Consider the following 56,174-nt stretch of genomic DNA (forward strand, 5'->3'; position numbering starts at 1 on the left):
TGGTGACCCAGCTGAACAACCAGAACCCGCTGGATCCACAGGACAACAGTGCGTTCGTTGCCCAGTTGGCGCAGTTCTCCACCCTGGAAGGGATCACGACCCTGAATACCTCGGTGAACTCCATCACTGGCAATTACAAGTCGTCTCAGGCTCTGCAGGCTTCGTCCCTGGTCGGTCGCTCGGTGATCGTCCAGTCCGGCACCACACAGGTTGACACCAGCAAGAGCATGACCGGTTCGGTGACCGTTCCGTCCAGCGTCAGCTCGGTCAAGGTGACCATCACCGACAAGGATGGCAACACCGTCAAGACCATCGACATGGGCAGCCAGAAGGCCGGCAACGCCAGTTTTGTCTGGGATGGCACCATGACCGATGGCACCAAGGCGGCCCCGGGTAACTACACCTTCAAGGCCAGCACCACCATTGATGGCAAGGGCACTGACCTGATCACCTACCTGCCGGCGACGGTCAACAGCGTCACCATCAGCCAGACCGGCGGAGAGTTGATGCTGAACCTGGCAGGGATGAGCAGCCCGATTGCCCTGTCCAAAGTACAAACCATTGGTATCTAGAGCCGACTAACCGGCACAAGGAGTGGAATATGTCTTTCAATATCGGCCTTAGCGGTCTCTACGCTGCCAACAAACAGCTGGACGTCACCGGTAACAACATCGCCAACGTCGCGACCACTGGTTTCAAGTCTTCCCGCGCTGAATTCTCCGACGTTTACTCGGCCACCAAGCTGGGCAGCGGTACTCAAGTGATTGGTAACGGCGTACGCCTGTCCAACGTTTCTCAGCAGTTCACTAACGGTGATATCAACAACACCGGCAACGTGCTGGACATGGGCATTCAGGGGCAGGGCTTCTTCGTGCTCAGCACCAATGGCTCGCTGACCTACACCCGTGCCGGTACCTTCAAGACCGACAAGGAAGGCTTCATCACCAACAGTGATGGCACTGCGCGCCTGCAAGGTTATGCCGTAGACGCCAACGGCAAGATCATCAACGGTGTACTGACCGACCTGCGGATCGATACCTCGAACCTGGCGCCCAAGCCAACCGACTCGATCTCCTCGACGATCAACCTGAACTCCGATTCGACTCCGATCAATGTGGCCTCGACCGCTCCGGTCTATGTGTTCAATCCGACCGACAACACCACCTACACCAAGTCGTTCAGTACCCCGGTGTATGACTCTCAGGGCAACAAGCACGTCATGGATCAGTACATGATCAAGACGCCGAACCCCAATGAGTGGCAAACCTACACGCTGATTGATGGTCGCAACCCGGACGGTACTGCATTCACCATGGCCAACCAGTCGCCGATCACCATGAAGTTCGACTCGTCGGGCAAGCTCAGCACCATTACCCCGCCAGCTGCGCCAGGGACTACGCCGTACACCATAGCCGGCAACAAAATTGTCATGTCGGCTACCGCCTGGACTCCGGGTACCGTCACCAATGGCGTATTCGCCCCTAACGGTGCCAAGCCTGCGGCGAACGGTGTCAGCATCGACATGACCAAAACCGGTTCGGTGTTCGGCGAAAGCACCCGCTCGATCATCGCGCAGAACGGCTATTCCACTGGCCAGATCAGCAGCCTGACCATCGATGGCACCGGTGTGATGCTGGCCAACTTCAGCAACGAGCAGACCAAGGCGATCGGTCAGATTTCCCTGGCCAGCTTCACCAACGAGCAAGGTCTGCAGCCGGTAGGCGGCACTCAGTGGAAAGAGACCTACTCGTCCGGTATTCCAGGTTATGACGCACCGAAGACCGGCACCCTGGGAGCGATCCAATCCAACTCCCTGGAAGAGTCCAACGTCAACCTGACCAACGAGCTGGTGAACCTGATCAAGGCGCAGAGCAACTATCAGGCGAATGCCAAGACCATCTCCACTCAGAGCACCATCATGCAGACCATCATCCAGATGACCTGATACCGGTTCGCTTGAGCGCTACACAAAAAGCCCCTCGATGAGGGGCTTTTTCATGCCTGTTTGCTGCCACCCAGTTTCTTTATTGGTGGTGGGTTCGTAGGCGTGCGCTGGTGGGGGGGGCTTTGCATGCGTGCAAGCTTGTATCGCAGGTGGCTGGCTTGTTGTCGGGGCTGGCTTGCCAGTGAAGGCGTCCTTGAGGCTTGCGCAACGCTTGGATGGGGAGGCTTGTTCATCGCTAAGCCGGCTTCTACAGCTTTGTTGCGGGCAAAAGAAAACCCCCGATAAGCCGCAGGCCTACCGGGGGTTGGCACAGGCGCCATGGGCGCCTGTCAGCTCAGCTTATTGGCAAGCTTCGCAATCCGGCTCGTCGATGGCGCAAGCCTTCGGCACTGGAGCAGGGCCGGCAGGCGCTGCCAGGACCGAGTCGTCACCGTGGTTGCCGCCGCTGGAGACAGCGTTCAGCTTGCCGGTGTTGATGGTCGACTTCTCGGTGCTGGTGGCGGCCAGGGCGCGGAGGTAGTAAGTGGTTTTCAGGCCACGGTACCAGGCCATGCGGTAGGTCACGTCCAGCTTCTTGCCCGAGGCGCCGGCGATGTACAGGTTCAGCGACTGAGCCTGGTCGATCCACTTCTGGCGACGGCTGGCAGCGTCGACGATCCACTTGGTTTCCACTTCGAAGGCGGTCGCGTAGAGCTCTTTGAGTTCTTGCGGGATGCGCTCGATCTGTTGCACCGAACCGTCGTAGTACTTCAGGTCGTTGATCATCACCGAGTCCCACAGACCGCGAGCCTTGAGGTCGCGAACCAGGTACGGGTTGATCACGGTGAATTCGCCCGACAGGTTCGATTTCACGTAGAGGTTCTGGTAGGTCGGTTCGATCGACTGCGACACGCCGGTGATGTTGGCGATGGTCGCGGTCGGTGCGATGGCCATGATGTTGGAGTTACGAATGCCTTTCTGCACGCGGGCACGAACCGGTGCCCAGTCCAGGGTTTCGTTGAGGTCCACATCGATGTACTTCTGGCCGCGAGCCTCGATCAGGATCTGTTGCGAGTCCAGTGGCAGGATGCCTTTGGACCACAGCGAGCCCTGGAACGTCTCATAGGCGCCGCGCTCGTCGGCCAGGTCGCAGGAAGCCTGGATTGCGTAGTAGCTGACCGCTTCCATGGACTTGTCGGCGAACTCGACCGCAGCATCGGAACCGTAGGCGATGTGCTGCAGGTACAAAGCGTCCTGGAAGCCCATGATGCCCAGGCCCACTGGACGGTGCTTGAAGTTGGAGTTCTTCGCTTGCGGCACCGAGTAGTAGTTGATGTCGATCACGTTATCGAGCATGCGCACGGCGGTGTTCACGGTGCGTTCCAGCTTGGCGGTGTCCAGCTTGCCGTTGACGATGTGGTTCGGCAGGTTGATCGAGCCCAGGTTGCAGACGGCGATCTCGTCCTTGTTGGTGTTCAAGGTGATCTCGGTGCACAGGTTCGAGCTGTGGACCACGCCCACGTGCTGCTGCGGGCTGCGCAGGTTGCACGGGTCTTTGAAAGTCAGCCATGGGTGGCCGGTTTCAAACAGCATGGAGAGCATCTTGCGCCACAGGTCTTTGGCCTGGATGGTCTTGAACAGCTTGATCTTGCCTGGGTACTCGGTCAGGGCTTCGTAGTACTCGTAGCGCTCTTCGAAGGCCTTGCCGGTCAGGTCATGCAGGTCCGGTACTTCGGATGGCGAGAACAGGGTCCACTTGCCGTCATCGAAGACACGCTTCATGAACAGGTCCGGGATCCAGTTGGCGGTGTTCATGTCGTGGGTACGACGACGATCATCACCGGTGTTCTTGCGCAGCTCGATGAACTCTTCGATGTCCATGTGCCAGGTTTCCAGGTAGGCACAGACAGCGCCCTTGCGCTTGCCGCCCTGGTTGACTGCTACTGCGGTGTCGTTGACCACTTTCAGGAAGGGGACGACGCCCTGGGACTTGCCGTTGGTGCCCTTGATGTAGGAACCCAGCGCACGTACCGGAGTCCAGTCGTTGCCCAGGCCGCCGGCGAATTTCGACAGCATGGCGTTGTCGTGGATGGCGCCGTAGATGCCCGACAGATCGTCCGGGACGGTGGTCAGGTAGCAGCTCGACAGCTGTGGACGCAGGGTACCGGCGTTGAACAGGGTCGGGGTCGAGGCCATGTAGTCGAAGGACGACAGCAGGTTGTAGAACTCGATGGCACGGTCTTCGCGTTGCTTCTCTTCGATTGCCAGGCCCATGGCCACGCGCATGAAGAAGATCTGCGGCAGTTCGAAACGCACGCCATCCTTGTGGATGAAGTAACGGTCGTACAGGGTTTGCAGGCCCAGGTAGGTGAACTGCTGGTCGCGCTCGTGGTTGATCGCCTTGCCGAGTTTCTCCAGGTCGAACTCAGCCAGCACCGGGTTCAGCAATTCGAACTCGATACCCTTGGCGACGTAGGCCGGCAGTGCCTTGGCGTACAGGTCGGCCATTTCGTGATGGGTGGCGCTCTCGGCGACCTCGAGGAAACCCAGGCCTTCGGCGCGCAGGGTGTCCATCAGCAGGCGGGCGGTGACGAACGAGTAGTTCGGCTCGCGCTCGACCAGGGTGCGGGCGGTCATCACCAGGGCGGTGTTGACGTCTTTCAGGGCCACGCCGTCGTAGAGGTTCTTCAGGGTTTCGCGCTGGATCAGGTCGCCATCGACTTCTTCCAGGCCTTCGCAGGCTTCGCTGACGATGGTGTTCAGGCGGCCCATGTCGAGGGGAGCGAAGCTGCCATCGGCGCGGGTGATGCGGATCGAAGGGTGGGCTTGTACCGTCTCTTCGCCGCTGGAGCGAGTGGCACGTTCCTTGGCGCGGGAGTCACGGTAGATCACGTAGTCACGGGCAACTTTCTGCTCGCCGGCGCGCATCAGGGCCAGTTCGACCTGGTCCTGGATCTCTTCGATGTGGATGGTGCCGCCCGAAGGCATGCGACGCTTGAAGGTCGCGGTGACCTGTTCGGTCAGGCGCGCCACGGTGTCGTGGATTCGCGACGAGGCAGCGGCAGTGCCGCCTTCAACTGCGAGGAACGCTTTGGTGATAGCGACGGTGATCTTGTCATCGGTGTAAGCAACGACAGTGCCGTTTCGCTTGATCACGCGCAATTGGCCAGGGGCGGTAGCAGACAGATCCAGGTTGGAATCGGCGGCCTGCGGCGCATTGGCCTGCGGGTTCTCGCGAGTTGTGTCGGTTTGCATGGGTGTCTCCACGTTCTCTATGTTTGTTTGGGCACCAATGAGGTGCCCACCGTTCCGTCCTGAAGCACTACAGCCGGCAGAGGCCGGGCATAACGACTTCGGGACAGTTCAGGAAGGGGGCTATTGGCGCCGCTTCCATGCCGAAGTCATGGTGTCGAGCCTGGGCTCGGCACCTTACTTCCTGGTGGGTGACAGTCTTGTTGCTGCAACACCCGTACCGCTTTCTCCTGGACAGGGTGGAAAACGATGCCATCCGCACGCGCGGTCTTGGTCTTCTGAAACAGCGATTGGTTCCACCAAACGGGGCAAGAAAAGGGCTTGAGTTTCTTGTCTGAAGTGTGTTTGGTTTTTTGCGTAAAACCCTAGATATAGGTGTTTTTGGCCGGCGGGCTACAAGATAATGCGTTTTGGGGGCTGATTGCAACGTGCTGCCTGTGGATAAGGTTGTGCGTAAATTGTGTATGGACTGGGTAAAACTCGCGCAGGCCGCAGTCCTAGTGCATGGAACCGTTTGTCACTGTTTTTTACCGCCTGAAATTGCCTTGGGCGGATTTTTGCGGGCGCGAACCCTATCACAAAAAATCCCCCTGACCGAGTCGTTTTAGTCGCTTGTGTGGGGGCCGATCCCGGTTGCTACAATCCGTCGCGGTCCATGAGTTGCTGGCGACGTTTTCCATGGCCGGTTATCCGTCTTTTTCATGACAAAAAGACGGGTGCTTTCTTTCCAGTGAATGCTGGCAATAAAAAGAGGTCGAGCGTGGAGCAAGAAGCCTGGCAGGTACTGATTGTCGAGGATGACCAGCGTCTGGCTGAGTTGACCCGTGAATATCTCGAAAGCAACGGCCTGCTGGTGGCTATCGAGGGCAACGGCGCCCGGGCTGCTGCCAGGATCATTGCCGAGCAGCCAGACCTGGTGATTCTCGACCTGATGCTGCCCGGTGAAGACGGCCTGAGTATCTGTCGCAAAGTCCGGGGTCGCTATGACGGGCCAATCCTCATGCTCACCGCCCGCACCGATGACATGGATCAGGTCATGGGCCTGGACCTGGGGGCCGATGACTACGTCTGCAAGCCGGTACGCCCACGGTTGTTGCTGGCGCGGATCCAGGCCTTGCTGCGGCGTAGCGAAGCAGCGGAGCCTGCCCAGGAGAAAACCCGGCGCCTGCAATTCGGTCCTCTGGTGGTGGACAACGCCCTGCGTGAGGCATGGCTGAGCGATGTCGGCATCGAGCTGACCAGTGCCGAGTTCGATCTGTTGTGGCTGCTGGTGGTGAATGCGGGGCGGATACTGTCCCGTGAGGAGATCTTCACCGCTCTGCGCGGCATAGGTTATGACGGCCAGGACCGTTCCATCGATGTGCGCATCTCGCGCATCCGGCCCAAGATCGGCGACGACCCGGAGCACCCGCGACTGATCAAGACCATTCGCAGCAAGGGCTATCTGTTCGTTCCTGAAGCCGCCGCCGAATTGCCCTCGTGAACTCCATCTTCCTGCGGATCTATGGCGGTATGTGCGCCGCGCTGATCCTGGTGGCGCTGCTGGGGGTGCTGGCTCTGCACCTGCTCAACGAGGTGCGCAGCGAGCAGTACCGCGAACGACTGGCCCACGGCACCTTCTCGCTGATGGCGGATAACCTCAAGCCCATGAGCGAGATCGAGCGTCGCCGCGCCTTGGCCGTGTGGGAGCGGCTGTTGGGGATTCCCCTGAGCCTGAAGACCTTCAACCAGACCGACCTGGACAGCAGCCAGCGTGGCCGGGTGCTGCGCGGACAGGCGCTGGTGGAGCAGATCGGGCCCTTTGCCGCCCGGGTCTATCGCCTGGTCAGCGAGAAGGAGCAGTTGCTGCTCAGTGCCGAAGTGCAACAGATCAGCGAGCAACTGGCCCGGGCAACCATCTATCTGTTGGCGGACGAGTTGGTACGGTATCCGGTGGCGGAGCAGCCTGAGCGCCTGGCGGCATTGAAGAAGGCCAAGGGGTTTGGTTTCGATATGCACCTGTCCACCCTGGATGCCGCCGATATGGATGAGGACCAGCGCCGACGGGTGGCCGAGGGCGATACGGTGATGGCCCTGGGCAAGGGCGGTGATTCGATCCGGGTATTTGCGGGGTTGGTGGGTACGCCCTGGGTGCTGGAAATCGGCCCTCTGTATCAGATGAACCCTTATCCGCCGCAATGGCTGGTGCTGATTGCCGTGCTCGGCCTGAGCTTGATCGGCCTGATCGTCTATTTATTGGTACGCCAACTGGAGCGACGTCTCAGCGGCCTGGAATCGGCGGCCACGAAAATTGCCAAGGGCAGCCTGGAAACCCGCGTGCCGGCTCGTGGTGTGGATTCGGTGGGGCGCCTGGCGGCTGCATTCAACGGCATGGCCGAGCATTTGCAACGCTTGTTGGCGATCCAGCGCGAACTGGTGCGGGCGGTCTCTCATGAGTTGCGTACACCAGTGGCTCGGTTGCGTTTTGGTCTGGAGATGATTGCTTCGGCAAGTACCGATCAGGCGCGACAGAAGTACCTGGATGGCATGGATCACGATATTCAGGACCTGGATCGTCTGGTGGACGAGATGCTCACCTATGCCCGCCTGGAACAGGGCTCGCCGGCCTTGAACTTCCAGCGTATCGACCTGGATGCCCTGATTAACCAAGTGATCAGCGAACTGGCACCCTTGCGGGCCAACCTCAAGGTCCAGCGTGGGCTGTGCCTGTCCGACGCCGAGTGCGACGGGGCCTGGGTCGAGGCCGAGCCGCGCTATCTGCACCGGGCGCTGCAGAATCTGGTGAGCAATGCCATGCGCCATGCGGAATCCCAGGTCACTGTCAGTTATCAGGTGGGCCAGTTGCGCTGTCGGGTGGATGTGGAGGATGACGGTCCCGGCGTGCCGGAAAGTGCCTGGGAAAAGATCTTCACGCCTTTTCTGCGCCTGGATGACAGTCGTACCCGGGCTTCCGGCGGTCACGGGCTGGGGCTGTCGATCGTGCGGCGAATCATCCACTGGCACGACGGTCGGGCCCTGATCAGCCAGAGCAAGAGCCTCGGGGGCGCTTGCTTCAGCCTCAGCTGGCCCCGGCAGCAGGAGCCCCGCTGAGGATTGTCGGCGGGGCGGCCTTGATGGCGATCAGACTGAGCAACTGGTTGTCCTCGACCACGAACTGCCCCTGTAGCTCACTGCCGTGGTGCCATTCATCGCTCAGGTCCGTCAGTAGGCGCACTCGGACCTGGCCCTCGAGAGACCACTCCAGTACTTCGGCGTGTTCGAAGTAGAAGTTTTTGTGCACCAATGGATACAGGGTCTTGTACAGGCTTTCCTTGATCGAGAAGGTCAGGGTCACCGCCAGGGCGTGCAATGCGGGGGGCAACAGGTCCCGGCGTTGCAGTTCCGCCGGCGTGAGGATCTGCTCAGCCAGATTGGCCGCGCGTTCATTGCTCAGCAGCTTTTCCAGGTCTATTCCCAAGGCTCGCCAGTGCTGTTTGTCGGCGACGATGGCGGCGGCGCGGCCGGTGCCGTGGGTAATGGAACCGCAGATATGCTCGGGCCAGATCGGCGCCCGGTCGGCGCCGATCGGAGGAACCCAATCCACATTCTGCAGTTGCCACAGGGCGGCCCGGGCGCACAGGCGTCCGGCCAGGAATTCGGCCTGGCGCTTGGCCACCGAGCGCTGGATGTTGGGCGGCGCTTCAATGCCGCTGCGCTGGAAATCGTCCGCGGCCAATTGCCCGGGATCGAACCGAGTGCTCAGCCAAAGGGTATGGGGCAAGGCCTCCGGCAGGGGCCAGGAGGCATCTAGAGAGGTACAGCAAGCGGGGAGAGGGGGGAGTGCATTCATGGCCGCTAGTTTGCCGGGTTGAAGAGTTCGAGGGTAGCGGTGTGTGGTGCAGAGAGGGGACTCAGAAAGCTGGGCGAGAGCGTTGTGCAGGTTGAAATGCCTCAAGACAGCTAGATGGATCTGGTTCAGGCGAGGTTAAGAGTGTGTTCAGGGGGAGTTCAGGGCGGGCTGTTTACTCTAGCCCCGTACCCAAAAAGCCAATAGCGCAAAGGAAACTTCCTATGACTTCATTGAAAAAACTGATCCTGGCCTTTACCGTTCTCGGCGCCAGCGCCGCCGTCCAAGCCGCTGACAGTAACTTCGCCAGCCTGACCTACGGCCAGACCAGCGACAAGGTTAAAAAATCCAGCCAGCTCAACAGCAATCTCGGGCATCCGAACGCCGATGGTGTGATCGGCAAGGACAACACTTGGGGTGTGCGTTTCGGTCAACAGAATGACCAGGGCCGTTACTACGCCACTTACGATTACGTTTCCGGCTCTCACAATGGCATTAAACTGCGTCAGCAAAATCTGCTGGGCAGTTACGATATGTTCCTGCCGGTGACCAGCAGCACCAAGCTGTTTGGCGGTGCTACCGCCGGCTTGACCAAGCTGACCCAGGAATCCCCGGGCTTCAGCCGCGACAGCGACATCGGTTACGCGGTGGGAGTGCAGGCGGGTGTCCTGCAGCAGGTTTCACAAAATACCTCGGTAGAGCTCGGCTACCGTTACCTGCGCAGCAATGCCGGGACCGAGATGAGCGAGCGGGGCGGCAGCAAGCAAGGTTCCTTGAGCCTTACCAGCAGTGCCCAGACTTATCTGTCGGCCAACTACGCTTTCTGATAAGCGGCCTGGCCTGAACCGCGCCGGACTGTGCCTTGGGCACGGTCCGGCGCTGGCGCATTGATCGTCAGGGCGCAGGGGCGCCCTCGGAGATGTCGAATTTTGCCTGGGAGAGCGTTATGAAGTTGCTGGTCGTCGAAGATGAGGCGCTGTTGCGCCATCACCTGCAAACCCGCCTCACCGACAGTGGCCATGTGGTCGAGTCCGTGGCGAACGCCGAGGAGGCGTTGTATCAGACCGAGCAGTTCAATCACGACCTGGCGGTGATCGACCTGGGATTGCCCGGCATGGGCGGACTGGACCTGATCCGTCAGTTACGTGCCCGTGGCAAGACGTTTCCGATCCTCATCCTCACCGCCCGCGGCAATTGGCAGGACAAGGTCGAAGGCCTGGCCGCCGGTGCCGACGACTATGTGGTCAAGCCGTTTCAGTTCGAAGAGCTGGATGCACGGCTCAATGCGTTGCTGCGGCGTTCCAGCGGTTTTACCCAGTCCACCATCATTGCCGGCCCTTTGCTGCTGGACCTGAATCGCAAGCAGGCGTCCATGGATGATCAACCCCTGGCCCTGACCGCCTACGAATACCGGATCCTCGAGTACCTGATGCTCCATCACCAGCAGGTGGTGGCCAAGGACCGGCTGATGGAGCAGTTGTACCCGGACGATGACGAGCGTGATCCGAACGTCATCGAGGTGCTGGTGGGGCGGCTGCGGCGCAAGCTGGAGGGGCCGTCGGGCTTCAAGCCGATTGATACGGTGCGCGGCCTGGGCTATCTGTTCAACGAGCGCTGCCGATGATTCGATCGCTGCGGCTGCGGCTGATGCTGGCGGCGACCACCTTGGCGGTGCTGTTCATGCTGGCGTTGCTGCCGGCCATGCAGGGGGCCTTCAGCCTGGCGCTGCTGGACTCCATCGAGCAGCGCCTGGCTTCCGACGTCACCACCCTGATTTCGGCGGCGCGGATTGAAAACAACCGCCTGCAGATGCCCGCACAACTGCCGGACGAGCGCTTCAATCTCGCCGACAGTCGCTTGCTGGGCTACATCTATGACCGAGAGGGGCACCTGGTCTGGCGCTCCCGGGCCACCCAGGAAGAGAACATCAATTACCGGCCGCGGTACGACGGGCGCGGTAACGAGTTCGCCAGAATCCGTGAAGCCAATGGCCAGGAGTTCTTCGTCTACGACGTCGAGATCAAGTTGTTGGGGGGCAAGAACGCGGCTTTCAGTATCGTTGCACTGCAACCGGTGCGTGAGTACCAGCAGACTCTGGAAGGGGTCAGGGAAAACCTCTATCTAGGCTTTGGTGCGGCGTTGCTGGTGCTGCTGGCATTGCTCTGGCTGGGGTTGACCTGGGGTTTGCAGGCCCTACGACGCTTGAGCCAGGAGTTGGACCAGATCGAGAGCGGTACCCGCCAAAGCCTCAGTGAGGAGCATCCGCGAGAGCTGTTGCGCCTGACCGGCTCCTTGAACCGTCTGCTGCAAAGCGAGCGCGAGCAGCGTAGCCGCTACCGCGACTCCCTGGATGACCTGGCCCACAGCCTGAAAACCCCGTTGACGGTGTTGCAAGGGGTCAGCGAGGACATGGCGCAACGGCCTCAGGATCGGGAGCAGGCCTGGGTCCTGCAGGCGCAGATCGAGCGCATGAGTCAGCAGATCAGCTACCAGTTGCAGCGTGCCAGCCTGCGCAAAAGTGGCCTGGTGCGTCATCAGGTGCGCCTGCGGCCGGTGCTGCAAAGCCTGTGCGACACCCTGGACAAGGTCTATCGCGACAAGCAGGTGCGCGTGTCCTTCGATTTGCCCGAGCGCTGCTATGTGCCGATCGAGCACGGGGCCTTGCTGGAATTGCTTGGCAACCTGCTGGAGAACGCCTACCGCCTGTGCCTGAGCTCGGTACGCATCAGTGTGCGCGAGACTCTGGATGGCTCAGAGCTGTGTGTGGAGGACGATGGCCCTGGTGTACCACCCGATCAGCGGGCGCGGATTCTCCAACGTGGCGAGCGTCTTGATCGCCAGCACCCAGGGCAGGGCATAGGCCTGGCGGTGGTCAAGGACATCATCGAGAGTTATGGCGCGCAGTTGACCCTGGGGGATTCAGCCTTGGGTGGTGCGGCCTTCAGGATTCACTTCCCGGCCCTGTAAAGGGCGCTTTGGCTACTGCTCCCGGGCGCGATAGGCGCCTGGGGTCAGGCCAGTCCATTTCTTGAATGCCCGATGAAAGGCCGAGGGTTCGGAAAAGCCCAATTGCTCGGCGATCTGTTGCAATGAGAGGTCAGCCCGCCCCAGGTGGTAGATGGCGATGTCACGGCGCAGTTCGTCCTTGAGTGCCTGAAAGCTCGAACCTTCTTCGCGCAAATGGCGACGCAATGTCTGCGGGCTGACGTGCAGGTGCTGGGCAACGCTTTCCAGGTCGGGCCAGCGCTCCCGGTCGCGGCTGAGCAGACGCCGCAACTGGCTGCTGAGGCTGTCGCCCTGGTCCGGGCGTGACAGCAGATCGGCGGGGGAGCGCTCAAGAAAGTGCTTGAGGGTACGTTCATCCTGTAGCAGCGGCATGCCCAGGTAGCGACTGTGGAACAACAGGCTGCTGTGCTCCTGGCTGAACAGCAGTGGGCAGGGGAACAGCAAATCGTATTCTGCGCCGTGTTCGGGTTTCGGGTAGCTGAAGCAGGCTTGTTCAAGGCGTATGCGCTGGCCGATCAGCCAGCTGCCCAGGCGATGCCAGATCACCAGCAGGCTTTCGCTAAGAAAGTGCTCCGGGTCCCATAACTCAGCATCATCCAGGCTCAGACGGGCCATTTCTCCTTCGTGCGTCAGACGAAGGCGCGGTGCTTGCGCAAACAGGCTGTAAAACAACAAGCCGCGATTGAGCGCTTTTTCCAAGGTGCGGCAGTGGATCAGCGCGTGGCACATCATGGCGAAGGTTCCGCGTTTGCTGGGGCCATGGCCGAAACCCAGGTACTCGTCGTCCAACGCCAGCCACAGTTGCTGCAGCAGACGGGTGAATTGTTCGGGGGCGATGCGTGCCTTGGGCTGGCTCAGCAGCTCTGGACTGATGCCCAACTGCTGCAGAAGCGGCCCGTAATCGTAGCCGCGACGACGTGCACCGCCCAAGGCGGCACGGGCAAAGTGGCTGGCGATGGTGCGTTCGCGCATGAAGGCTGGTCCGTCCATTGAGTGGCGGATGTTAGCCAGCCCCCTATGAGGGAACAAGGCGGATATCCGCCAAATTGTAGGACGAGACTCGGTGAATGGGCGGAAATCCGCCAGCGGCGCCGGGTGCAGTGGAAGCCAAGATCGGCCTGTCCCCCTGATGTCTAAAGGCCTGTAGGGCTTTTTTACAAGGTGGCACGGGCTTTGCGATAGAGCCGGAAGATCTGCCAGCACGCAGTTCGACACAACAAATCCCTCCAGCGCAGGAGGGTTCGCACTTTAGGCACCGCATGCATCGACGGAAGCTGTATGCCGGGGCTCTTGAGGAACTTTGCAATGACGACTCGTCAGCCACTGTACAAATCCCTGTATTTCCAGGTGATCGTTGCCATCGCCATCGGCATCCTGCTCGGTCACTTCTATCCTCAGACCGGCGTGGCCCTCAAGCCCCTGGGTGATGGGTTCATCAAACTGATCAAGATGGTCATTGCGCCGATCATTTTCTGCACCGTGGTGAGTGGTATCGCCGGCATGCAGAACATGAAATCGGTGGGCAAGACTGGCGGCTACGCGCTGCTGTACTTCGAAATCGTCTCCACCATTGCCCTGCTGATCGGCCTGATCGTGGTCAATGTGGTGCAGCCGGGTGCTGGCATGCACATCGACGCCTCGACCCTGGATGCTTCAAAAGTCGCTGCCTATGTGACTGCGGGCAATGACCAGAGCATTGTCGGCTTTATCCTCAACGTGATCCCGTCGACCATCGTGGGTGCCTTCGCCACCGGCGACATCCTGCAAGTGCTGATGTTCTCGGTGATCTTCGGTTTCGCCCTGCATCGCCTGGGTGCCTACGGCAAGCCGGTGCTGGACTTCATCGACCGCTTCGCCCACGTGATGTTCAACATCATCAACATGATCATGAAGCTGGCGCCCCTGGGTGCGCTGGGTGCCATGGCCTTCACCATCGGTGCCTACGGCGTCGGCTCCCTGGTGCAACTGGGCCAGTTGATGATCTGCTTCTACATCACTTGCGTGGTATTCGTGCTGGTGATCCTGGGGGGCATCTGCCGCGCCCACGGCTTCAGCGTGATCAAACTGATCCGCTACATCCGCGAAGAGCTGCTGATCGTGCTGGGTACCTCGTCCTCGGAATCGGCCCTGCCACGCATGCTGATCAAGATGGAGCGCCTGGGTGCCAAGAAGTCGGTGGTCGGCCTGGTGATTCCTACCGGTTACTCCTTCAACCTGGACGGTACCTCGATCTACCTGACCATGGCGGCGGTGTTCATTGCCCAGGCAACTGACACCCACATGGACATCACTCACCAGATCACCCTGCTGCTGGTGCTGCTGCTGTCCTCCAAAGGCGCCGCGGGCGTGACCGGCAGCGGCTTCATCGTTCTGGCCGCCACCCTGTCGGCTGTGGGGCACCTGCCGGTGGCCGGTCTGGCGCTGATTCTGGGTATCGACCGCTTCATGTCCGAAGCCCGTGCCCTGACCAACCTGGTGGGCAACGCCGTGGCTACCCTGGTCGTTGCCAAGTGGGTCAAGGAACTGGACGAAGACAAACTGCAGGTCGAGCTGGCGTCTGGTGGCCGTGCGATCATCGACACCCGTGAAACCGACGATCTGGGTGTGGCTGAAGGCCCGGCACCGAGCATCAAGTAAGTCTTGCTGAATATAAGAAACCCGCTACGGCGGGTTTTTTATTGCCTGGAGGTTGAGCACAACGGTCAGTCCGGCTGACCGTTGTGGTAATTGTTGCGCTGCTCGCGGCTGCCTACTCTGAAGCAATCGATCAAGAGGAGAGGGCACATGCAAGGGCCGTTGGCGTCACTCAAGGTACTGGATTTCTCCACCCTGTTGCCGGGGCCGTTCGCCTCGCTGCTGCTGGCGGACATGGGGGCCGAGGTATTGCGCATCGAATCGCCAACCCGCATGGACCTGCTGCGGGTGCTGCCACCCCACGACCACGGTGTATCCGCCAGTCACGCCTATCTCAACCGCAACAAGCGCAGCCTGGCCCTGGACCTCAAGCGGCCCGAGGCGCTGGAGGTGATCCGGCAACTGCTGCAGGACCACGACATCGTTCTCGAACAGTTTCGCCCAGGCGTGATGGAGCGCCTGGGGTTGGGGTACGAGGCCTTGAAGGCGATCAACCCGCGGCTGATCTACGTGTCCATTACCGGTTATGGCCAGACCGGACCCTACAAGGACCGCGCCGGGCACGATATCAACTACCTGGCCCTGGCCGGGCTCGCCAGCCAGACCGGACGCCGCGACCAGGGCCCGCTACCTCTGGGCATCCAGGCAGCGGATATCGCCGGGGGCTCGCTGCACGGCGTGATCGGCCTGCTGGCGGCAGTGATCGCCCGGCAGCATAGCGGCCAGGGCCAGCACCTGGATATCAGCATGACCGATTGCGTGTTCAGCCTGAACGCCATGGCCGGAGCCGGTTACCTGGCCTGCGGGGTAGAGCCGGGGATGGAACAGCAGGTGCTCAATGGCGGCAGCTTCTACGACTACTACCGCAGCCGGGATGGTCGTTGGCTATCGGTGGGCAGCCTGGAGCCGGTGTTCATGCAGCAGCTGTGTCAGGCCCTGGGGCGGCCGGAACTGGCGGTCCAGGGCTTGTCTCCCATGCCCGAGCAGCAAAGGGCCCTCAAGCAGGCCTTGCAGATCGAGTTCGAGAAACATGACTTTGCCGAGCTGTGCCAGTTGTTCGCCGGGCTCGACGCTTGTGTCGAACCAGTGCTCAGCCTGGCTGAGGCGGTGGAGCACCCCCAATTGCAGGCTCGGCAACTGCTGAGCCAGGTCCCCCGGGAAGACGGTAGCCCCCAGACCCAGATGGCATGTCCGCTGAAATTCTCCGACGGTTTGCCCGAACCGCGGCATATCGGCGCCAGGCTGGGCGCCCATTCCGATCAGGTGCTGGCGGAGCTTGGCTACAGCGCTGAACGTATCGAGGAACTGCGACGCAGCCAGGTCATTGCCTAGGCGTCGGCTTGCCGGCGAAGCGCGTTGATGCCATCACTCGACCCGGGTTTCGCCGCTGTACACCAGGGTGTGCCGACAGCGTCGGCACAGGTAGCGACGTCCCTGGGCCACCAGCTTGTGGCGTTGCGCCGAAAACGGAAAATCGCTCTCGGCGCAGGGGCAGCGGTAGATGTAGCGGGTCACGCTGCGGCGTTTGACTTCATAAGTGTGGCAACGATTGGGCGGCAGTTCATACACCCCGCGCATGATCAGTTGCCACTCCTCGCCGTGGGGCTGAATGCGTTCGCCAAACAACTGATGAGCGATCAGGTGCGCGACTTCGTGGGCCACGGTCTGCTTGAGAAAGTCTTCGCTGTTTTCCCGGTACAGCTGGGGATTGAAGCGCAGCAGGTTTTCGTGCAAGTGGGCAACGCCGGCTTTCTGGCCTCGTAATTTGAGGCTGACCACCGGGCGTTTGAAAGGACGTTTGAAAAAGGATTCAGCGAGTAGGAAACAGTCTTCGACGCGGGTATTGAGTTGCTCGGGCATGCTTAACGGCTCTCCAGAGCGGCTGAGTATGCCGCAAAGAGCGGCTAATCCGAATCGCCCAGGCGCCGAATGGTCGCAGGAGCGCCCATTAAGAAGGCCGCCTTGCGGCGGCCTGTGTTGGCAGATGGAGGATTATTATTGGTGCGGCGTCAGTTGGTGTACACGGGGCCGACGCCCAGGCCCCAGACAATCACGGTGAAGGCCATGATCGCTACCAGCACCACCAGTCCTACCGCCAGGACCGAGCTGGAAAACAGGAATCCTTCGTCCGATGGGATGTTCATGAAGGTCGGTAGCCCGACGTAGAGCAGGTACACCGTGTAGCAGATCGCCGCCGTGCCGACGATCATCCCCAGCCACATATGCGGATACAGCGCCGCCAGGCCGCCGACGAACAGCGGTGTCGCGGTGTAGGTGGCAAAGGCGACGCAGCGCGCCAGGCTCGGGTTGGCGTCATAGGTCCGGGCCATCCAGTGGATGAAAGCACCCATCACCGCCACGCCGCCAAGCATGGCCAGGTACGACATGATGGTCATCCACAGGGCGCTTTCCATGGTCAGCATCACCGGCGCGCGGTTGCCAATGACCCAGCCGACCTGGGTGGTGCCGATAAAGGCCGAGATCGCGGGGATCGCCGCCAGAATCAGCGTGTGGGTCAGGTACATGTGGCTGATGCTTTCTTCTGCATCGCCACGGATTTCTCGCCATTCCTGATCGGGGTGGGTGAAGAGTCCTACGACATGATGAATCATGGTCAGTCACTCCTTTCATTGTTGCCATCGCCCCCCAACGGAGCGCTTACAGCCAAGTGGCACAGTCAGTATAGGTCTATATATGCATGCGACCTTATGTCGCAGTATAGGGAGGAGTTTTCGTCAGATGTGCGCACCTTTAGAGCAAATCGCGCTGTAAAACCCCAGGGTAATCGCTGTCCTGTCTGTCAGCGCGGCCCCGGGGGCGCTACGTTTCGACGCTTTCAAGGGGGCGGGGTTTTTGCGTAAAATGTCCGGCTTTTCGTCACATACCTCGCGGATTCCAAGCGCCATGGGCACTCTTACGGTCAACCAGAACAAACTGCAGAAACGCCTTCGCCGACTGGCGGGCGAAGCGGTCGCCGATTTCAACATGATCGAAGAGGGCGACAAGGTCATGGTCTGCCTGTCCGGCGGCAAGGACAGCTACACCATGCTCGACGTGCTGTTGCACCTGCAGAAGGTGGCGCCGATCAAGTTCGAGATCGTCGCGGTGAACATGGACCAGAAGCAACCCGGTTTTCCCGAGCATGTACTGCCGGCCTACCTCAAGGAATTGGGGATCGAGTACCACATCGTCGAGAAGGACACTTACTCGGTGGTCAAGGAGCTGATCCCGGAAGGCAAGACCACCTGCTCGCTGTGCTCGCGCCTGCGTCGTGGCACCCTGTACACCTTCGCCGACGAGATCGGCGCCACCAAGATGGCCCTCGGTCACCATCGTGACGACATCGTCGAGACCTTCTTCCTCAACATGTTCTACAACGGTTCGCTCAAGGCCATGCCGCCCAAGCTGCTGGCCGATGACGGGCGCAATGTGGTGATCCGCCCGCTGGCCTACTGCAGCGAGAAGGACATTCAGGCCTACTCCGATCTCAAGCAATTCCCGATCATTCCCTGCAACCTCTGCGGTTCCCAGGAGAACCTGCAGCGTCAGGTGGTCAAGGAGATGCTCCAGGACTGGGAGCGCAAGAGCCCGGGGCGTACTGAGAGCATTTTCCGCGGCCTGCAGAACGTGATCCCTTCGCAACTGGCGGATCGCAATCTGTTCGACTTCGCCAGCCTGCGCATCGACGACAGTGCCACGCCGCGTTTCGTCAACGTGGTCAATCTCTGATCCGCTCTCGCTGAGTCTATATCGCCATGCCGGTTGCTATCCGGCGTGGCGAGGGGGCTTCAGTCCCCGAGAGCCTGAGGAATGAAAGCAACACTGCCCTCGGCTTTTCTTTTCGCCAGCCGTTCACCGTTGGTCGGCAGTGTGCGCACCAGTTGATGATCCTTGCCCAGGTAGCCGAGCATCGACGGTTCATTCTCACGCTGTTGCACCAGGATCAGCGTGCGCTGGGGGTCCCAATGCTGGCCGCTGGTCCTGTCCAGCCAGGCCATGAAGTCTGCGCTGGTGCCGGAGCGCGGGAAGTCCTGGGTTTCGGCGACGTAGTAGAAGGGCGCTCCCTGATTCTGCAGGTACAGCGGCACTTTGTTATCCACCTCGACCATCACCATGCGCCATTGATGCCAGGGGGCAATCCGGCTTGCCTCGGCTCTGACCTGCGTGCCGAACTGGATGACACCGCCCGTGCCATTGCTCCAAGGGTAGGCCACCCCCAGCACCAGCAGCAGAATCACCGCTGCGCTGGCAAAGCCTATGGCCCAGCTGCGTTCGCCGGGCTTGCCGCTGGCGCGTCGTTGGAGCAGGTGGCGGTTCAGCCACCAGGCCCCTAACAGCTGGGCGAAGGGCACCAGAGGCAGGACGTAATAGCTGCGCCGACTGCCACTGGCAGTGAAGAACAGGAACAACAAACCCAGGGCCCAGACCAGCCAGCGCTCATTGGGTTGTAGCTGGCGCCAGTGACGCGCCGCTACCCAGAGGCCGAGTACCCAGCAGGGCGCCCAGGGCAAGGTGTAGGCCGGCAGGTAGATCAGGTAGGTATAGATCGGTCCGATATGGTCGAAAGGATCGAAGAAGCGTTGCACATTCTCCCGGAATACCAGGCTCAGCCCGCTTTCAGCGTAGGTCGGGGCGCCATACAGGTGCGAGAGCACGAACGGCACCATGTACAGCAGGGCAGCCATCAGCAACGCCAGGCACAGGCGCGGATTGAGGTGACGCTTCCAGCGTCCTTGGCTCAGCAGGTGTGGCAGCAGGATCAGCCCCGGCAGGACGAAACCGATCAGTCCCTTGAGCAGCGAGGTCGCCGCCAACAGCAGGAAGAACAGGCAATAGCGACTCAAGCGAGTGTCTTCTGGCCCTCGCCAGTACCACCACACTGCTGCCAAGACCCCGCACACGGTGAGAATGTCCGCGGTGGCCACCCGGGCCCAAAATGCAAAGTAGAAGGTGGTGGCCAGCATCCAGCCGGCGATCAGCCCTGTGCCCTTGTGAAACAGCTGCTCGCCAAGCAGGTATACCAGCCAGATGCTCAGCCACCCGGCGAGCACCGAGGACAGCCGCAGCGACCAGTGCCCCAGGCCCCCGGTCAGCCAGGCGCTGGCGGTGATCAACCAGTAGGACGGCAGGGGTTTGTCGTAATAGGGAGCGCCCTTGAGGTAGGGGTCGAAGTAGTCGCCACTCTGCAGCATCTGCAAGGCAATGTTGGCCCAGCGGGTTTCCGCCCCCCACAGCTCACGGGAGCCCAGGCCGAGGAGCAGGATCAGGGCGCTGACGCCCAGAAGCAGGATTAGATCCTTGCGTTCGCTATTGCAGATTTTCATGGGTGGGTTTGCGCAGGCCGGGTGGTGGAAGGAAAGGGCCAGGAATGCCAGCGCCGATGGTGGTCGACGCTGACGCTCTCAGGCAGGCGTTTGGGCAGCTTGGTCAGGGTTGAGTGGCCGGCAGGATCAGGATCAGCATATTGCCTTGCTCGTAGCGCTTGCCGCCCGGCGGCAGCAGGGCGACTTCTTCGTTCTCCAGTACGTCCTTGACCCGCATCACCACACCCACCGATCCCTGTTTGCGTGCGTCGCTGATCCATTGGCCAACGTCGGCCATGCTGACCTTGCGCTGGGCCGATTCAGGGTAGGCCAGGCCGTATTTCAGTTCGCCCTCGGTGTTGTACAGCGCCACGTCCGGGCGTTGCAGGCGCCAGGCCAGTGCTGAGGCCGCTCCCAGGTCATTGCTCAACAGGCTGTGGGTCTGCTGGAGTTGCGCAAGGTGTTCCTTGATGAACTGGTCCGGCATCTTGTTGTGCACGATCAAACCGGGCATTCCCGCAGGCAGCAGCGCTACCAGCAGCCAGATGCCCAGGGCCGGCGTTGCCCAGTAGTTGAGCGGCCTGGAGGCCGGCAGCAGGTTGGCGATGATCCAGCCCATGAGCATGATGAACACCAGGGACAGGCTGAGCATTTCGTCGTGGTCGTACACCGGCCGGGTGATCTGGATCACCACCAGCGCCACTAATGCAGCGACGCCGATCAGTAGGTTGAGCAGACTGTTGAGGCGAACAGTTCGAGTCTTGCCTGCGCTGATCCACTGGATCAGTGCATGGCCCATGAGCACGGCCAAGGGCAGCAGGCAGGGCATGATGTAGGTCGGCAGCTTGCCGCGGCTCAGGCTGAAGAACGCCAGCGGCAGCAGCAACCACAACAGCAGGTAACCGGTGGCCGCCTGGTGCTTGTCCTTCCAGGCCTGAATCAGGGTGCCTGGCAGCAAGGCCGCCCAGGGCAGGCTCGAAACCACCAGCAACGGCAGGTAGAACCACCAGGGGCGAGTGTGCTGCGCATTGTCGGCGGCAAAGCGGCGGATATGCTCATGCCAGAAGAAAAACCGCCAGAAATCGGGTTCATGGGCATGAATGCTCAAGACCCAGGGCAGGCTGATGGCAATCGCCACCAGCACGGCCACCAGGCCAAAGCGCAGCAACTCGCCGAAACGCCGTTGCCAGAGCATGTAGGGCAGGGCGATCAGTACCGGCAGCAGCCAGGCCAGGAACCCCTTGGTCATGAAACCCATGCCGCAGGCGGCGCCCAAGGTGCCCCAGGCCAGCAAGCGGCCGCCTGGTGTCTGGCTGTCCAGGGCGAACCAGAGCGCCACCAGGCTGAGGTTGACCCATAAGGTGAATTGGGGATCGAGATTGGAGTACCCGGCTTGCCCGGCGATCAGACCGAAGCTCATGTAAAGCAGGGCGGCGGCAAAACTCTTGCGCGGGTCGTTCCAGATCCGGCGAGTGATCAGGTAAGCCAGCAGTACGCTCAGACCGGTGCTCAGGGCCGAGGCAACACGCACGCCGAACAGGTTGTCACCGAACAGTGCCTGGCCGATGGCGATCATCCAGTAGCCGGCAATGGGCTTTTCAAAATAGCGGATGCCCATGAAGTGCGGAGACACCCAATCCCCGCGAAGCAGCATCTCCTGGCTGATCTGTGCATAGCGGGTTTCATCCGGAATCCACAGGCCGTGGCTGGTCAGTGGCAGCAGGTAGAACAGGGCGAAGGCCAGCAGCAAAAAGGGTAGTGCCCAGCGCTGGATGCCGCTGGTTGTGCTCCCGCCCACGGTATAGCCGGAAGGCGTGGCGCTTGTTCCATAAGCCTGGGGCGGTAAAGTGCGCTGCATTTGTGTCCTCTGAGTCATGTGTTGAAAACGGTACTTCGCTACATTCATCAGGTATGAGTGATGAACTGTAAATTGTTGTCGAGTGCTCGGGGTTCTCAAGTTTTAAAAAATATACTTGGCTTCGCCTGTTTGATAGACCTTGTTGTAAGTGAGAGGGGCGCTCTATTGGTCTAGGGGCTTATAAGCTCAATTAGTTGGCGAGTGAGTGTGTCTGCTTTTTGAGTGAAGTCTGTTGGGAAGTTGTTAAAAATAGTTGAAAGTTACTCGAGAGGGCCCTTAAGAGTTTTTCGCCAGCTTTCAGCATTGATAATGCCCAGTACTTCCATGGTTCCGTTCACGTTCAGGGTGACAAATAGCGAACTGGCGTAATGACTGGCCAGTGCATGTTCAAAGCCCAGCTGGCTTTCCAGGTCACTGATGCAATCGCTGTGGGTAACCAGGATCAGGTTGCGCTTGAACAACTTGTGCGTCTTGATCTGGTCTTCGAAGTGTTTGCCGCAGTTGCTCAGCCAGTCCTGGGTCTGCACCGGCCGCTTGAACATGAATTCCGAGGTTTGCCGGGTACGGGTTGCCGGGCTGCTGATGACGTCGGTGGAGGCCATGCCCAGAGTACGGAATGCCTGGCCCACGTCGCTTGCCATGCGGCTTCCAGGCAGGGTGATGCCATCGGCAGGCCCCAGGCAGGGACTGGCGGAGCGGTCGCAGCGCTCGGCATGTCGCACCAGGGCAATCACCTCGCCGTCTTGCCAGTGGCGATAGAAGCCGGCTTGCTGCATCTGGTTGTCGACACCCAGGTCCAGTGGTGTGGCTGGCCACAGGACAAAGCCGCAGACGAGGATTGCCAGGGCTGCCCCACAGACGCCAGCCAGGATGCGCACGCTGCGGGTTGTCTTGCCGCCAGTACCGGATTCAGCAGTATTGAGCACGTCGTTTACCTGATTAGGTTTTTGCCAGGGGTTCTGAAAAGAACGGCATGCGCTCACCGCTGCCCTCGCCGCAACTGGGGCCAATTTAGGTCGGGCCAGGTGGGCGGAGAGTGAAAGCAATGTGAAAAAAACGAATGAATGGCGACAGTTCTTTTAAACCTGACAGCCTGGGTTCAGGTTGTTGGCCTGATCAGTGCTTTGCGGTCAGGCCTTATTCATCTATTGGCCCGCAGAATGTGGCTGCAGTTAACTGTCTATCTATCGCTCTTATCGTTGCGGCAAGTGCGAAGTGAACTTTATCCGATAATAAACAGCGGAAGAAAAAACCTAGGTTTAGTTCAGCTTATTGTCAGCTTGAGCTGGAGGAGTTTGAGAGCGGATGTTTCCCTGCCCGTTGTGCCGGGCAGAGAGCCATGTTGGTGACGGGGGATCAGTGATTGACGGTGTAGGCCAGCATCGCCGACAGCTGGCACAGTGGTCGACCACTTTCTTGCTGCCACTGGTTGAATACTTCCTGAACCAGGGCCTGGTCACGCTTGCTGCTGGGCACCTTATCGATGATGTTCTGGGCATTGAGGGCCGCCACGACGTCCCACGTGGGGATGAACGTGTCCTTGCCCACCATGCGCAGGAAACGTGGGGCGGAAAGCCCCCCCATCTGGTTGCCGTGCTTGGCCAGGTATTGCCAGAGCCCAGTGATGTCCTGGACCGGCCAGTCGGCAATGAAGGCGCCGAAACTGCCGTGCTGCTTTTCGACATCAAGGATCATCTGGGCATTGCGCGGCACACTCTTGAGCTTGCCCAGATGGCGAATGATCCGTGTGTCCTGCATCAGTCGCTCCAGATGCTCGGCGCCCATGAGCACCACTTTGTCTGGATCGAAGCCAAAGAACACTTGTTCGAAGGCCGGCCATTTGGCGTCCACCAGGCTGTGTTTCAACCCGGCGCGAAAAACCCGCAACGCCAGGGTCGACAAGTAGCGATCAGCGCTCAATGAACGCAGGTAGTCGTTGTTCGCTGGCGTCGGCAACTGGGTTTCCAGGGCTGCGGCGCAACCGAAGCGATTAAGACAGTATTCGTTCAACCATTTGTAATCGTGCATGCCTGCTCCGGGTTGGTTCGGGAGTATGGGTCAAGAAGTCTGCTGACCAAGGTGGGGGCGCCGAAACGGCGATGCAAGGTCCCCGGGCGATGTCATGCCCGGGGAAACCAGAGGGGAGCGGGGCGTCAGGCCGGGTTGGCACCTTCGCCAGCGAGCCGGCGATTGAGCTGGAAGCGCCAGCGTACGTAGAGCAGTGCCGAGGTGAATACCGCCAGGCTGGCGAACATTTCCAGCAGGCCGAACAGCTGGCGATTCGGGTCGTAGGCCGCCAGAGCCCCCTTGATGAAGTACAGGTTGACCACAAAGCACATCCACGCGTGTCCGCGAGCACTGCCGCTGAGCATGCCCGGTGCCATCAACAGCAGGGGCACCAGTTCGATCAGCAGGATCACCCAGGGCCGGGCGCCGTGGAGGTCGGCTAGCAGCAGGTAGTAAACGCAGAGCAGGCCTATCAGGCCGAAAAAACAGATCAGGCTGAGGATTCGGGCTATCCGGACCCGAGGTTCCAGCCATTCCACCGGGGGCAGGATCTTCGGCTTTTTAGCCACGGCCGTTCTCCAATTGCTGAGCGGTTTTCGCCAGGCGCAGGCCCAAGGCCCGGCACAGGGCGATTTCATGTTCGTCCAGCGGGCTCTTGCCGTCCGCCCCGGCATGATGGCTTGCGCCATAAGGCGTACCACCGCCGCGGGTTTCCAGCAACGCCGACTCGCTGTAGGGCAGGCCGGTGATCAGCATGCCGTGATGCAACAGCGGCAGCATCATCGACAGCAGGGTGGCTTCCTGGCCGCCATGCAGGCTGGCGGTGGAGGTGAAGACACCGGCGGGCTTGCCCACCAGGGCGCCGGTCAGCCAGAGGTTGCTGGTGCCGTCGAGAAAGTACTTCAGCGGGGCTGCCATGTTGCCGAAGCGAGTCGGGCTGCCCAGGGCCAGGCCCGAGCAGTGCTTCAGGTCGTCGAGACTGGCGTACAGCGCGCCGCTTTCGGGAATGCTCGGTGCCACGGCTTCGCACTCTGTGGAAACTCCCGGCACGGTGCGCAGGCGTGCTTCCAGGCCGGCCTGTTCGACGCCCCGGGCGATCTGCCGGGCCATCTCGTTGGTCGAACCGTTGCGGCTGTAGTAGAGGATCAGGATGTACGGCGCGCTCAAGGCAGGATCTCCAGCACATTTTCCGGTGGGCGCCCGATGATGGCCTTGTCGGCGGTTTCGAGAATCGGCCGCTCCATGAGTTTCGGGTGTTGGGCGATAGCAGCGATCAGTTGTTCTTCGCTGAGGCGGGTGTCCGCCAGGTTGAGCTCTTTGTACTCATCCTCGCCGGTGCGCAACAGTTGGCGCGCACTGAGGCCGAGCTTGCCCAGCAGGCGGTGCAACTGGGTGGCGTCCAGTGGGGTTTCCAGGTAGCGGACCACGGTCGGCGCCAGGCCGCGTTGTTCCAGGAGTTCCAGCGCACCGCGGGATTTCGAGCAGCGCGGGTTGTGATAAAGCGTCAGATCGGTCATGTGCGGGTCGCATCTTGCGTAAGGTGGCGGCTATTCTACCCGCGCGACGGACTCTCCTGAACCTTGGGAGTCGATAGGTCGCAGCGATTATCGGTCATCGATCATTTTTCAAGGCACCCTTCAACACAGGAAGCACGGCATGGCAAGGCAATTGGCAGCAGCATTGGCGATATTCACCACCCTATTGCTGGGCGGCTGCGGGAATGACTACGGGGTCGACCAATACGGCCAGAAAGTCGCCGCCGAGCGCCTCGACAAGCAATGGCTGGTGCTCAACTACTGGGCGGAGTGGTGCGGGCCTTGCCGCACAGAAGTGCCGGAATTGAATGCCCTGAACGAGCAGCTCAAAGGGCAGTCGGCCACCGTGCTGGGGGTCAATTTTGACAATGTGCAGGGCGAGGAGCTCAAGAACGCCAGTGAGAAGCTGGGGATCAAGTTCACGGTGCTGGCGCAGAATCCCGAGCAACTCTTCGATTTGCCACGCAGCGAGGCGCTGCCGGTGACCTACATCATTGACGACAAGGGCAAGGTGCGTGAGCAACTGCTGGGCGAGCAGACCGCCGCGGGTGTACTGGCAAAATTGCAGGCCCTGCGCGGTCATTGATGGGGGAATGCCTGCAGCCGCTGATAGCGTCGGCGGTCGCAGGCGTTGGGGTCAACCTGCCCCGGTTCGGATCAGCCTTCTTCCAGCCACCAGCGCAGCGGCTTGCCTTCGGCAGGCCAGAAGCGCACTTGCTCGATCGGCGAAACATCCCAGCGCTCCACGCTTTCCAAGGCCTGGAGGAAGCGCCGTTCCTGCTCCATCAAGGCTGGAGCACAGAGTTTGCGGGTGCTGCCTACCTTGCCGAAACGGAGCTTTTCGCCGTCCAGAGTGTAAGGCGCGAACCAGTGGTTGCATCCGCCATTGCCATAGGCGCGACCGTCTTCACCCAAGGTGATGGTCAGGTGGCTGTAATCGATCAGTGGCCGTTCGCCGATCCACTCCAGGACGTAACTGCGATCCTGCTGCAGCTTCAGCGGCTCGGCGGCGCAGCCCATCAGGCCGGCCCCCAGTGCCGCAGTCAGCGCCAGACGTTTCATTGGCCGGCCTGCTGGCATTTCGGGCAGAGGTGGCGTTCACCCTCACTGGCCCAGCCCAGCTCGGCAATGCGTGCGCTGGCGGCAGGTTTCTGGGCCTTGGTGCCGAGCTTGGCGTCCACTGCGAACTCGAAGTTCAGCTCTGCTGTGCAGCTGTCGCAGTTGACTTGCCATTGATGAATCGCCAGTTCGCCGAATACCGGGCCACGGGCCACGGCGACCCATTGGCCGACCGGATTGATCAGGTGGCGGACGGTGTCCACTGTCAGGCGCATGGACAGGTCCTTGCTGCCCTTGAGTGTGACCAGCAGCACGTCGTCGGTACGGATCGAACCACCGTTGCCGGTGACTTGATAACGACCCGGTACCAGGGCGCGGCATTCGATCAGGGTGTGTTGCGGGTTCATCAGGTTGTAGCGGAAATCGTGTTCGACCATGGGTCCTCCAAATCTGCCGCGTATGCTAGCACGGGCCCCTGCGCCGCAGGTTGCGGGCAGGCGACCTTCGATCAGGCCGTGACCGGGATTTCAGCCTCGGACCTGATTTTGCGGCTGGCCCGCAGCCCAGCTGGCGATGTTGTGCAACGTGGTGTCGGCGATGGCCGCCAGGGCCTCATGGGTCAGGAAGGCCTGGTGCGCGGTGACTATCACATTGGGGAAGGTCAGCAGCCGGGCCAGCACGTCATCCTGCAGGGGCAGGTCGGAACGGTCCTCGAAGAACAGCTGGGCTTCCTCTTCATAGACGTCCAGCCCCAGGTAACCCAGTTGGCCGCTCTTGAGCGCGTCGATCAGCGCCGGTGTATCCACCAGGCCGCCACGCCCGGTATTGATCAGCATGGCCCCGGGCTGCATGTGCGCCAGGCTGTCCTGATTGATCAGGTAGCGACTGTCGTTGGTGAGTGGGCAGTGCAGGCTGATGATCTGCGCCTGGGCCAGTAGCTCCGGCAGGCTCAGGTAGCGGGCCCCCATGGCCTCGACGGCAGGGTTGGGGAAGGGGTCGTAAGCCAGCAATTGGCAGCCGAAGCCGGCCATGATGCGAGCGAAGGTGGCGCCGATCTGCCCGGTGCCGACAATGCCCACGGTCTTGCCCACCAGATCGAAGCCGGTCAGGCCGTGAAGGGTGAAGTCGCCTTCACGGGTGCGATTGTAGGCTCGATGCAGGCGTCGGTTCAGCGCCAGGATCAGGGCCACCGCATGTTCCGCCACGGCATGGGGCGAGTAGGCCGGGACCCGGACCACATCCAGGCCCAGGCGCTTGGCGGCGGGCAGGTCGACATGGTTGTAGCCGGCTGAACGCAGGGCGATCAGCCGGGTACCGCCGGCGGCCAGTTGCTCCAGCACCGGAGCGCTCAGGTCGTCGTTGATAAAGGCACAGACCACTTCATGGCGCTCGGCCAGGGCCGCGGTGTCCAGGCTCAGGCGGGCGGCCTGGAATTGCAGTTCGATACCCGTGGGCAGGCTGGCGCCGAGAAAACTTTCACGGTCGTAGGTCTGGCTGCTGAAAAGAATCGTACGCATGCTTGCATCCTTGGTCGGGACGCCCAGCATGCAGGCCGGGCGCCGGGCAGGTCTTGTCCTGGATCAGGCGTTGATCCGCGCTTCGGCGGCGAGACGGCTGATGGCGTGGTCCAGCTCATCCAGAGCGGCAAAGGCTTTGACGTCTTCCTGCTTGAGCAGGGTTTCGCTGCGCTGGCAGGCGGCGCGCAACTGCGGCACTCCGCAATATCGGGTGGCTCCGTGCAGGCGGTGGACCCGTTCGATCAGGGCGCTGTGGTCGTTGGCTGCACGAGCGGCGTTGATCGCCTCGCGATCGGCCTCCAGTGAGGCCAGCAACATGGCCAGCATGTCCGCCGCCAGATCAGCCTTGCCGGCCGCCAGGCGCAGGCCTTCGTCCTGATCCAGCACTTGCAGCTCCAGGTTCAGTTCCGAGCGTTCATTGGCTCGCTCCGGGCCTTGATTGCGCAAGGCCAGCCCGGTCCATTTCAGTACCACCTGGGCCAGCTGCCGTTCACTGATGGGCTTGGTCAGGTAATCGTCCATGCCGCTTTGCAGCAGGGCGCGTTTTTCGTTGGCCATGGCATGGGCGGTCAGGGCCACGATGGGCAGTGGCGTGCCATGGCGCTCGCTTTCCCATTGGCGGATCGCCTCGGTACTTTGTCGGCCGTCCATGCCCGGCATTTGCACGTCCATCATCACCAGGTCGAAAGGTTCGTTCTGGATCGCGTTCAGGGCTGCGTAACCGTTGTCCACCGCCAGCACCTTGGCGCCCATGTCCTCCAGCAAGGTCTGGATCAGCAGCAGGTTGGCCGGGTTGTCGTCGACACACAGGACCCGTGGCGCACGGCTGGAGAGGCTTTCCTCCGGCTCGCTGCGGGCCCGGCGCGGGGTGACCAGGTCAGACAGGGCGCGACGCAGTTTGCGGGTGCAGGCCGGCTTGGCCTGCAACTGGCTGTGGGGGTTGGGGACCGACAGGTGGAACAGCGTCTGTTCGGTGGTCGGGCACAGCACCAGGACTTTGCAGCCCAGGTGTTCCAGGTCCCAGATGTGCTGGCTCAGGCGTTCGGGAGACATGTCGTTGGTGGTGATGCCGAGCACGGCCAGGTCAATGGCCTGGTCGCTTTGGTGTACGCCGGTAATGCCATTGGTCAGGGCGTCCAGGGTGTTGAACGGGGTCACTTCCAGGCCGCAGTCTTCCAGTTGATGCTGCAGGGCCTGACGGGCCAGTTCGTGATTCTCCAGCACCGCTACGCGTCGCCCCAGCAATGGTGGACCCGGCAGGTCCTCGGCGTCATCGCGGGTTTTCGGCAGGTTCAGGCTGATCCAGAATTCCGAGCCTTCGCCCGGGGTGCTGTCGACTCCGATTTCGCCACCCATCTGTTCGATCAGGCGTTTGGAGATCACCAGCCCCAGCCCGGTGCCGCCGGGTTGCCGCGACAGCGAGTTGTCGGCCTGGCTGAAGGCCTGGAACAGAGCGCGAACATCCTGGTTGGACAGGCCGATGCCGGTGTCTTGAATGCTGATGCGCAGTTGCACGCTGTCTTCGTGTTCTTCTTCCAGCATCGCCCGGGCGACGATGGTGCCTTCGCGGGTGAACTTGATGGCGTTGCTCACCAGATTGGTGAGGATCTGCTTGAGCCGCAGTGGATCGCCCACCAGGGACAAAGGCGTATCCCGATAGACCAGGCTCACCAGTTCCAGCTGCTTGGCGTGGGCTGCCGGCGCGAGGATGGTCAAGGTGTCCTGCAGCAAGTCCCGCAGGTTGAAGGGAATGCTGTCGAGCACCAGCTTGCCGGCTTCGATTTTCGAGAAGTCGAGGATCTCGTTGATGATCCCCAACAGGCTGTCGGCGGATTTTTCGATGGTGCCCAGGTAATCCAGCTGGCGCGGTGTCAGCTCGCTTTTCTGCAGCAGGTGGGTGAAACCGAGAATGCCATTGAGGGGCGTGCGGATCTCATGGCTCATGTTGGCCAGGAACTCCGACTTGATGCGGCTGGCTTCCAGGGCTTCCTTGCGCGCCAGGTCCAGCTCGATGTTCTGGATCTCGATGGTTTCCAGGTTCTGGCGCACGTCTTCGGTGGCCTGATCGATGCTGTGCTGCAGTTCTTCCTGGGCATTCTGCAGGGTGCTGGCCATGCGATTGATGCCCGAGGCCAGCTCATCCAGCTCCTGGCTGCCCAAGGGCGGCAAGCGGGTTTCCAGGTTGCCGTCCTTGAGTTGCGCCACGGCCTGCTTGATCTGGGTCAGCGGGTTGTTGATGGTCCGCCCCATGCGCACTGCCAGCAGGGCAGCACCGGCCAGGCCGGCGGCAATCAACAGCAGACTGGCGAACAGGCTGCGGTAACCGCGCAACAGCATGCCGCTGTGGGACAGCTCCAGTTCCACCCAGCCCAGCAAACGGTCTGATTCATCGGGGATCAGGTCACCGGCCAGATTGCGGTGGCGGCCGAAGACCGGCAGTTGGTAGCGGGTCGCGTCATTCCCACTGCGTTGCATGATGTGGGTGCTGTTATCGCTGGGCGGTGGATTGAGCATGCTGGGGCCGGCGTGGGCCATGAGCGTGCGATCGGGGGCAAGGAATGACACCGCGCGTACGTCCTGCTGTTCCAGGGCTTGGGTGGCGATGCGTTCGAGCATCGGCGAGTTGCGGTTGCCCATCGCCGGCGCCACCAGGGAGGCCAGTTGTTCGGCGATCATTTCGCCGCGCTGCAGCAGTTGGGTCTGCAGGTCGGAGAGCTGCATCCAGGTGAAGTAACCGCCCAGTACCAAAGCCATCAGGCTGGTGGGCAGTAAGGTCAGCAACAGTACGCGGCCTTTGATTCCCAGTTTCTTGAGCACGCAACTCTCCTGCTTCCACGCTGTTTTGAAAGGTCGACGGGCACGTCCGTGATGCGCCACCTGCGCAGTGTAACGATTTGCCAGGGGCTGATCTTGGCAAATTGCAGACCGTTAGCCGACAGCCGGAGGGCGGATAGGGGGCTACGACCAAGGCGCTGGTTGCCGCAAACCGGGCAATCTTGAATAATCGCCCAACTGAGAATGACTTGCAGAAGCTAATGACTCCCGTAGCTGTTGAGCCTCCCCGTATCCTGGCAATTGAAGACGACCCGGTGCTCGGTGCCTATGTGCATGAGCAGCTGGGGCGCTGCGGCTTTGCCGTGACCTGGTGCCAGAACGGCCAGGAAGGTCTGGGGATCGCGCGTCGGCAAGCCTTCGATGTGGTGTTGATGGACATCCTGTTACCGGGCATGGACGGCCTGGAGGTGCTGACCCACTTTCGCCGGAGTCACTCCACGCCGGTGCTGCTGATGTCGGCCCTGGGAGCAGAGGCCGATCGCATCAGTGGATTCCGCCTGGGCGCAGACGACTACTTGCCCAAGCCCTTCAGCATGGCCGAGCTGCGGGTACGCATCGAAGCCATCCTGCGGCGAGTGGCCCTGGACCGGCGGCCGACACCACCGAAACTCAGCAGCAGCGTGCAGAGCCTGCGTTTTGATGACGAGCTGTGTGACGTGTTCTTTGCCGAGCGCCCGGCCGGCCTTACCCGTAGCGAATACCGCCTGCTGGAAACCCTGCACCGCAACGTCGATGAGGTGCTGAGCAAGGCCTTCCTTTATCAGCATGTCCTGCAACGCGGGTATGCGGCCCACGATCGCAGTCTGGACATGCATGTCAGTCAGATACGTCGCAAGCTCAAGGCGCTAGGCTACAGCGAACGTGAAGTGCGTACGGTGTGGGGCAAGGGCTATGTGCTGAGTGCCTTCGATGAGCTGGTCTGATCTGCCGGGCCGGCACTCGCTGTTCTGGAAGCTGGCCTGCCTGCTGGTGGCGTTCTGTCTGTTGATGATCTGGTTGAGCTGGTCCTGGGGGCGCTATGTTGAGCAGAAGAACCTGTACCTCGCCGATGAAGCCCGGGCTACCTTGCGCAGTTACGCGCAGGAAGCGGAACAGGCCTGGAAGACCGGCCAGCATGCCGGCGTGGATGTCTGGATCCAGGCAATGGCAGGCCGTGAGAGCACCTGGGTCGGCGTCATCGGCAGTGATCTGCAAGCGCTGAGCAGCTACCCGCTGACAGCGGCCGAGGCTCAGCGCCTGACGTTCCTGCGGGGGGCGGATTGGCCGGTGAGCCGGCACAGTCGCGGGTTGCCCTGGCTGAAAATTCCGTTCCCCGATGATCCGTCTCTCGGCAGTCTGGTCATCGAGCTGCCGCAGCGTTTCATGCCCGGGCGATACCGGGTGTTCTGGCGCGTGATCACCAACGGCGTGATCCCCGGACTGTTCACGCTGCTGCTGTGCGTGGGCTTGTACCGCTTGTTGGTGGTGCCGCTCAATCAGTTGCGGGAGCAGGCCAATGCCTGGCGTGCGGAGCAGTTGAATGTGCGGCTGTGCACCGAGACCACTCAGCGCAAGGACGAGTTGGGGGAGTTGGGGCGAGCGTTCGATCAGATGTCCGAGCGGCTGCAAAGCACCGTGGCTGTGCAGCAGCAGTTGCTGCGGGACCTGTCCCACGAGTTGCGCACTCCCTTGAGTCGTCTGCGGGTGGCTTGCGACAGCGAGCAGAGCCTGGGGGCATTGCGTGAGCGCTTGTCCCGGGAAGTCGACGCCATGCAGCGCCTGGTGGAGGACAGCCTGCAACTGGCCTGGCTGGACACCGAGCGGGCGCCGCTGCCGGAGGAGCAGATTCAGGTCCAGGCCTTGTGGGAAATGCTCAGCGAGAACGCCTGCTTCGAGAGCGGCTGGTCGCCAGCGCAGTTGCGCTGTGATCTGCCGGCGGATTGCTGGGTGCGCGGGCATCTCAATACCCTGGCCCAGGCTCTGGAAAACATCCTGCGCAATGCCATCCGGCATTCGCCACCCGGGGCTCTGGTCATCCTCGATGGTCGACGTGACGCTGAATATTGGCATCTGTGGCTGGACGACCAAGGGCCGGGGGTAGCGGAAGAGGCGTTGGAGCGCATGTTCGATCCGTTTATCCGTCTGGACGGTTCACGGCCGGGAGATGGAGGTTTCGGCCTCGGCCTGAGCATTGCGCGCAATGCGGTGGAGCGCCAGGGAGGTCGTTTGTGGGCGCAGAACACGGCCCATGGCTTGCGTGTTCACATGCGCTTGCCGGCGGCTTGAGACGGCCCTGTGCCGCCTTATATCAATAAGCCATAAGCCCCGCACTTTGCGTGATATGGCGCTTGGGCGTTTGCCGGTATGATAGGCGCCCCCGCAGTCTGGATTGCGAATACGCCATGACCTTGCAGTACCCAACCATCGCCGATTGCGTCGGCAACACCCCGCTGGTTCGTTTGCAGCGCCTGCCTGGCGCCACCAGCAATACCCTGCTGCTCAAGCTCGAGGGCAATAACCCGGCGGGTTCGGTCAAGGACCGCCCGGCACTGTCGATGATCACCCGCGCCGAGTTGCGTGGGCAGATCCAGGCTGGGGATACCCTGATCGAAGCGACGTCGGGCAACACCGGGATCGCCCTGGCCATGGCTGCCGCGATCAAGGGTTACAAGATGATCCTGATCATGCCCGACAACTCCAGCGCCGAGCGCAAGGCGGCAATGACCGCCTATGGTGCCGAACTGATCCTGGTGAGCCAGGAAGAGGGCATGGAAGGCGCCCGTGACCTGGCCGAGCGGATGCAGGCCGAAGGCCGTGGCAAGGTGCTCGATCAGTTCGCCAACGGCGACAACCCGGAGGCCCACTACACTGGCACCGGTCCCGAAATCTGGCGCCAGACCCAGGGCAGCATCACCCACTTCATCAGCTCGATGGGCACCACCGGCACCATCATGGGCACTTCGCGCTATCTCAAAGAACAGAATCCCCTGGTGCAGATCGTGGGTCTGCAGCCGATGGAAGGCTCGGCGATTCCCGGCATTCGCCGCTGGCCCGAGGAGTACCTGCCGAAGATCTATCAGGCCAGCCGGGTCGATCGCATCGTCGATATGGCCCAGAGCGAAGCTGAAGACGTGACCCGGCGCTTGGCTCGGGAAGAGGGCATCTTCTGCGGCGTGTCTTCCGGTGGTGCGGTGGCGGCGATGCTGCGCCTGTCCCGGGAAGTGGAAAACGCGGTCATGGTCGCGATCATCTGTGACCGTGGCGATCGTTACCTGTCGACCGGCATTTTCGATGCGCCCAACTGATGGCTAAGCACGAGAGAGGCCTGCGCTTCCAGCCTGCGGGCGGTAGCCGGGCCCCACAGATTCCGGTGGGCAAGAAGCAGCGGTTGGCTATCCAGCGTCTGGCCAATGATGGCCGTGGCATTGCCTTTGTCGAAGGGCGTACCTGGTTCGTCAGCGGTGCCCTGGCCGGTGAAGAAGTCGAAGCTCGGGTGTTGGGCAGCCATGGCAAAGTGGTAGAGGCCCGTGCCGAGCGCATCTTCAACGCCAGTGATCTGCGTCGCCCGGCGGCCTGCGCCCACGCCGGGCGCTGCGGCGGTTGCAGTGTCCAGCACCTGCCCCATGCCGAACAGCTTGCCCTGAAACAGCGCATGCTCGCCGAGCAGTTGTCCAAGGTCGCGGGTGTCGAGCCCGAGGCCTGGGCCGCTCCCTTGAGCGGTCCCGAGTTCGGCTATCGGCGTCGCGCCCGGGTGGCGGTGCGCTGGGACGCCAAGGGCAAGCAACTTGAGGTGGGTTTCCGTGCTGCCGGTAGCCAGGACATTGTCGCCATCGACGATTGCCCGGTGCTGGTACAGGCTTTGCAACCTGTCATGAACCGTTTGCCCGCTATGCTGCGACGCTTGAGCAAGCCTCAGGCACTGGGGCATGTGGAGTTGTTCAGTGGTTCGGCGCTAGCGGTGCTGTTGCGCCATATGGCGCCGTTGTCCGAGAGCGACCTGACGATCCTCAAGGACTTCTGCGATTTCCATCAGGCGCAATTGTGGCTGCACGCTGAAGGTGAGCCACAACCCTTTGATCCATCGCAGTCACTGGGTTATCGCCTGGAGACCTGGGATCTGCACCTGGCGTATCGGCCGGGTGACTTCGTCCAGGTCAATGCGGGGGTCAATGAAGCGATGGTGGCCCAGGCTCTGGAGTGGCTCGCGCCGCAAGCTCAGGAGCGGGTGCTGGATTTGTTCTGCGGCCTGGGCAACTTCGCCTTGCCGCTGGCTCGGCAGGTGCGGGAAGTGGTGGCAGTGGAAGGCGTGGCGACCATGGTGGCGCGGGCCGCTGAAAATGCTGCCAGCAACAATTTGCATAACACGCGCTTTTTTCAAGCCGATTTATCCCAACCTCTGAGTGCTGCCGAGTGGGCTGATGAAGGCTTTTCTGCGGTACTCTTGGACCCACCCCGCGACGGTGCTTTCGAGGTGGTCCGCCACTTGGCGAGCCTGGGTGCCAAGCGGTTGGTGTACGTGTCATGCAATCCGGCAACTTTGGCTCGTGACACGGTCGAACTGATCAAGCAGGGCTATAGGTTAAAACGTGCCGGGATCCTCGATATGTTTCCTCAGACGGCGCATGTCGAGGCCATGGCGTTATTCGAAGCGAGCTAGGATGGCTTGTCTAATCCGACTGATCTTTCTGGTGTGGTTCGCTGGCCCTGCGAGCTGTGCCCGAGCGTTGAAGATCAGCGATTTGACGCATTGAATGTGCGTCGTAGGGAAGGTAAAGCAAGATGGTACAGGTGAGAGCGCACCAGCCGATCAACACCGACGGCAGTATCAATCTCGAGGCATGGCTTGATCATACGGTCAGCGTCGACATGGTACTGGACCGTGAAGCCTTGAAAGAGGCCTGCGAGTTCGCTCGTGAGGCCGAGCTACAACACATTGCCGCCAAAGGCCTGAGCTCTGAGGGCGTGTCGAGTTTCAGCACGGGCCTGGAGATCGCCGAGATCCTTGCTGATCTCAAACTGGACCAGGATTCCCTGGTCGCCGCGGTACTGTACCGCGGCGTCCGCGAGGGCCAGATCCAGTTGCCAGCGGTCAGCCAGCGTTTTGGTCCGGTGGTGGCCAAGCTGATCGATGGTGTGCTGCGCATGGCTGCCATCACCGCCAGTCTCAGTCCTCGCCAGTCCCTGGTACTCGGCACTCAGGCGCAGGTTGAGAACCTGCGCAAGATGCTGGTGGCCATGGTCGATGACGTGCGGGTGGCGCTGATCAAGCTGGCGGAGCGGACCTGTGCCATTCGTGCGGTGAAAAGCGCCGACGAAGAGAAGCGCAATCGAGTGGCCCGGGAAGTCTTTGACATCTACGCGCCCCTGGCTCATCGCCTGGGCATCGGCCATATCAAGTGGGAGCTGGAGGACCTGTCCTTCCGGTACCTGGAGCCCGAGCAATACAAGCAGATCGCCAAGCTCCTGCATGAGCGGCGCCTGGATCGCGAACGCTTCATCAGCGACGTGATGAACCAGCTGCAGAACGAACTGAAGGCCACTGGGGTCAACGCCGACATCAGTGGGCGGGCCAAACACATCTACTCCATCTGGCGCAAAATGCAGCGCAAGGGTCTGGAGTTCAGCCAGATCTACGATGTGCGCGCCGTGCGGGTGCTGGTGCCGGAAATGCGCGACTGCTACACCGCACTGGGCATCGTGCATACCTTGTGGCGGCATATCCCCAAGGAATTCGACGACTACATCGCCAACCCCAAGGAAAACGGCTATCGCTCGCTGCACACCGCGGTGATCGGCCCCGAGGGCAAGGTGCTGGAAGTGCAGATCCGCACCCACGCGATGCACGAGGAAGCGGAGCTGGGGGTGTGTGCCCACTGGAAGTACAAGGGCACCGACGTCAAGTCCGGCTCCAACCATTACGAAGAGAAAATCTCCTGGCTGCGTCAGGTGCTGGAATGGCACGAGGAGCTGGGGGACATCGGCGGCCTGGCCGAACAGCTGCGGGTGGATATCGAGCCGGATCGGGTGTACATCTTCACCCCCGACGGCCACGCCATCGACCTGCCCAAGGGCGCCACGCCGCTGGACTTCGCTTATCGGGTGCACACCGAGATCGGCCACAACTGCCGTGGCGCGAAGATCAACGGGCGCATCGTGCCGCTCAACTACAGCCTGCAGACTGGCGAGCAGGTGGAGATCATCACCAGCAAGCACGGCACCCCGAGTCGCGATTGGCTGAACCCGAACCTGGGTTACGTCACCACGTCCCGGGCGCGGGCGAAGATCGTCCACTGGTTCAAGCTGCAGGCTCGCGATCAGAACGTCGCCGCCGGCAAGACCCTGCTGGAACGCGAGCTGAATCGTCTCGACCTGCCTCAGGTGGACTTCGACAAGTTGGCCGACAAGGCCAACATGAAGACTGCCGAGGACATGTTCGCGGCTCTGGGTGCGGGCGATTTGCGCCTGGCGCAACTGGTCAACCTGGCCCAGCAACTGGTGGAGCCCGAGCGCGGCAACGAGCAGTTGGAGCTGATCCCGCGCAAGGCCGCCGGCTACAAGCCGGGCAAGCGTGGCGACATCCAGATCCAGGGGGTGGGCAACCTGATGACCCAGATGGCGGGTTGCTGCCAGCCGCTGCCGGGGGATGCGATCGTCGGTTACATCACCCAGGGCCGTGGCGTGAGCATTCACCGCCAGGACTGTGCCTCGGTGCTGCAACTGGCCGGGCGCGAGCCGGAGCGGATCATCCAGGTCAGCTGGGGGCCGGTGCCGGTGCTCACCTATCCGGTGGACATCATCATTCGCGCCTACGACCGTTCCGGCCTGCTGCGTGACGTGTCCCAGGTGCTGCTCAATGAGCGCATCAACGTATTGGCGGTCAACACTCGTTCGAACAAGGAGGACAACACGGCGTTGATGTCCTTGACCATCGAAATTCCGGGCCTGGATGCATTGGGACGTTTGCTGGGGCGCATCTCCCAGCTGCCGAACATCATCGAGACCCGACGCAATCGAACCCCGTGATGCCCGCATGAAATGGATGAACTGATGTACAGCCTTGAAGACCTGCGCCACCTGATGGCGCGCCTGCGGGACCCGCAATACGGTTGCCCGTGGGACATCAAGCAGAACTACGCCAGTATCGTTCCCCATACCTTGGAGGAGGCCTATGAGGTCGCCGACGCCATCGAGCGCGGCGACTTCGACCACTTGCAGGGTGAGCTGGGCGATCTGCTGTTCCAGGTGGTGTATTACAGCCAGCTGGCCCGGGAGGAGGGGCGCTTCGAATTCGATGGGGTGGTGGACAGCATCACCCGCAAGCTGATTCGCCGGCATCCCCATGTATTCCCTACTGGCGACTTGTACGCGCCGCTGGATATCCCGCGGCTCAATGAGGAGCAGGTCAAGGAGCGCTGGGAGCAGATCAAGGCCGAGGAACGGGCAGAGAAGTCCGACGCTCCGCAGCAGCTGTCCCTGCTCGATGATGTGCCGGTGGCCCTGCCGGCCCTGTCCCGCGCGGCCAAGTTGCAAAAGCGCGCGGCGCAGGTCGGCTTCGACTGGCCGGACGCCTTGCCGGTGGTGGACAAGGTTCGAGAGGAGCTGGACGAGGTGCTGGAGGCCATGGCTGACAACGACCCGGCAGCCATCACTGATGAAATCGGTGACTTGCTGTTTGTCGTGGTCAACCTGGCCAGGCACCTGAAGGTCGACCCGGAAACCGCCTTGCGCGGTGCCAATGCCAAGTTCGATCGGCGCTTTCGATTTATCGAGCAGGCATTGCGCGACACCGGCCGTCCCGTGGAAGATTGCACCCTCGAAGACTTGGACGCCCTGTGGGGTGAAGCCAAGCGTCAGGAAAAGAATTTGCCCAGCTGTGGCTGAGGCCGTTGCCTAAGTGAGTAAGCACCATGAGCCTTTCCCTTCGCGACCAGTTGCTCAAAGCAGGGCTGGTCAACCAAAAGCAGGCCAAGCAGGTCAGCAAAGACAAGCAGAAGCAGCAGCGCCTGGCCCATAAAGGCCAGATCGAACTCGATGACTCCCAGCAGCGCGCAGCCCAGGAAGCCATGGCCGAGAAGGTCAAGCGTGACCAGGAGCTCAATCGTCAGCAGCAGGAGAAGGCCGAGCAGAAGGCCCGTGCAGCGCAGATCAAGCAACTGATCGAAGTCTCGCGTCTGCCCAAACTGAACACCGAGGATTACTACAACTTCGTCGACGACAAGAAGGTCAAGCGTCTGTCGGTGAACACCCTGATGCGCAACAAGCTCAGCAGTGGCTCCCTGGCCATCGTTCACCACGGTGGTGGTTACGAGGTGATTCCGCGGGAGGCGGCGCTGAAGATTCAGGAGCGTGATCCGCGGCGTATCGTACAGCTCAATACTCCCACCGAGGCGCCGGATGAGGATGATCCATACGCGGCCTATCAGATCCCTGATGATCTGATGTGGTAAGCATCCGGTAACGACCAACCCCGCTCATGGCGGGGTTGGTCGTTTATGGGGAGCAGGTAGGAATCCGCGTGGAGATCCCGGTGCTCCTGCGCTGACGTTGAGTCAGGAACTCTGAGGCGCGCGGTTCTGCTCGAGTTTTTCCAGTTCAGCCTTGTAGCTGTGGGCGTCGCTCTCGGAGTGGAACATGCCCACCAGCATGTCTTGTTGATGTACATCCCAGATCCGTACACCCGCGGCTACGCCTTCATGGGACATATGTGAATCGTCGCGTTCAGTTACTTTTACAGTCATCTGCTAGCTCCAATCTCAGTTGATCTGCAGCAAGGCGTGTGCAGGGCTCTTTTATATATTTTGTTAGCTTGCTAAGTAAATTGCCTGGATCTGCAACAGACCTTTGCAGGATCGGCGACAATCCCGCAGGCCGTGAAAGCCGTGACATTTCGCCGCAGTCGGCGAAGTTTCATGACAAAAGTTTCATCTAGGAGGGCTTGCCCCGGCGTCTGGCAGGCGGACATGGAGTGACATTTCAAGCAAAAAAAAGCCCCGCTTTCGCGAGGCTTTGATCGTGCTGCGGCTTAACTGCCTTTGACTGTCTTGCCGTTGACGGTGCCGTTGAGGAGCATGATGTTGTACTCCTTGCCGTCGGTTTCCACCTGTTGCAGGCGTACCAGCAGGTAATCCCAGTCCTTGGCGAACCACATCACGGTGATGCGTTTGCTCTGTGTCGGGTCGCGCACGCGCTCGACCTTGATCGCATCGATCTGGCCGGCCTTGGTGTCGACCTTCTCCGAGCCCAGGACGCGGAAGTCATAGGTGTCGACTTCACCGCCATCGACCACTTGATAGCTCATGGTCTTCTTGCCGGCGGCTACGTCATGCTGCAGGGCCAGCTGGTAGGTGGATTTGTCCACCATGCCGGTATTCAGAGGCAGCTTGACCGCATCGCCGCGGTCGGTGCCGGTGACCATCTTCGCGCTCCAGTCGAAGTCCAGGTCGGCTTTCTTGGCCTTGCCCAGACCACCGCGTTCGAAGTGATAGGACTGGGGCACCAGGGTGTCCTTGTCCAGGGTCAGGGTGCTTTCTTCACTCAGGCTGGCGATCATCATCGATGCCTTGAAGCTGAGTTTCCACGTGCCGTTGGCGGTTTTTTCCAGGCTGCGTTCAGCTGTGCCGCTCATGGGCAACTGCTTCCAGTCGGCGGTATAGCTGGCGGAGAACGGTTGAAGGTCTGCCGCCTGCACAACCGGCAGGGCGAACAGAGCACAAGCGAAGAGCAGGGCGCGACGCATAAAATCTCCTAGGTTCGAATCAAATAGCCGCTGGCGGCCAGTAATTGACCATCCAGTAAAGCACCCTGATCGCCGAGCGTCAGCCGACCTTCGGCAAACCAGCGTACGGCCATGGGGTAAATCCGGTGTTCCTGGACGTGCACTCGCTGCGCCAGGCTTTGCGGCGAGTCGTGCAACTCTACCGGGATCACAGCCTGTACGACCAGAGGCCCGCCATCGAGTTCCTCGGTGACGAAGTGCACACTGCAACCGTGCTCGGTATCTCCGGCCTCCAGCGCCCGCTGATGAGTGTGTAACCCTTTATATTTGGGTAGCAGCGAGGGATGGATATTCAACAGGCGGCCCTGGTAGTGGCGGACGAATCCAGCGCTGAGAATGCGCATGAACCCGGCCAGTACCACCAGTTTTGGTTGGAAGGTATCGATCAGCTCGATCAACCCCTGGTCGAAGGCCTCGCGGCCTTCGAAGGTGGTGTGATCAAGGAAGCGGGTAGCGATACCCGCTTCCTTGGCGCGCTGCAGGCCATAGGCGTCAGCGCGGTTGGAGATCACGGCAGCGATGCGAAACGGACTGTCGTCGGTCCGCGCGTTGTCGATCAGGGCTTGCAGGTTACTGCCGGTGCCGGACAGCAGCACCACAACATCACAGGTCGGCGACATCCGCTCTTGCATCAGTGGGCCTTGAGGTTCTTCAGCTCAACCTGGGCCGCGCCTTCGGCTGCGGTGGCGATTTGGCCAATGACCCAAGGCTGCTCGCCAGCTTCGCGCAGAACGTTCAGGGCGTTTTCGACCTGGTCCTGGGCGACGCAGATGACCATGCCCACGCCACAGTTCAGTACGCGGTGCATTTCGTGTTCGTCGACGTTGCCTTGCTCTTGCAGCCAGTCGAAGACCGCCGGACGTTTCCAGCTCGCCACATCGACCACCGCCTGGGCGCCTTTTGGCAGCACGCGCGGGATGTTGTCCAGCAGGCCGCCGCCGGTAATGTGGGCCATGGCCTTGACCGCGCCGGTGTCCTTGATCAGCTTGAGCAGCGGCTTGACGTAGATGCGGGTCGGGGCCATCAGCAGGTCGGTCAGTGGCTTGCCGTCCAGCTGGATGCTTTCGATGTCGGCACCGGATACTTCGATGATCTTGCGGATCAGCGAGTAGCCGTTGGAGTGCGGGCCGGAAGACGGCAGGGCCAGCAGGGCGTCACCGGCGGCGACTTTCGAGCCGTCGATGATTTCGGCTTTTTCCACCACGCCGACGCAGAAACCGGCCAGGTCGTAGTCTTCGCCCTCGTACATGCCTGGCATTTCAGCGGTTTCGCCGCCCACCAGGGAGCAGCCGGACAGTTCGCAGCCGGCGCCGATGCCGGTCACTACCTGGGCTGCGGTGTCGACGTTGAGCTTGCCGGTGGCGTAGTAGTCGAGGAAGAACAGCGGTTCGGCGCCGCAGACCACCAGATCGTTGACACACATGGCCACCAGGTCGATGCCGATGCTGTCGTGCTTGTTCAGGTTCAGGGCCAGGCGCAGCTTGGTGCCGACGCCGTCAGTACCGGAAACCAGTACAGGCTGCTTGTAGCCGGCCGGGATTTCGCAGAGGGCGCCGAAACCGCCCAGGCCGCCCATGACTTCCGGGCGCGCAGTGCGCTTGGCGACGCTCTTGATGCGTTCGACCAATGCTTCACCGGCGTCGATGTCTACACCGGCGTCTTTGTAGCTCAGGGAGGGTTGCTTGCTCATGATCCAGGCCTTTAGGGGGGATTCAGGGGGTATCGACCGAACCAGAGAGCCTGCTGAAACACTGCAAAAGGGTTTCAGGGTGCCCAGCTGATGCCGGTCTGCGAAGGCGCGCGATTTTATCAGGCTTGAGGGGCAGCGGCCATCCTCGGGCCGACGGGTAGAGGCATATCCGGTTAAAAAAAAACTGCGATTGGCCGTGTTGGTGCCCGTGCCCATGCCTGTATAAGGTATAGCGCTCAAGTGGCTATCGTTATGACAGTGCGAAAACAATCGGGCGACGGGTGAATGTTTTGCCGGGGCTTGTGGTCACAGCCTTGCTCGCAGCGGTTCATGGGTACTGTTTCAATCGTTTTTTGTCGTCGGGAATCTTCCATGCGTCTGGGTAAATTTCTATTTGTGGGCTGTTTGTCATTGGTCAGCTTGGCGAGTCATGCCGAAACCCTCAATGGCTTGTATCAGGTGCGTGAGCCGGTGAGCAGCCAGTCGCCCGAAGAGCGCAACCAGGCCACCCAGCGAGCACTGGAAACCCTGGTGCTGCGTCTCACTGGTGACGCCAAGGCTGCGCAGGGTCCCGGTCTGGCAGCGATCCGCAAGGACCCGCAGCAGATCATCAGTCAGTACGGTTATGACGCCGGGCCGCCGGAAAGCTTGCAGGTGGACTTCGATCCGGTCAGTACCGATCGTGCCCTGCGTCAGGCGGGGTTGCCATTGTGGGGAAGCAATCGGCCGTCGATCCTCGGTTGGTGGCTGAGTGACTCAACCGAAGGCTCGAGCCTGGTCGGGGATGGCCAGGCCAGTGCCGCGCCCCTGCGGCGAGCCGCTCAGCATCGTGGCCTGCCTCTGCGTTTGCCTCTTGGCGACCTGGATGAGCAGATCGTCGCGACGGCGCCGAATCTCGAAGGCGCCGATCCGACTCCGCTGCGTGAAGCTTCCGAGCGCTACGGCGCAGATGCGCTGTTGGCGGTACATGCTCGTGAAGAGGGCGGCCAATGGCAGGCCAAGTGGCGGTTGTGGCTTGGCGATCAGAAAGAGCAAGGCACTGTTCAGGGGGCTGATACCGCCGCCCTGGCAGATGGCGTGTTGCTTGCGGTGAGTCAGCGTCTGGCACCGCGTTTCGTTACCCGTCCCGGTGTTTCCAGTGAGCAGTTGCTGGAAGTGCAGGGCATGACCCTGGAGCACTATGCCGCCTTGGGGCACCTTTTGGAGCCTTTCGGTGCGCAGTTGCAGAGTATCGACGGTGACCGGGTCGTCTATCGGGTCAATGGCAGCGCGGAGCAACTGCGGGCGCAGTTGTCCCTGGCCAAGCTGCAAGAGATCCCGGCTGATGAGGTGCCGGCTCCCCAGGTGTCTGTGCAAGGCGGGCAAGGCACCGCGCCGGTCGCAGCGCCTGCGACACCGGCACAGTTGCGTTTTCGTTGGTAGCAGGTTGATTTCCTTCTATATAGAAGCAGGAGTGGTTTATGGCTGATACGCGTCGTTGGGTCTGGTTGGGTGGAGTGCTCCTGGTTTGTGGGTTGGTTTACCTGCTGCACCCGATCCTGAGTCCGTTCCTGGTGGCGCTGTTGCTGGCCTATCTGTTCGACCCCTTGGTGGATCGCCTGGAAAAATGGGGGCTATCCCGAACCTGGGGTGTGGTGGCTGTGTTTGCGCTGTTCACCCTGATCGTGATGACGCTGCTGCTGGTATTGGTGCCGATGCTGGCCAAGCAGTTGCTGCGATTGTATGAATTGGCGCCGCAAATGCTCGACTGGATGCAGCACTCGGCAATGCCCTGGGTGCAGTCCCGGCTGGGGTTGGCGGATGGCTTCTGGAAGTTCGACAAGGTCAAGGCTGCCATCAGCGAGCATATGGGGCAGACCACGGACATCGTGGGTGTGGTGCTGAGCCAGGCCACGGCTTCGGGTTTGGCGCTGATCGGCTGGCTGGCCAACCTGGTACTGATCCCGGTGGTCAGCTTCTACCTGCTGCGGGACTGGGATCTGATGATGGCCAAGATCCGGAGCCTGTTGCCGCGCAATCGCGAGGAGCGGGTGATGTCCCTGGCGGGTGAGTGTCATGAGGTGCTGGGGGCATTTGTCCGCGGGCAATTGCTGGTGATGCTGGCTCTCGGGGTGATCTATGCGGCAGGGCTGATGTTGGTAGGGCTCGAGCTGGGCTTGTTGATCGGCCTGATTGCCGGTTTGGCAGCGATCGTGCCGTACATGGGCTTTGTCATAGGCATTGGAGCTGCGCTGATAGCCGGTCTGTTCCAGTTTGGTGGCGACCTGTACCCGATGCTCGGCATCGTTGCGGTATTCATGGTCGGGCAGGCGCTGGAGGGGATGGTGCTGACGCCGTTGCTGGTAGGTGATCGCATTGGTCTGCATCCGGTGGCGGTAATCTTTGCCATTCTTGCGGGTGGCGAGCTGTTCGGGTTTACCGGGGTGCTGCTGGCTCTGCCGGTGGCGGCGGTGATCATGGTGCTCGTACGCCATGTGCATGACCTGTACAAGGACTCGGACATCTACAGTGGTGCTGAAGACCCCGAACTGTAGGCGGGCAAAAGGCTCGACGAGCAGGGGCGCCCATTCATGACTGTCCATCTGTTGCTGTCCGGGCTGTCAAAGAATCCCCTTTGCCCCGCTTCGGCTGACGCAAACCTTTGATTTTGCTTGTGGTCTGCTGCATTGTGCGCTCGGCGTCACGGGTATAAACTTTGCAAACTTTACACAGAGGCCACTAACGGTTCCTTTGGAACTGTTCAGTCAGCATGAAACCGATTCAGCTGCCCCTAGGTGTGCGTCTGCGTGATGACGCCACCTTCATCAACTACTATCCAGGCGCCAATGCCGCTGCACTCGGCTACGTCGAGCGCCTATGCGAAGCCGACGCCGGTTGGACCGAAAGCCTGATCTACCTCTGGGGCAAGGACGGCGTAGGCCGTACGCATTTGCTGCAGGCGGCGTGTTTGCGTTTCGAGCAGTTGGGGGAGCCGGCAGTTTACCTGCCGCTGGCAGAGTTGCTGGATCGTGGTATCGAGATTCTCGACAATCTTGAGCAGTACGAATTGGTTTGCCTGGATGATCTGCAGGCGGTGGCCGGCAAGGCCGATTGGGAAGAGGCGCTGTTCCATCTGTTCAATCGCTTGCGTGACAGTGGTCGACGCTTGCTGATCGCGGCCTCGACCTCACCCCGGGAGTTGCCGGTGAAACTGGCGGACTTGAAGTCCCGTCTGACCCTGGCGCTGATATTCCAGATGCGTCCGCTCTCTGATGAAGATAAATTGCGTGCCCTGCAACTGCGTGCGTCCCGTCGTGGGCTGCATCTGACCGATGAAGTCGGGCATTTTATTCTGACTCGCGGGACTCGCAGCATGAGTGCACTTTTCGAGTTGCTCGAGCGCCTTGATCAGGCCTCATTGCAAGCTCAGCGCAAGCTGACCATTCCTTTCCTGAAAGAGACTCTGGGCTGGTAAAACCAAGGCCTGCAGCGCTTCGCTGGAAGGCGCTCGGCATATTTCAGGCGTCAGAAAACGCACCTTTGGAAGGGTTTCCAGAGGCGGGCGGACTTAAAATGGGCTTAAAGCCTTAGATGTACGGAAGAAACTCATAAGTCACATTCTGATCGATTGAATTTGCAAATGAGGGCGATAGAAGGCATAGTCGCGTCTTCTTTTATTTCAAGCCACGGTCGTGCCCATGCTAAATCGCTTCGCACCCCTCGTGCCTCTCGCACTCGTTACCCTGTTGTTTGGTTGCGCTTCTCACACCCCTGTGTCTCAGCAGCAACCCGTGCAACAGGCTCAAGTCTCCGCAAAAAACCAGTCTTCCGCTGTTTACCAGGAAGAGCTGGCAACTGAAAAGGAACTGGCAGAGTTCTCTGACAGCAAGCCTTACCAGTTGCCAGTTCTGGCTGACAGCATCCTTGAGCGCGGCATGTCCCTGATCGGTACCCGTTACCGTTTCGGCGGTACCTCGGAAGCCGGCTTCGATTGCAGCGGTTTCATTGGTTATCTGTTTCGCGAAGAGGCGGGCATGAACCTGCCGCGCTCCACTCGCGAAATGATCAACGTCAAGGCTCCTCTGGTAGCGCGTAACAACCTCAAGCCGGGCGATCTGCTGTTCTTCAGCACCAACGGTCGCGGGCGCGTCAGCCACGCCGGTATCTATCTGGGGGATGATCAGTTCATCCACTCCAGCAGCCGTCGCAGTGGCGGCGTGCGAGTAGACAGCCTGGGTGACAGCTATTGGAGCAAGACCTTCATCGAAGCCAAGCGAGCCCTCGCCATGGCACCGACTGTGGTCACTGCACGTAAATAAGCTGACTGTTTGTAGGGCGAAGTTAAAGTCTTACTTGAAGTTTGGCGTGTAGGCGCTAGAATCCTGATCTATTGTTGAAACTAACCGCGTAAGCCCTGCTTACGCGGTTTTGTTTTCAGTACCACGGCAGAGAAAGCCGCATCCCGATCAGGATTGTTCAGCTTATGTCGACCTCGGCCCGTTTCGCGCTTATTGCCCTCGCTGCACTGCTCAGTGCTTGCGCCAGTCGTACACCGCCTCCGGCGCCTGTGGTACGTGCTCCTGTATTCAATTCCTCCCAGGCCTTTTCTCCGGTTGCCGAAGACGTGCTGTTTCGCGCCTTGGGTCTGGTAGGCACGCCCTATCGCTGGGGTGGCAATACACCGGACTCCGGATTCGATTGCAGCGGTTTGATTGGTTATGTCTACCGTGATGCGGCGGGTATTTCCTTGCCGCGCTCGACTCGGGAAATGATCGGCATGCAGGCGCAGGATGTGGGCAAGAATGCCTTGCAGACCGGTGACCTGATCTTCTTCGCCACCAATGGCGGTTCTCAGGTCAGCCATGCCGGGATCTATGTTGGCGAAGGGCGTTTCGTGCACGCCCCGGCCACAGGTGGCACCGTGAAGCTCGACAGTCTGTCCAAAGCCTATTGGCAGAAGGCCTACCTGAGCGCCAAGCGTGTACTGCAGCCGGAACATCTGGCGCACAACCCATAACACTTCTCCGGTCGAGGTGCTCGTGACTGCTCGTACCCTCAACCTCGACGATGCCCTTTATCAGTACCTGCTGGACGTTTCACTGCGTGAGACGCCCTTATTGCGTCGTTTGCGTGACGAAACCCAGGCGCTGCCCAATGCGCGCTGGCAGGTGGCGCCGGAGCAGGGGCAGTTCCTCGCGCTGCTGATCAAGCTGATCGGTGCTCGCCGCATCCTCGAGGTCGGGACCTTCACCGGCTATAGCGCCTTGTGCATGGCCCAGGCGCTGCCCGACGATGGTTTGTTGATCTGTTGTGATATTCCCGGCGATTACAATGCCACCGCCTGTCGTTACTGGAAGGACGCGGGAGTCGACCAGCGTATTGATCTGCGCCTGGCGCCCGCGCTGCAGACTCTGGCTGGCCTGGAGCAGGCGGGCCAGCTTGAGTCTTTCGATCTGATCTTTATCGATGCGGACAAGGCCAATTATCCAGCCTATCTGGAGTTTGCCCTGCGTTTACTGCGAGTTGGGGGCCTGGCGGTGTTCGACAACACGCTATGGAGCGGGCGAGTGCTGGAGGCGAATGCCGCCAGTGAGGATACCCGAGCCATCCAGGCGCTCAATCGCGCCTTGAAGGATGACTCGCGTATCGACCTGTCGCTGCTTCCCTTGGGGGATGGCCTGACCCTGTGCCGCAAGCGTTGAACTCAGGGCGCTTTGGCGGCGGATACCCGCCAGATCTTGTTGCCGACGTCATCGGCGACCAATAGCCCCCCTTGCTGATCGATGACTACCCCGACCGGGCGTCCCAGGGCTTTTTCATCGGCATTGAGAAAGCCGCTGAGTACGTCGATCGGTTGTCCCTGGGGTTTGCCTGCACGGAAAGGCACGAATATCACCTTGTAGCCGCTGTGGGGCTTGCGGTTCCAGGAGCCGTGCTGGCCGATGAAGGCTCCTTCGGTAAAGGGCGCGGGAAGTTTGCTGCCTTCGGCGAAGGTCAGGCCCAGTGAGGCTGTATGCGGGCCCACGGCATAATCCGGGGCGATTGCCTTGCTCACCTGTTCGAGGTTTTTTGGCTTGACCCGCACGTCCACGTGTTGCCCGTAGTAACTGAAGGGCCAGCCATAAAAAGCCCCGTCCTTGACCGAGGTGATGTAGTCCGGAACCAGGTCGCTGCCTATTTCGTCGCGCTCATTGACGGCGGTCCATAGCGCTCCACTGACCGGCTCCCAGGCCAGGCCATTGGGGTTGCGCAGGCCGGTGGCGAACAGGCGATGCTTGCCGCTGGCTCGATCCACTTCCCAGATGGCTGCACGGCCTTCTTCTTTATCCAGGCCGTTTTCCCCAACGTTACTGTTCGAGCCGACGGTGACATACAGCTTGCTTGCGTCCTTGCTGGCGATGACGTTCTTGGTCCAGTGGTGGTTGAGTGTGCCGCCGGGGAGGTCGAGCACCTTGGTGGGGGCTGCGCTGATGTGGGTGTCACCGACCTGATAGGGGAAGCGCAGCAGCTTGTCGGTGTCCGCTACATACAGATCATTGCCCACCAGGGTCATGCCGAATGGGGAGTTGAGGTTCTCCAGGAACAAGCAGCGGGTTTCGGCTACGCCGTCGTGATCCTGGTCTCGCAACAGGGTAATGCGATTGGCGCTGGGGACGGTTGCGCCGGCGCGGCCCATCACTTTTCCGGCGATCCAGCCGCGAATGCCCTGGCTGTCATCCGGCTTGGGCGGTGCATTGGTTTCAGCTACCAATACATCGCCATTGGGTAATACATACAGCCAGCGTGGGTGGTCTAGGTTTTCGGCGAAGGCGGCAACCTGTGTGCCGGCTGCTGCCGTGGGTTTTGCGCCCTCGGGCCAGCCGATGGCGGGGGCAATATTGACCGTGGGGATCAGCGTGGGATTGGGCTGCGGCAGTTTGGGGTTCGGTCCGGTGCCGTCCGAGACTTGCAGGCTTGAGGTTTCGCCGCAGGCGGTGAGGCCGGCGGCGATAGCGATAAGCAAGGTGTGTTGAAGCTTGAGCATGCTGATTTCCCTATGAGTGCACGAACGTCGTAGTCATAGAGGAGCATAGCCAGTCGATGGTTCCGCCTGATCAGCGGGCCTCCTTGAACAGTACGGCAATCCCCGGATGGTAGTGGCCGCTTTCGTTGTGCAGCTTGCGGTAGGCGTAGGGGAAGTACCAGGCTACGGCGCAGCAGTGCTCCTTTTGCAGTTCGTCCAGCATGTCCTGAAGTTCTTCGGGAGAGGCGCTGTGCTGGGCTTTTTGCGGGGCGACAAACAGGCAGCCAAGCCTCAGGTCGCTGGGGTAGCTGATCTTTCTGGCGTCACTGGCAATGTCCAGCAATGGCTGGGTCAGGTGCAGGCTGTTGACCCGCGGCCAGCGCTGGGTGCTCTGGATATAGGCGCGTTCGTCCTTGGTGGCCAGGTACAGGTCGGTACGAGCGTTGCGGGCGCCGTCTTCCTGTTGCTTCTTGCTGGGACTGTGTTCCAGGCTGATCATCTCCGCCATCCAGGCCGCCGCAGAAAGTAATCCCAGGTTGGCCTTTTCATCGAACCAGTACGGGGTTTCGCTATCGCCGCGGACTGCGTTGTAGCGGTCAATGCAATCGAACCAGCGTTCCAGCATCGGGCGCAGGAATTCCAGCTTTGGATTGCTGATGATCATGCCTTGCATCGAGCTCACTCCTTATTGTTGTGCGGCAGGACCTTGGGTCCTGGGTTATGGCTTTTTGATATCACCGCTCTGAGTGTGGCACAAGATTGGCGTCAGTTTGTTGATGCAGTGCAGTTTTGTGTGATGTGCGACGGCTGGCTTTAATTGACGCTCCACCCCCAACCCTCTAACCTTCGCGACTTGTTTCAGGTGCTCTGTGGCCCATGGTCGACAGAGTGAAACAGGGAAGCCGGTCAGGGCCTGTTCCAGCGATGGACACGGCAACGATTCCGGCGCTGCCCCCGCAACGGTAGATGAGTCAAGGCTGTGCCACATGCCACTGTGTCGATGACATGGGAAGGCGCGCAGCCCGGCAGCGATGCCCCTCATGAGCCCGGAGACCGGCCTGATCCATCCAACGGCATCACGGTGGGCGATGCCAGGCTAGCGCCGTCTCTTTTTTTTCCTGCCCGCCGTTCCCCAGCCCCAACGGAGAGCTGCCCCATGAGTGAATCCCCCGATCGTGACGAGCGCCATCTGGCGCGCATGTTGCGCAAGAAAGCCGTGATCGACGAGCGCATCGCCAACTCGCCCAACGAATGTGGTCTGTTGCTGGTGCTGACTGGCAATGGCAAGGGCAAGAGCAGTTCGGCCTTCGGCATGCTGGCGCGGTCCATGGGCCACGGTATGCAGTGCGGTGTGGTGCAGTTCATCAAGGGCCGTAACAGCACAGGGGAAGAGTTGTTCTTCCGGCGTTTTCCAGAGCAGGTGCGGTTTCACGTGATGGGTGAGGGCTTCACCTGGGAGACCCAGGATCGCCAGCGCGACATTGCTGCGGCCGAAGCGGCCTGGGCGGTATCCAGGGAGCTGTTGAGCGACCCGGAGATTGGTCTTGTCGTACTCGACGAGTTGAACATCGCGCTCAAGCACGGCTACCTGGATCTGGACCAGGTGCTCAGTGATCTGCAGGCTCGGCCACCCATGCAGCATGTGGTGGTGACCGGCCGCGGCGCCAAGCCGGAGATGATCGAGCTGGCAGATACCGTCACTGAAATGGGCATGGTCAAGCATGCGTTCCAGGCCGGTATCAAGGCGCAGAAAGGTGTTGAGCTGTGAGTGTGAATTCATGACCGATGTTCGTCATTGCCCGGCGGTATTGATCGCCGCACCGGCTTCCGGCCAGGGCAAGACCACCGTGACCGCGGCACTGGCCCGCCTGCACCGCAACCAGGGGCGCAAGGTGCGGGTATTCAAGTGTGGTCCGGATTTTCTCGACCCAATGATTCTTGAGCGAGCCAGCGGTGCTCCGGTGTACCAGCTGGACATGTGGATGGTCGGGGAGCAGGAAAGCCGTCGCTTGTTGTGGGAGGCTGCGGGCGAAGCAGACCTGATCCTGATCGAAGGGGTCATGGGGCTGTTCGATGGCACGCCCTCCAGTGCCGATCTGGCGCGGCATTTCGGCGTCCCGGTGTTGGGGGTGATCGATGGCACCGCCATGGCCCAGACCTTTGGTGCGCTGGCCCTGGGACTGGCCCGCTATCAGCCGGACCTGCCGTTCGCCGGGGTGCTGGCCAATCGGGTAGGCACCTTGCGCCACGCGCAGTTGCTCGAAGGAAGCCTCACCGAGGGATTGCGCTGGTACGGTGCCTTGTCCCGAGAGACTGACATCGAACTGCCCAGTCGCCACCTGGGGCTGGTACAGGCCAGCGAGCTGAATGATCTTGACCTGCGCCTTGATGCTGCCGCTGAAGCCCTGGCCAGCAGTTGCCAAGTGGCACTGCCGCCGGCAGTGAGCTTTGCCGCACCAACGCCGGTACCCTGCGAGCCTTTGCTTGCCGGTGTGCGAATCGCCGTGGCGCGGGATGAGGCGTTTGCCTTTACCTACGGTGCCAGCCTGGATCTGTTGCGGGCCATGGGCGCGCAGTTGAGCTTCTTCTCGCCGATTCATGACACTGAGCTGCCGGAGGCGGACAGTCTGTATCTGCCCGGTGGATACCCTGAATTGCACCACCAGGCGCTGGCGCAAAACACCGCGATGCTGGGTGCCATTCGTGCCCATCATGCTGCGGGCAAGCCGTTGCTCGCGGAGTGTGGCGGCATGTTGTACTTGCTGGACTCCCTGACCGACGTCGAAGGCCAGCGTGCCAATCTCTTGGGGCTGCTGCCCGGTGATGCCGTGATGCAAAAGCGCCTCGCGGCCCTGGCCTTGCAAGCGGTGGAGTTACCGGAAGGCAGCTTGCGTGGTCACACCTATCATCATTCCCTGACCAGCACGCAACTCGAGCCGATTGCCCGCGGCATCAGCCCCAATGGTGGCCGTGGTGCGGAAGCGGTGTATCGCGATGGGCGGATGACGGCCTCCTATGTGCACTTTTACTTTCCGTCCAACCCGGCGGCGGTGGCGGCTTTGTTCGTGCCAGCTCGCGCTGGCAAGCCAACGCCTGTAGAGGATGCGGTAGGTGAGTGAGCAGGATTTTTCTACGGCGGAGCGTGAGGCGGTTTATCGCGCCATTGCCGAGCGCCGGGATATGCGTCACTTCGCCGGTGGCAGTGTCGCGCCCGAGCTGCTGCGGCGTTTGCTGGAGGCGGCGCATCAGGCACCCAGCGTGGGGTTGATGCAACCCTGGCGTTTTATCCGTATCAGCGATCGCCCGTTACGTGGACGAATCCAGCAGTTGGTGGAGGAGGAGCGGGTGCGCACTGCCGAGGCCTTGGGGGAGCGTTCCGACGAGTTCATGAAACTCAAGGTTGAAGGCATCAATGACTGTGCCGAGGTGCTGGTGGCGGCGTTGATGGATGGGCGTGAGCGGCATGTCTTTGGTCGGCGCACTCTGCCGGAAATGGACCTGGCTTCGCTGTCCTGTGCCATTCAGAACCTCTGGCTGGCGGCGCGCAGCGAAGGCCTGGGCCTGGGCTGGGTTTCGCTGTTCGAGCCCCAGGCCCTGGCCGACTTGCTGGGATTGCCCGCCGGTGCCAAACCCTTGGCCGTGTTGTGCCTGGGCCCGGTTACCGAGTTCTATCCGGCGCCGATGCTGGCGCTGCAGGGTTGGGCGCAACCCCGGCCATTGAGTGAGTTGCTGTATGAGAATTACTGGGGAGTGAGTCAATGAGTGTGGCGTTGCTGAGTGTCGCCGGGGTGGCGCTGGATGCGCTGCTGGGCGAACCCAAGCGCAGGCATCCGCTGGTGGCCTTTGGCCGTATGGCGGATCGTATCGAGCAACGTTTCAACGCCGCCGGCCGAGGCTGGCGCAGTCATGGGGTCACCGCCTGGGTACTGGCGGTGCTGCCCTTGACCCTGCTGGCCACGGCCCTGTCCTGGCTGCCCTACATTGGTTGGGTGGTGGAGATCATTGCACTGTATTGCGCCCTGGGCCTGCGCAGCCTCGGCGAGCACGTCGCGCCGGTGGCTCAGGCTTTGCGCAGTGAAGACCTGGATGAAGCCCGGCGTCGGGTCGGTTTTCTGGTGAGCCGTCAGACCAGTGAACTGGATGCCACCGAAGTGGCGCGGGCAGCCACTGAATCGGTGCTGGAAAACGGCAGCGATGCCGTGTTTGCCGCCTTGTTCTGGTTTGCCGTGGCCGGTGCGCCGGGGGTGGTGCTCTATCGCCTGAGCAACACCCTGGATGCAATGTGGGGCTATCGCAACGAGCGTTTTGAGCGTTTCGGCTGGGCGGCGGCGCGAATCGACGACCTGCTCAACTATATTCCTGCGCGCCTGGTGGCCCTGACCTATGCCTTGCTGGGCAAGACCCGCCTGGCGCTCAAATGCTGGTGGCGCCAGGGGCCGACCTGGGACAGCCCCAATGCCGGTCCGGTGATGGCGGCTGGAGCGGGCGCCCTGGGGGTCGAGTTGGGCGGCGCAGCGATTTATCACGGTGAGTTGCACCAGCGTCCGCAACTGGGCGAAGGCGAGCCGGCGAGTGCCGACTCCATCGATCGCGGTTGGCAGTTGGTGCAGCGGGGTGTCTGGCTGTGGTTGTTGATTTTGTGCCTGGGGGCTGAATTCTATGCTTGAGCACGGCGGAAGGTTGCGCAAGGCGGCCCAGGAACACGGGATCGCCGAAGAGGCCTGGCTGGATCTGTCCAGCGGATTGGCGCCCTGGCCATTTCCCTTGCCGACCATTCCCCTGCGTGCCTGGGCACGTCTGCCGGAAACCGATGATGGTCTGGAACAGGCGGCCTGCGCCTACTACGGCGCGACTGAGGTGCTGCCGGTGGCCGGTTCCCAGGCGGCGATCCAATTGCTGCCGCGGCTGCGGCGGGCGGGCAAGGTCGGGGTCTTGTCACCCTGTTATGCCGAACACGCCGAGGCCTGGCGGCGCAGTGGCTACCGGGTGCGTGAGGTACTGGAGCAGGAAGTGGATTTCTTTCTCGACAGCCTCGATGTGCTGGTGGTGGTCAACCCCAACAACCCCACCGGTTTGAGCCTCACGCCCGAGCGCCTGCTGGATTGGCATGCCCGCTTGGCCCAGCGCGGTGGTTGGTTGGTGGTGGATGAAGCCTTCATGGATAACACCCCGCAACTGAGTCTGGCCCGGCATGCCCATCAGGTGGGGCTGATTGTCCTGCGTTCATTCGGCAAGTTCTTCGGGCTGGCTGGCGTACGCCTGGGCTTTGTCCTGGCCGAGCGCCGGTTGCTCAGGCTGTTGGCGGAGCAGGTTGGCCCTTGGGCGGTCAGCGGGCCGACCCGGGTGCTGGGGCAGGCTTGCCTGCGGGATGTCGAGGGGCATGCCCGGCAACGTCTGCGCAGTGAAGAGGCTAGCGAGCGCTTGAGTGAAGTTCTTGCGCGCTACGGCTTCAAGCCTCAGGGCGGCTGTGCGCTGTTCCAGTGGCTGATCACCGCCGAGGCCGAGCGGCTTTATCAATTCATGGCGCGGCGCGGCATTCTCCTGCGGCTGTTCGCCCACAACAGCAGTCTGCGCTTCGGCCTGCCCGCCGACGATGCCGATTGGGCGCGCCTGGAACAGGCGCTGCAGGCTTATCGCAAGGACTATCCATGAGCACGCTGATGGTACAGGGCACCACCTCGGATGCCGGCAAGAGCACGCTGGTGACCGCGCTGTGTCGCTGGTTGCTGCGCCGGGGCGTCAGCGTGGTGCCGTTCAAGCCGCAGAACATGGCGCTCAACAGTGCGGTGACCGCCGACGGTGGCGAGATCGGACGGGCTCAGGCGGTCCAGGCCCAGGCGGCCAACCTGGCACCCCACACCGATATGAACCCGGTGCTGCTCAAGCCCAACAGCGACACCGGCTCCCAGGTGATCATTCACGGACGGGCCGTCACCACCATGAATGCCGTGGCCTATCACGACTACAAGGCCATCGCCATGCAGGCGGTTCTGGCTTCTCATGAGCGTCTGCGAGGCGCTTATGACGTGGTGATGGTGGAAGGGGCCGGCTCTCCGGCAGAGATCAATCTACGGGCTGGCGACATTGCCAACATGGGGTTTGCCGAAGCGGTGGACTGTCCGGTGCTGCTGATTGCTGATATCAATCGTGGCGGGGTGTTCGCCCATCTGGTGGGGACTCTGGAGCTGCTTTCGCCCAGCGAGCAGGCGCGGGTCAAGGGCTTCATCATCAATCGTTTTCGTGGTGACCTGGCGCTTTTGCAGCCGGGCCTGGACTGGCTGGAGGCCCGTACCGGCAAGCCGGTGATTGGTGTGCTGCCCTATGTCATGGACCTGCACCTGGAGGCGGAGGACGGCATCGACCAGCGCCAGGCCGGCAAGGTCGAGCAAGTGCTGAAGGTGGTGGTGCCGGTGCTGCCGCGCATCAGCAATCACACGGATTTCGATCCGTTGCGCCTGCATCCTCAGGTGGACTTGCAGTTCATCGGCCCCGGGCAGGTGATTCCCGCCGCCGACCTGATCATTCTTCCCGGCTCGAAAAGCGTACGCGGCGATCTGGCCTATCTGCGAGCCAACGGCTGGGATCGGGCCATCGACCGGCACCTGCGTTATGGCGGCAAGCTGCTGGGGATCTGTGGTGGTCTGCAGATGCTCGGCAAGCAGTTGCACGACCCACTGGGCTTGGAAGGCGCGGCGGGCTCCAGCCCGGGCCTGGGCTTGCTGGATTTTGAGACCGTGCTCGAAGCAGAGAAACAGCTGCGTAACGTCAGCGGCAATCTGACCCTGGAGAATGCATCGGTCAGTGGCTATGAAATTCACGCTGGGGTCACTCGCGGCCCGGCCCTGGAGCAGCCTGCGGTGCAGTTGGAGGACGGTCGCTGCGATGGCGCTTGCAGCGTCGATGGGCAGATCCTCGGCACCTATCTGCATGGTCTGTTCGAGACTCCGGCAGCCTGTGGTGCGCTGTTGCGCTGGGCGGGACTGCAAGATGTG

The 56,174-nt window shown here is 61.3% G+C and carries 52 protein-coding genes and 1 riboswitch (2 of these 53 cut by a window edge); of the genes, 30 read left to right on the forward strand and 22 right to left on the reverse strand.

Features of this window, described 5'->3' with window-relative positions:
- Both flgD and flgE read left to right on the forward strand, forming a co-directional pair.
- Positions 1–572, forward strand: the 3' portion of a protein-coding gene (gene flgD, locus Q8O96_RS08705; RefSeq protein WP_102860710.1) for a flagellar hook assembly protein FlgD. The gene continues 160 nt to the left of window position 1, outside the view; 572 of the gene's 732 nt are visible here — the last part of the coding sequence; its start codon lies off the left edge, out of view; its stop codon occupies positions 570–572.
- A gap of 29 nt (positions 573–601) precedes the next feature.
- Positions 602–1,945: a flagellar hook protein FlgE gene (gene flgE, locus Q8O96_RS08710; RefSeq protein ID WP_207166389.1), complete on the forward strand. Its 1,344-nt coding sequence runs from the start codon at positions 602–604 to the stop codon at positions 1,943–1,945.
- 339 nt (positions 1,946–2,284) lie between these two features.
- Here the strand turns inward: flgE and Q8O96_RS08715 are convergent, their stop codons facing one another.
- Positions 2,285–5,179 carry a ribonucleoside-diphosphate reductase subunit alpha gene (locus Q8O96_RS08715; RefSeq protein WP_102860712.1) on the reverse strand — a complete coding sequence of 965 codons (2,895 nt, stop codon included), beginning with the start codon at positions 5,177–5,179 and terminating at the stop codon, positions 2,285–2,287.
- A gap of 757 nt (positions 5,180–5,936) precedes the next feature.
- Between Q8O96_RS08715 and Q8O96_RS08720 the strand changes: the two genes are divergently transcribed.
- Positions 5,937–6,659, forward strand: a complete 723-nt coding sequence (locus Q8O96_RS08720) for a response regulator (RefSeq protein WP_102860713.1) — start codon at positions 5,937–5,939, stop codon at positions 6,657–6,659.
- Complete coding sequence (locus Q8O96_RS08725; RefSeq protein WP_110594736.1) at positions 6,656–8,266, forward strand: ATP-binding protein; 1,611 nt, start codon at positions 6,656–6,658, stop codon at positions 8,264–8,266. Before Q8O96_RS08720 ends, Q8O96_RS08725 begins: the two co-directional genes overlap by 4 nt.
- On the opposite strand, the gene Q8O96_RS08730 is transcribed toward Q8O96_RS08725, so the two are convergent.
- Entirely contained in the window at positions 8,235–9,005 is a 771-nt protein-coding gene (locus Q8O96_RS08730; RefSeq protein WP_102860715.1) for a 4'-phosphopantetheinyl transferase, read from the reverse strand. The two genes, Q8O96_RS08725 and Q8O96_RS08730, sit on opposite strands and share 32 nt — an antisense overlap.
- Before the next feature lie 221 nt (positions 9,006–9,226).
- On the opposite strand from Q8O96_RS08730, the gene Q8O96_RS08735 reads away from it, so the two are divergent.
- The 3 genes from Q8O96_RS08735 (at position 9,227) to Q8O96_RS08745 (ending at position 11,969) form a co-directional block, all read left to right on the forward strand.
- Positions 9,227–9,829: a hypothetical protein gene (locus Q8O96_RS08735; protein WP_102860716.1), complete on the forward strand. Its 603-nt coding sequence runs from the start codon at positions 9,227–9,229 to the stop codon at positions 9,827–9,829.
- A gap of 119 nt (positions 9,830–9,948) precedes the next feature.
- The gene (locus tag Q8O96_RS08740; protein WP_102860717.1) at positions 9,949–10,626 is read left to right on the forward strand and encodes a response regulator; all 678 of its coding nucleotides are present in this window, start codon (positions 9,949–9,951) and stop codon (positions 10,624–10,626) included.
- A complete protein-coding gene (locus Q8O96_RS08745) occupies positions 10,623–11,969 on the forward strand; it encodes an ATP-binding protein (RefSeq protein ID WP_305948678.1) in 1,347 nt (448 codons plus the stop codon). The genes Q8O96_RS08740 and Q8O96_RS08745 overlap by 4 nt, the downstream gene beginning before the upstream one ends.
- Before the next feature lie 12 nt (positions 11,970–11,981).
- Here Q8O96_RS08745 and Q8O96_RS08750 read toward each other — a convergent pair whose 3' ends face one another.
- Entirely contained in the window at positions 11,982–12,980 is a 999-nt protein-coding gene (locus Q8O96_RS08750; protein WP_102860719.1) for an AraC family transcriptional regulator, read from the reverse strand.
- Positions 12,981–13,313: 333 nt separating this feature from the next.
- Between Q8O96_RS08750 and Q8O96_RS08755 the strand changes: the two genes are divergently transcribed.
- Together Q8O96_RS08755 and Q8O96_RS08760 are read left to right on the forward strand one after the other, a co-directional pair.
- Positions 13,314–14,645, forward strand: a complete 1,332-nt coding sequence (locus Q8O96_RS08755; RefSeq protein ID WP_115580697.1) for a dicarboxylate/amino acid:cation symporter — start codon at positions 13,314–13,316, stop codon at positions 14,643–14,645.
- A 147-nt stretch (positions 14,646–14,792) separates the two neighbouring features.
- Complete coding sequence (locus tag Q8O96_RS08760; RefSeq protein WP_102860721.1) at positions 14,793–15,974, forward strand: CaiB/BaiF CoA-transferase family protein; 1,182 nt, start codon at positions 14,793–14,795, stop codon at positions 15,972–15,974.
- 33 nt (positions 15,975–16,007) lie between these two features.
- Here Q8O96_RS08760 and Q8O96_RS08765 read toward each other — a convergent pair whose 3' ends face one another.
- Both Q8O96_RS08765 and Q8O96_RS08770 read right to left on the reverse strand, forming a co-directional pair.
- Positions 16,008–16,502, reverse strand: a complete 495-nt coding sequence (locus Q8O96_RS08765; protein ID WP_102880572.1) for a SprT family zinc-dependent metalloprotease — start codon at positions 16,500–16,502, stop codon at positions 16,008–16,010.
- A gap of 149 nt (positions 16,503–16,651) precedes the next feature.
- Positions 16,652–17,254, reverse strand: coding sequence for a Yip1 family protein (locus Q8O96_RS08770; protein WP_102860723.1), 603 nt, complete (start codon positions 17,252–17,254; stop codon positions 16,652–16,654).
- A gap of 292 nt (positions 17,255–17,546) precedes the next feature.
- Here Q8O96_RS08770 and ttcA point away from each other — a divergent pair, with 292 nt between their 5' ends.
- On the forward strand, positions 17,547–18,371 hold the full coding sequence (gene ttcA / locus Q8O96_RS08775) for a tRNA 2-thiocytidine(32) synthetase TtcA (protein ID WP_110651466.1): 825 nt from the start codon (positions 17,547–17,549) through the stop codon (positions 18,369–18,371).
- 59 nt (positions 18,372–18,430) lie between these two features.
- On the opposite strand, the gene Q8O96_RS08780 is transcribed toward ttcA, so the two are convergent.
- From Q8O96_RS08780 to arsC, 7 genes are all read right to left on the reverse strand, one after another.
- Complete coding sequence (locus tag Q8O96_RS08780; protein WP_305948679.1) at positions 18,431–19,966, reverse strand: glycosyltransferase family 39 protein; 1,536 nt, start codon at positions 19,964–19,966, stop codon at positions 18,431–18,433.
- A gap of 103 nt (positions 19,967–20,069) precedes the next feature.
- The gene (arnT, locus tag Q8O96_RS08785; RefSeq protein WP_305948680.1) at positions 20,070–21,821 is read right to left on the reverse strand and encodes a lipid IV(A) 4-amino-4-deoxy-L-arabinosyltransferase; all 1,752 of its coding nucleotides are present in this window, start codon (positions 21,819–21,821) and stop codon (positions 20,070–20,072) included.
- A gap of 242 nt (positions 21,822–22,063) precedes the next feature.
- Positions 22,064–22,729, reverse strand: a complete 666-nt coding sequence (locus Q8O96_RS08790; protein ID WP_305948681.1) for a histidine phosphatase family protein — start codon at positions 22,727–22,729, stop codon at positions 22,064–22,066.
- Between the two features lie 430 nt (positions 22,730–23,159).
- Complete coding sequence (locus Q8O96_RS08795) at positions 23,160–23,831, reverse strand: DNA-3-methyladenine glycosylase I (RefSeq protein ID WP_305948682.1); 672 nt, start codon at positions 23,829–23,831, stop codon at positions 23,160–23,162.
- Positions 23,832–23,956: 125 nt separating this feature from the next.
- Positions 23,957–24,379, reverse strand: a complete 423-nt coding sequence (locus Q8O96_RS08800) for a DUF2069 domain-containing protein (protein WP_102860729.1) — start codon at positions 24,377–24,379, stop codon at positions 23,957–23,959.
- Positions 24,372–24,977 (reverse strand): NAD(P)H:quinone oxidoreductase, encoded by a 606-nt coding sequence (gene wrbA, locus Q8O96_RS08805; protein WP_102860730.1) that lies wholly within the window; start codon positions 24,975–24,977, stop codon positions 24,372–24,374. Before wrbA ends, Q8O96_RS08800 begins: the two co-directional genes overlap by 8 nt.
- On the reverse strand, positions 24,974–25,327 hold the full coding sequence (gene arsC, locus Q8O96_RS08810) for an arsenate reductase (glutaredoxin) (protein ID WP_102860731.1): 354 nt from the start codon (positions 25,325–25,327) through the stop codon (positions 24,974–24,976). Before arsC ends, wrbA begins: the two co-directional genes overlap by 4 nt.
- 139 nt (positions 25,328–25,466) lie before the next feature.
- Between arsC and Q8O96_RS08815 the strand changes: the two genes are divergently transcribed.
- Complete coding sequence (locus Q8O96_RS08815; RefSeq protein WP_115580693.1) at positions 25,467–25,931, forward strand: TlpA disulfide reductase family protein; 465 nt, start codon at positions 25,467–25,469, stop codon at positions 25,929–25,931.
- 71 nt (positions 25,932–26,002) lie between these two features.
- Here Q8O96_RS08815 and Q8O96_RS08820 read toward each other — a convergent pair whose 3' ends face one another.
- The 4 genes from Q8O96_RS08820 to Q8O96_RS08835 form a co-directional block, all read right to left on the reverse strand.
- Positions 26,003–26,407, reverse strand: a complete 405-nt coding sequence (locus tag Q8O96_RS08820; RefSeq protein WP_102860733.1) for an META domain-containing protein — start codon at positions 26,405–26,407, stop codon at positions 26,003–26,005.
- Positions 26,404–26,841 (reverse strand): hypothetical protein, encoded by a 438-nt coding sequence (locus Q8O96_RS08825; RefSeq protein WP_102860734.1) that lies wholly within the window; start codon positions 26,839–26,841, stop codon positions 26,404–26,406. Before Q8O96_RS08825 ends, Q8O96_RS08820 begins: the two co-directional genes overlap by 4 nt.
- A gap of 90 nt (positions 26,842–26,931) precedes the next feature.
- Positions 26,932–27,921 carry a 2-hydroxyacid dehydrogenase gene (locus tag Q8O96_RS08830; RefSeq protein WP_305948683.1) on the reverse strand — a complete coding sequence of 330 codons (990 nt, stop codon included), beginning with the start codon at positions 27,919–27,921 and terminating at the stop codon, positions 26,932–26,934.
- A gap of 63 nt (positions 27,922–27,984) precedes the next feature.
- On the reverse strand, positions 27,985–30,738 hold the full coding sequence (locus Q8O96_RS08835; RefSeq protein ID WP_102860736.1) for a response regulator: 2,754 nt from the start codon (positions 30,736–30,738) through the stop codon (positions 27,985–27,987).
- A 218-nt stretch (positions 30,739–30,956) separates the two neighbouring features.
- Between Q8O96_RS08835 and Q8O96_RS08840 the strand changes: the two genes are divergently transcribed.
- The 7 genes from Q8O96_RS08840 to Q8O96_RS08870 all read left to right on the forward strand — a co-directional run bounded on the left by Q8O96_RS08840 (position 30,957) and on the right by Q8O96_RS08870 (position 39,182).
- Entirely contained in the window at positions 30,957–31,679 is a 723-nt protein-coding gene (locus Q8O96_RS08840; protein WP_102860737.1) for a response regulator transcription factor, read from the forward strand.
- On the forward strand, positions 31,666–33,021 hold the full coding sequence (locus Q8O96_RS08845; RefSeq protein ID WP_115580692.1) for a sensor histidine kinase: 1,356 nt from the start codon (positions 31,666–31,668) through the stop codon (positions 33,019–33,021). The genes Q8O96_RS08840 and Q8O96_RS08845 overlap by 14 nt, the downstream gene beginning before the upstream one ends.
- A 116-nt stretch (positions 33,022–33,137) precedes the next feature.
- Complete coding sequence (gene cysM / locus Q8O96_RS08850; protein WP_115580691.1) at positions 33,138–34,040, forward strand: cysteine synthase CysM; 903 nt, start codon at positions 33,138–33,140, stop codon at positions 34,038–34,040.
- Positions 34,040–35,392, forward strand: a complete 1,353-nt coding sequence (rlmD, locus tag Q8O96_RS08855; RefSeq protein WP_305948684.1) for a 23S rRNA (uracil(1939)-C(5))-methyltransferase RlmD — start codon at positions 34,040–34,042, stop codon at positions 35,390–35,392. Before cysM ends, rlmD begins: the two co-directional genes overlap by 1 nt.
- Before the next feature lie 122 nt (positions 35,393–35,514).
- Positions 35,515–37,758, forward strand: a complete 2,244-nt coding sequence (gene relA, locus Q8O96_RS08860) for a GTP diphosphokinase (protein ID WP_102860741.1) — start codon at positions 35,515–35,517, stop codon at positions 37,756–37,758.
- Positions 37,759–37,782: 24 nt separating this feature from the next.
- Positions 37,783–38,616 carry a nucleoside triphosphate pyrophosphohydrolase gene (gene mazG, locus Q8O96_RS08865; protein WP_102860999.1) on the forward strand — a complete coding sequence of 278 codons (834 nt, stop codon included), beginning with the start codon at positions 37,783–37,785 and terminating at the stop codon, positions 38,614–38,616.
- 26 nt (positions 38,617–38,642) lie between these two features.
- Complete coding sequence (locus Q8O96_RS08870; protein WP_060840548.1) at positions 38,643–39,182, forward strand: DUF2058 domain-containing protein; 540 nt, start codon at positions 38,643–38,645, stop codon at positions 39,180–39,182.
- Between the two features lie 102 nt (positions 39,183–39,284).
- Here Q8O96_RS08870 and Q8O96_RS08875 read toward each other — a convergent pair whose 3' ends face one another.
- The 4 genes from Q8O96_RS08875 to purM form a co-directional block, all read right to left on the reverse strand.
- Entirely contained in the window at positions 39,285–39,473 is a 189-nt protein-coding gene (locus Q8O96_RS08875; protein ID WP_011062706.1) for a hypothetical protein, read from the reverse strand.
- Positions 39,474–39,757: 284 nt separating this feature from the next.
- The gene (locus Q8O96_RS08880; RefSeq protein ID WP_102860742.1) at positions 39,758–40,471 is read right to left on the reverse strand and encodes a DUF3108 domain-containing protein; all 714 of its coding nucleotides are present in this window, start codon (positions 40,469–40,471) and stop codon (positions 39,758–39,760) included.
- 8 nt (positions 40,472–40,479) lie between these two features.
- Complete coding sequence (gene purN, locus Q8O96_RS08885) at positions 40,480–41,130, reverse strand: phosphoribosylglycinamide formyltransferase (protein ID WP_102861000.1); 651 nt, start codon at positions 41,128–41,130, stop codon at positions 40,480–40,482.
- An 11-nt stretch (positions 41,131–41,141) separates the two neighbouring features.
- Positions 41,142–42,200: a phosphoribosylformylglycinamidine cyclo-ligase gene (gene purM / locus Q8O96_RS08890; RefSeq protein ID WP_102860743.1), complete on the reverse strand. Its 1,059-nt coding sequence runs from the start codon at positions 42,198–42,200 to the stop codon at positions 41,142–41,144.
- A 372-nt stretch (positions 42,201–42,572) separates the two neighbouring features.
- Between purM and Q8O96_RS08895 the strand changes: the two genes are divergently transcribed.
- The 6 genes from Q8O96_RS08895 (at position 42,573) to Q8O96_RS08920 (ending at position 47,881) form a co-directional block, all read left to right on the forward strand.
- The gene (locus tag Q8O96_RS08895; RefSeq protein ID WP_102860744.1) at positions 42,573–43,622 is read left to right on the forward strand and encodes a DUF2066 domain-containing protein; all 1,050 of its coding nucleotides are present in this window, start codon (positions 42,573–42,575) and stop codon (positions 43,620–43,622) included.
- Between the two features lie 38 nt (positions 43,623–43,660).
- Positions 43,661–44,734: an AI-2E family transporter gene (locus Q8O96_RS08900; RefSeq protein ID WP_102860745.1), complete on the forward strand. Its 1,074-nt coding sequence runs from the start codon at positions 43,661–43,663 to the stop codon at positions 44,732–44,734.
- Between the two features lie 215 nt (positions 44,735–44,949).
- Positions 44,950–45,654: a DnaA regulatory inactivator Hda gene (hda, locus tag Q8O96_RS08905; protein ID WP_007898944.1), complete on the forward strand. Its 705-nt coding sequence runs from the start codon at positions 44,950–44,952 to the stop codon at positions 45,652–45,654.
- A gap of 223 nt (positions 45,655–45,877) precedes the next feature.
- The gene (locus Q8O96_RS08910; protein WP_102860746.1) at positions 45,878–46,498 is read left to right on the forward strand and encodes a C40 family peptidase; all 621 of its coding nucleotides are present in this window, start codon (positions 45,878–45,880) and stop codon (positions 46,496–46,498) included.
- A gap of 164 nt (positions 46,499–46,662) precedes the next feature.
- Positions 46,663–47,196, forward strand: coding sequence for a C40 family peptidase (locus Q8O96_RS08915; RefSeq protein ID WP_305948685.1), 534 nt, complete (start codon positions 46,663–46,665; stop codon positions 47,194–47,196).
- A 22-nt stretch (positions 47,197–47,218) separates the two neighbouring features.
- Positions 47,219–47,881 carry a class I SAM-dependent methyltransferase gene (locus Q8O96_RS08920; protein WP_305948686.1) on the forward strand — a complete coding sequence of 221 codons (663 nt, stop codon included), beginning with the start codon at positions 47,219–47,221 and terminating at the stop codon, positions 47,879–47,881.
- A gap of 2 nt (positions 47,882–47,883) precedes the next feature.
- Here Q8O96_RS08920 and Q8O96_RS08925 read toward each other — a convergent pair whose 3' ends face one another.
- Both Q8O96_RS08925 and Q8O96_RS08930 read right to left on the reverse strand, forming a co-directional pair.
- Positions 47,884–49,203, reverse strand: coding sequence for a sorbosone dehydrogenase family protein (locus Q8O96_RS08925; RefSeq protein WP_305948687.1), 1,320 nt, complete (start codon positions 49,201–49,203; stop codon positions 47,884–47,886).
- Between the two features lie 70 nt (positions 49,204–49,273).
- Positions 49,274–49,855: a hypothetical protein gene (locus Q8O96_RS08930; RefSeq protein WP_102860749.1), complete on the reverse strand. Its 582-nt coding sequence runs from the start codon at positions 49,853–49,855 to the stop codon at positions 49,274–49,276.
- Between the two features lie 170 nt (positions 49,856–50,025).
- Positions 50,026–50,259, forward strand: a riboswitch (cobalamin riboswitch).
- Positions 50,260–50,338: 79 nt separating this feature from the next.
- On the opposite strand from Q8O96_RS08930, the gene cobO reads away from it, so the two are divergent.
- The 6 genes in view from cobO to Q8O96_RS08960 are tightly spaced (at most 10 nt apart) and all read left to right on the forward strand, a layout consistent with a single transcriptional unit that may run on beyond the window.
- Complete coding sequence (gene cobO / locus Q8O96_RS08935; protein ID WP_102860750.1) at positions 50,339–50,950, forward strand: cob(I)yrinic acid a,c-diamide adenosyltransferase; 612 nt, start codon at positions 50,339–50,341, stop codon at positions 50,948–50,950.
- Positions 50,951–50,960: 10 nt separating this feature from the next.
- The gene (locus tag Q8O96_RS08940; RefSeq protein ID WP_305948688.1) at positions 50,961–52,301 is read left to right on the forward strand and encodes a cobyrinate a,c-diamide synthase; all 1,341 of its coding nucleotides are present in this window, start codon (positions 50,961–50,963) and stop codon (positions 52,299–52,301) included.
- Positions 52,294–52,944 carry a 5,6-dimethylbenzimidazole synthase gene (bluB, locus tag Q8O96_RS08945; RefSeq protein WP_102860752.1) on the forward strand — a complete coding sequence of 217 codons (651 nt, stop codon included), beginning with the start codon at positions 52,294–52,296 and terminating at the stop codon, positions 52,942–52,944. The genes Q8O96_RS08940 and bluB overlap by 8 nt, the downstream gene beginning before the upstream one ends.
- The gene (cbiB, locus tag Q8O96_RS08950) at positions 52,941–53,849 is read left to right on the forward strand and encodes an adenosylcobinamide-phosphate synthase CbiB (RefSeq protein WP_110594693.1); all 909 of its coding nucleotides are present in this window, start codon (positions 52,941–52,943) and stop codon (positions 53,847–53,849) included. The genes bluB and cbiB overlap by 4 nt, the downstream gene beginning before the upstream one ends.
- Positions 53,842–54,834: a threonine-phosphate decarboxylase CobD gene (gene cobD, locus Q8O96_RS08955; protein ID WP_110651477.1), complete on the forward strand. Its 993-nt coding sequence runs from the start codon at positions 53,842–53,844 to the stop codon at positions 54,832–54,834. Before cbiB ends, cobD begins: the two co-directional genes overlap by 8 nt.
- Positions 54,831–56,174, forward strand: partial view of a cobyric acid synthase gene (locus tag Q8O96_RS08960; protein WP_305948689.1) — the 5' portion only. Its footprint extends 108 nt past the window's final position; the window shows 1,344 of its 1,452 coding nt (coding positions 1–1,344); it begins with the start codon at positions 54,831–54,833; the stop codon falls past the right edge of the window. The genes cobD and Q8O96_RS08960 overlap by 4 nt, the downstream gene beginning before the upstream one ends.

It is taken from the genome of Pseudomonas sp. LPH60, assembly GCF_030718165.1.
Lineage (GTDB): Bacteria > Pseudomonadota > Gammaproteobacteria > Pseudomonadales > Pseudomonadaceae > Aquipseudomonas > Aquipseudomonas danubii.

Coding starts and splice junctions, on each gene's coding strand:
- Q8O96_RS08765 (WP_102880572.1), bottom strand. CDS start 16,502: ATGCCCGAGCAACTCAATACCCGCGTCGAAGACTGTTTCCTACTCGCT.
- Q8O96_RS08880 (WP_102860742.1), bottom strand. CDS start 40,471: ATGCGTCGCGCCCTGCTCTTCGCTTGTGCTCTGTTCGCCCTGCCGGTT.
- Q8O96_RS08740 (WP_102860717.1), top strand. CDS start 9,949: ATGAAGTTGCTGGTCGTCGAAGATGAGGCGCTGTTGCGCCATCACCTG.
- Q8O96_RS08845 (WP_115580692.1), top strand. CDS start 31,666: ATGAGCTGGTCTGATCTGCCGGGCCGGCACTCGCTGTTCTGGAAGCTG.
- Q8O96_RS08940 (WP_305948688.1), top strand. CDS start 50,961: ATGACCGATGTTCGTCATTGCCCGGCGGTATTGATCGCCGCACCGGCT.
- Q8O96_RS08780 (WP_305948679.1), bottom strand. CDS start 19,966: ATGAAAATCTGCAATAGCGAACGCAAGGATCTAATCCTGCTTCTGGGC.
- arnT (WP_305948680.1), bottom strand. CDS start 21,821: ATGACTCAGAGGACACAAATGCAGCGCACTTTACCGCCCCAGGCTTAT.
- purM (WP_102860743.1), bottom strand. CDS start 42,200: ATGAGCAAGCAACCCTCCCTGAGCTACAAAGACGCCGGTGTAGACATC.
- relA (WP_102860741.1), top strand. CDS start 35,515: ATGGTACAGGTGAGAGCGCACCAGCCGATCAACACCGACGGCAGTATC.
- Q8O96_RS08895 (WP_102860744.1), top strand. CDS start 42,573: ATGCGTCTGGGTAAATTTCTATTTGTGGGCTGTTTGTCATTGGTCAGC.
- cobD (WP_110651477.1), top strand. CDS start 53,842: ATGCTTGAGCACGGCGGAAGGTTGCGCAAGGCGGCCCAGGAACACGGG.
- Q8O96_RS08875 (WP_011062706.1), bottom strand. CDS start 39,473: ATGACTGTAAAAGTAACTGAACGCGACGATTCACATATGTCCCATGAA.
- Q8O96_RS08915 (WP_305948685.1), top strand. CDS start 46,663: ATGTCGACCTCGGCCCGTTTCGCGCTTATTGCCCTCGCTGCACTGCTC.
- cbiB (WP_110594693.1), top strand. CDS start 52,941: ATGAGTGTGGCGTTGCTGAGTGTCGCCGGGGTGGCGCTGGATGCGCTG.
- Q8O96_RS08730 (WP_102860715.1), bottom strand. CDS start 9,005: ATGAATGCACTCCCCCCTCTCCCCGCTTGCTGTACCTCTCTAGATGCC.
- Q8O96_RS08760 (WP_102860721.1), top strand. CDS start 14,793: ATGCAAGGGCCGTTGGCGTCACTCAAGGTACTGGATTTCTCCACCCTG.
- Q8O96_RS08825 (WP_102860734.1), bottom strand. CDS start 26,841: ATGGTCGAACACGATTTCCGCTACAACCTGATGAACCCGCAACACACC.
- ttcA (WP_110651466.1), top strand. CDS start 17,547: ATGGGCACTCTTACGGTCAACCAGAACAAACTGCAGAAACGCCTTCGC.
- Q8O96_RS08930 (WP_102860749.1), bottom strand. CDS start 49,855: ATGCAAGGCATGATCATCAGCAATCCAAAGCTGGAATTCCTGCGCCCG.
- hda (WP_007898944.1), top strand. CDS start 44,950: ATGAAACCGATTCAGCTGCCCCTAGGTGTGCGTCTGCGTGATGACGCC.
- Q8O96_RS08755 (WP_115580697.1), top strand. CDS start 13,314: ATGACGACTCGTCAGCCACTGTACAAATCCCTGTATTTCCAGGTGATC.
- Q8O96_RS08795 (WP_305948682.1), bottom strand. CDS start 23,831: ATGCACGATTACAAATGGTTGAACGAATACTGTCTTAATCGCTTCGGT.
- Q8O96_RS08870 (WP_060840548.1), top strand. CDS start 38,643: ATGAGCCTTTCCCTTCGCGACCAGTTGCTCAAAGCAGGGCTGGTCAAC.
- Q8O96_RS08820 (WP_102860733.1), bottom strand. CDS start 26,407: ATGAAACGTCTGGCGCTGACTGCGGCACTGGGGGCCGGCCTGATGGGC.
- arsC (WP_102860731.1), bottom strand. CDS start 25,327: ATGACCGATCTGACGCTTTATCACAACCCGCGCTGCTCGAAATCCCGC.
- Q8O96_RS08925 (WP_305948687.1), bottom strand. CDS start 49,203: ATGCTCAAGCTTCAACACACCTTGCTTATCGCTATCGCCGCCGGCCTC.
- Q8O96_RS08735 (WP_102860716.1), top strand. CDS start 9,227: ATGACTTCATTGAAAAAACTGATCCTGGCCTTTACCGTTCTCGGCGCC.
- Q8O96_RS08830 (WP_305948683.1), bottom strand. CDS start 27,921: ATGCGTACGATTCTTTTCAGCAGCCAGACCTACGACCGTGAAAGTTTT.
- cobO (WP_102860750.1), top strand. CDS start 50,339: ATGAGTGAATCCCCCGATCGTGACGAGCGCCATCTGGCGCGCATGTTG.
- flgE (WP_207166389.1), top strand. CDS start 602: ATGTCTTTCAATATCGGCCTTAGCGGTCTCTACGCTGCCAACAAACAG.
- rlmD (WP_305948684.1), top strand. CDS start 34,040: ATGGCTAAGCACGAGAGAGGCCTGCGCTTCCAGCCTGCGGGCGGTAGC.
- Q8O96_RS08815 (WP_115580693.1), top strand. CDS start 25,467: ATGGCAAGGCAATTGGCAGCAGCATTGGCGATATTCACCACCCTATTG.
- Q8O96_RS08715 (WP_102860712.1), bottom strand. CDS start 5,179: ATGCAAACCGACACAACTCGCGAGAACCCGCAGGCCAATGCGCCGCAG.
- purN (WP_102861000.1), bottom strand. CDS start 41,130: ATGTCGCCGACCTGTGATGTTGTGGTGCTGCTGTCCGGCACCGGCAGT.
- cysM (WP_115580691.1), top strand. CDS start 33,138: ATGACCTTGCAGTACCCAACCATCGCCGATTGCGTCGGCAACACCCCG.
- Q8O96_RS08745 (WP_305948678.1), top strand. CDS start 10,623: ATGATTCGATCGCTGCGGCTGCGGCTGATGCTGGCGGCGACCACCTTG.
- Q8O96_RS08900 (WP_102860745.1), top strand. CDS start 43,661: ATGGCTGATACGCGTCGTTGGGTCTGGTTGGGTGGAGTGCTCCTGGTT.
- Q8O96_RS08770 (WP_102860723.1), bottom strand. CDS start 17,254: ATGATTCATCATGTCGTAGGACTCTTCACCCACCCCGATCAGGAATGG.
- Q8O96_RS08840 (WP_102860737.1), top strand. CDS start 30,957: ATGACTCCCGTAGCTGTTGAGCCTCCCCGTATCCTGGCAATTGAAGAC.
- Q8O96_RS08750 (WP_102860719.1), bottom strand. CDS start 12,980: ATGCGCGAACGCACCATCGCCAGCCACTTTGCCCGTGCCGCCTTGGGC.
- mazG (WP_102860999.1), top strand. CDS start 37,783: ATGTACAGCCTTGAAGACCTGCGCCACCTGATGGCGCGCCTGCGGGAC.
- Q8O96_RS08910 (WP_102860746.1), top strand. CDS start 45,878: ATGCTAAATCGCTTCGCACCCCTCGTGCCTCTCGCACTCGTTACCCTG.